The 53,925-nt window shown below is 74.9% G+C and carries 55 protein-coding genes (2 of these 55 cut by a window edge); 29 read left to right on the top strand and 26 right to left on the bottom strand.

Going from position 1 to position 53,925, the window contains the following annotated elements; translation table 11 throughout:
- The 5 genes from ACIPXB_RS03040 to ACIPXB_RS03020 form a co-directional block, all read right to left on the bottom strand.
- Window positions 1-197, bottom strand: partial view of a hypothetical protein gene (locus ACIPXB_RS03040; RefSeq protein ID WP_401443740.1) — the 5' portion only. The gene continues 316 nt to the left of window position 1, outside the view; only the first 197 of its 513 coding nucleotides appear in the window; the start codon lies at window positions 195-197; its stop codon lies beyond the left edge, outside the window.
- A gap of 117 nt (window positions 198-314) precedes the next feature.
- A complete protein-coding gene (locus tag ACIPXB_RS03035) occupies window positions 315-1,235 on the bottom strand; it encodes a hypothetical protein (protein ID WP_401443738.1) in 921 nt (306 codons plus the stop codon).
- Window positions 1,236-1,237: 2 nt separating this feature from the next.
- Window positions 1,238-1,657 (bottom strand): hypothetical protein, encoded by a 420-nt coding sequence (locus tag ACIPXB_RS03030; protein ID WP_401443736.1) that lies wholly within the window; start codon window positions 1,655-1,657, stop codon window positions 1,238-1,240.
- 22 nt (window positions 1,658-1,679) lie between these two features.
- Window positions 1,680-2,441, bottom strand: a complete 762-nt coding sequence (locus ACIPXB_RS03025) for a DUF1838 family protein (RefSeq protein WP_401443734.1) — start codon at window positions 2,439-2,441, stop codon at window positions 1,680-1,682.
- 128 nt (window positions 2,442-2,569) lie between these two features.
- A complete protein-coding gene (locus ACIPXB_RS03020; protein WP_401443732.1) occupies window positions 2,570-3,601 on the bottom strand; it encodes an NUDIX hydrolase in 1,032 nt (343 codons plus the stop codon).
- 280 nt (window positions 3,602-3,881) lie between these two features.
- On the opposite strand from ACIPXB_RS03020, the gene ACIPXB_RS03015 reads away from it, so the two are divergent.
- Window positions 3,882-4,514: a hypothetical protein gene (locus ACIPXB_RS03015; RefSeq protein ID WP_401443730.1), complete on the top strand. Its 633-nt coding sequence runs from the start codon at window positions 3,882-3,884 to the stop codon at window positions 4,512-4,514.
- Between the two features lie 73 nt (window positions 4,515-4,587).
- On the opposite strand, the gene ACIPXB_RS03010 is transcribed toward ACIPXB_RS03015, so the two are convergent.
- Window positions 4,588-5,355, bottom strand: coding sequence for a class I SAM-dependent methyltransferase (locus ACIPXB_RS03010; protein ID WP_401443728.1), 768 nt, complete (start codon window positions 5,353-5,355; stop codon window positions 4,588-4,590).
- Window positions 5,356-5,441: 86 nt separating this feature from the next.
- Entirely contained in the window at window positions 5,442-6,257 is an 816-nt protein-coding gene (locus tag ACIPXB_RS03005) for an endonuclease I family protein (RefSeq protein WP_401444409.1), read from the bottom strand.
- Window positions 6,258-6,499: 242 nt separating this feature from the next.
- On the opposite strand from ACIPXB_RS03005, the gene ACIPXB_RS03000 reads away from it, so the two are divergent.
- Window positions 6,500-7,066 (top strand): DJ-1/PfpI family protein, encoded by a 567-nt coding sequence (locus ACIPXB_RS03000; protein WP_401443725.1) that lies wholly within the window; start codon window positions 6,500-6,502, stop codon window positions 7,064-7,066.
- A 13-nt stretch (window positions 7,067-7,079) separates the two neighbouring features.
- Here ACIPXB_RS03000 and ACIPXB_RS02995 read toward each other — a convergent pair whose 3' ends face one another.
- A complete protein-coding gene (locus ACIPXB_RS02995) occupies window positions 7,080-8,534 on the bottom strand; it encodes an MFS transporter (RefSeq protein ID WP_401443723.1) in 1,455 nt (484 codons plus the stop codon).
- 134 nt (window positions 8,535-8,668) lie between these two features.
- Between ACIPXB_RS02995 and ACIPXB_RS02990 the strand changes: the two genes are divergently transcribed.
- Together ACIPXB_RS02990 and ACIPXB_RS02985 are read left to right on the top strand one after the other, a co-directional pair.
- The gene (locus ACIPXB_RS02990) at window positions 8,669-9,589 is read left to right on the top strand and encodes a LysR family transcriptional regulator (protein ID WP_401443721.1); all 921 of its coding nucleotides are present in this window, start codon (window positions 8,669-8,671) and stop codon (window positions 9,587-9,589) included.
- A 286-nt stretch (window positions 9,590-9,875) separates the two neighbouring features.
- Entirely contained in the window at window positions 9,876-10,097 is a 222-nt protein-coding gene (locus tag ACIPXB_RS02985) for an acyl-CoA carboxylase epsilon subunit (RefSeq protein ID WP_401443719.1), read from the top strand.
- Between the two features lie 43 nt (window positions 10,098-10,140).
- Here the strand turns inward: ACIPXB_RS02985 and ACIPXB_RS02980 are convergent, their stop codons facing one another.
- Complete coding sequence (locus tag ACIPXB_RS02980) at window positions 10,141-11,772, bottom strand: FAD-dependent oxidoreductase (protein ID WP_401443717.1); 1,632 nt, start codon at window positions 11,770-11,772, stop codon at window positions 10,141-10,143.
- A 218-nt stretch (window positions 11,773-11,990) separates the two neighbouring features.
- Between ACIPXB_RS02980 and ACIPXB_RS02975 the strand changes: the two genes are divergently transcribed.
- The 8 genes from ACIPXB_RS02975 to ACIPXB_RS02940 all read left to right on the top strand — a co-directional run bounded on the left by ACIPXB_RS02975 (window position 11,991) and on the right by ACIPXB_RS02940 (window position 17,778).
- The gene (locus tag ACIPXB_RS02975; protein ID WP_401443715.1) at window positions 11,991-13,079 is read left to right on the top strand and encodes a SchA/CurD-like domain-containing protein; all 1,089 of its coding nucleotides are present in this window, start codon (window positions 11,991-11,993) and stop codon (window positions 13,077-13,079) included.
- Window positions 13,080-13,216: 137 nt separating this feature from the next.
- On the top strand, window positions 13,217-13,660 hold the full coding sequence (locus tag ACIPXB_RS02970; protein WP_401443712.1) for a cupin domain-containing protein: 444 nt from the start codon (window positions 13,217-13,219) through the stop codon (window positions 13,658-13,660).
- Window positions 13,657-14,925: a beta-ketoacyl-[acyl-carrier-protein] synthase family protein gene (locus tag ACIPXB_RS02965; protein WP_401443709.1), complete on the top strand. Its 1,269-nt coding sequence runs from the start codon at window positions 13,657-13,659 to the stop codon at window positions 14,923-14,925. Before ACIPXB_RS02970 ends, ACIPXB_RS02965 begins: the two co-directional genes overlap by 4 nt.
- Complete coding sequence (locus tag ACIPXB_RS02960) at window positions 14,922-16,193, top strand: beta-ketoacyl synthase N-terminal-like domain-containing protein (protein ID WP_401443706.1); 1,272 nt, start codon at window positions 14,922-14,924, stop codon at window positions 16,191-16,193. Before ACIPXB_RS02965 ends, ACIPXB_RS02960 begins: the two co-directional genes overlap by 4 nt.
- 28 nt (window positions 16,194-16,221) lie before the next feature.
- A complete protein-coding gene (locus ACIPXB_RS02955) occupies window positions 16,222-16,479 on the top strand; it encodes an acyl carrier protein (RefSeq protein WP_401443704.1) in 258 nt (85 codons plus the stop codon).
- A gap of 3 nt (window positions 16,480-16,482) precedes the next feature.
- Entirely contained in the window at window positions 16,483-16,935 is a 453-nt protein-coding gene (locus ACIPXB_RS02950; RefSeq protein ID WP_401443702.1) for an SRPBCC family protein, read from the top strand.
- Between the two features lie 35 nt (window positions 16,936-16,970).
- On the top strand, window positions 16,971-17,303 hold the full coding sequence (locus ACIPXB_RS02945) for a TcmI family type II polyketide cyclase (RefSeq protein ID WP_401443700.1): 333 nt from the start codon (window positions 16,971-16,973) through the stop codon (window positions 17,301-17,303).
- A gap of 97 nt (window positions 17,304-17,400) precedes the next feature.
- A complete protein-coding gene (locus tag ACIPXB_RS02940) occupies window positions 17,401-17,778 on the top strand; it encodes a VOC family protein (protein ID WP_401443697.1) in 378 nt (125 codons plus the stop codon).
- A gap of 29 nt (window positions 17,779-17,807) precedes the next feature.
- On the opposite strand, the gene ACIPXB_RS02935 is transcribed toward ACIPXB_RS02940, so the two are convergent.
- Both ACIPXB_RS02935 and ACIPXB_RS02930 read right to left on the bottom strand, forming a co-directional pair.
- Entirely contained in the window at window positions 17,808-18,794 is a 987-nt protein-coding gene (locus ACIPXB_RS02935; protein WP_401443694.1) for a threo-3-hydroxy-L-aspartate ammonia-lyase, read from the bottom strand.
- 46 nt (window positions 18,795-18,840) lie between these two features.
- The gene (locus ACIPXB_RS02930) at window positions 18,841-19,248 is read right to left on the bottom strand and encodes a DUF3224 domain-containing protein (protein WP_401443692.1); all 408 of its coding nucleotides are present in this window, start codon (window positions 19,246-19,248) and stop codon (window positions 18,841-18,843) included.
- Between the two features lie 172 nt (window positions 19,249-19,420).
- Here ACIPXB_RS02930 and ACIPXB_RS02925 point away from each other — a divergent pair, with 172 nt between their 5' ends.
- From ACIPXB_RS02925 to ACIPXB_RS02915, 3 genes are all read left to right on the top strand, one after another.
- A complete protein-coding gene (locus tag ACIPXB_RS02925) occupies window positions 19,421-20,458 on the top strand; it encodes a helix-turn-helix transcriptional regulator (RefSeq protein ID WP_401443689.1) in 1,038 nt (345 codons plus the stop codon).
- A 37-nt stretch (window positions 20,459-20,495) separates the two neighbouring features.
- Window positions 20,496-21,509: an alpha/beta fold hydrolase gene (locus ACIPXB_RS02920; RefSeq protein ID WP_401443687.1), complete on the top strand. Its 1,014-nt coding sequence runs from the start codon at window positions 20,496-20,498 to the stop codon at window positions 21,507-21,509.
- A gap of 196 nt (window positions 21,510-21,705) precedes the next feature.
- Window positions 21,706-22,149 (top strand): SRPBCC family protein, encoded by a 444-nt coding sequence (locus tag ACIPXB_RS02915; RefSeq protein WP_401443685.1) that lies wholly within the window; start codon window positions 21,706-21,708, stop codon window positions 22,147-22,149.
- 85 nt (window positions 22,150-22,234) lie between these two features.
- Here ACIPXB_RS02915 and ACIPXB_RS02910 read toward each other — a convergent pair whose 3' ends face one another.
- Entirely contained in the window at window positions 22,235-22,780 is a 546-nt protein-coding gene (locus ACIPXB_RS02910; RefSeq protein ID WP_401443683.1) for a DoxX family protein, read from the bottom strand.
- A gap of 136 nt (window positions 22,781-22,916) precedes the next feature.
- On the opposite strand from ACIPXB_RS02910, the gene ACIPXB_RS02905 reads away from it, so the two are divergent.
- Window positions 22,917-23,381 (top strand): MarR family winged helix-turn-helix transcriptional regulator, encoded by a 465-nt coding sequence (locus ACIPXB_RS02905; protein WP_401443681.1) that lies wholly within the window; start codon window positions 22,917-22,919, stop codon window positions 23,379-23,381.
- On the opposite strand, the gene ACIPXB_RS02900 is transcribed toward ACIPXB_RS02905, so the two are convergent.
- Entirely contained in the window at window positions 23,350-26,733 is a 3,384-nt protein-coding gene (locus ACIPXB_RS02900) for a thioester reductase domain-containing protein (RefSeq protein ID WP_401443678.1), read from the bottom strand. The two genes, ACIPXB_RS02905 and ACIPXB_RS02900, sit on opposite strands and share 32 nt — an antisense overlap.
- Window positions 26,734-27,085: 352 nt before the next feature.
- Between ACIPXB_RS02900 and ACIPXB_RS02895 the strand changes: the two genes are divergently transcribed.
- Window positions 27,086-27,817, top strand: coding sequence for an NUDIX domain-containing protein (locus ACIPXB_RS02895; RefSeq protein ID WP_401443676.1), 732 nt, complete (start codon window positions 27,086-27,088; stop codon window positions 27,815-27,817).
- 63 nt (window positions 27,818-27,880) lie between these two features.
- On the opposite strand, the gene ACIPXB_RS02890 is transcribed toward ACIPXB_RS02895, so the two are convergent.
- Together ACIPXB_RS02890 and ACIPXB_RS02885 are read right to left on the bottom strand one after the other, a co-directional pair.
- Window positions 27,881-28,015, bottom strand: coding sequence for a hypothetical protein (locus tag ACIPXB_RS02890; RefSeq protein WP_401443674.1), 135 nt, complete (start codon window positions 28,013-28,015; stop codon window positions 27,881-27,883).
- 358 nt (window positions 28,016-28,373) lie between these two features.
- Entirely contained in the window at window positions 28,374-29,987 is a 1,614-nt protein-coding gene (locus ACIPXB_RS02885; protein ID WP_401443671.1) for an IucA/IucC family protein, read from the bottom strand.
- Window positions 29,988-30,093: 106 nt separating this feature from the next.
- On the opposite strand from ACIPXB_RS02885, the gene ACIPXB_RS02880 reads away from it, so the two are divergent.
- The gene (locus tag ACIPXB_RS02880) at window positions 30,094-31,596 is read left to right on the top strand and encodes an IucA/IucC family protein (protein ID WP_401443669.1); all 1,503 of its coding nucleotides are present in this window, start codon (window positions 30,094-30,096) and stop codon (window positions 31,594-31,596) included.
- 174 nt (window positions 31,597-31,770) lie between these two features.
- On the opposite strand, the gene ACIPXB_RS02875 is transcribed toward ACIPXB_RS02880, so the two are convergent.
- From ACIPXB_RS02875 to ACIPXB_RS02865, 3 genes are all read right to left on the bottom strand, one after another.
- Window positions 31,771-32,355 carry a DM13 domain-containing protein gene (locus ACIPXB_RS02875; protein ID WP_401443667.1) on the bottom strand — a complete coding sequence of 195 codons (585 nt, stop codon included), beginning with the start codon at window positions 32,353-32,355 and terminating at the stop codon, window positions 31,771-31,773.
- A gap of 96 nt (window positions 32,356-32,451) precedes the next feature.
- Window positions 32,452-33,030 carry a TetR/AcrR family transcriptional regulator gene (locus ACIPXB_RS02870; RefSeq protein WP_401443665.1) on the bottom strand — a complete coding sequence of 193 codons (579 nt, stop codon included), beginning with the start codon at window positions 33,028-33,030 and terminating at the stop codon, window positions 32,452-32,454.
- Between the two features lie 104 nt (window positions 33,031-33,134).
- Entirely contained in the window at window positions 33,135-34,025 is an 891-nt protein-coding gene (locus ACIPXB_RS02865) for an SDR family NAD(P)-dependent oxidoreductase (RefSeq protein WP_401443663.1), read from the bottom strand.
- Window positions 34,026-34,265: 240 nt separating this feature from the next.
- Between ACIPXB_RS02865 and ACIPXB_RS02860 the strand changes: the two genes are divergently transcribed.
- Window positions 34,266-35,801, top strand: a complete 1,536-nt coding sequence (locus tag ACIPXB_RS02860; RefSeq protein ID WP_401443661.1) for an FAD-binding oxidoreductase — start codon at window positions 34,266-34,268, stop codon at window positions 35,799-35,801.
- Window positions 35,802-35,804: 3 nt separating this feature from the next.
- Window positions 35,805-36,761 (top strand): trypsin-like serine peptidase, encoded by a 957-nt coding sequence (locus ACIPXB_RS02855; RefSeq protein WP_401443658.1) that lies wholly within the window; start codon window positions 35,805-35,807, stop codon window positions 36,759-36,761.
- Here ACIPXB_RS02855 and ACIPXB_RS02850 read toward each other — a convergent pair.
- Both ACIPXB_RS02850 and ACIPXB_RS02845 read right to left on the bottom strand, forming a co-directional pair.
- A complete protein-coding gene (locus ACIPXB_RS02850) occupies window positions 36,721-37,155 on the bottom strand; it encodes a hypothetical protein (protein WP_401443656.1) in 435 nt (144 codons plus the stop codon). The two genes, ACIPXB_RS02855 and ACIPXB_RS02850, sit on opposite strands and share 41 nt — an antisense overlap.
- A 59-nt stretch (window positions 37,156-37,214) precedes the next feature.
- On the bottom strand, window positions 37,215-38,156 hold the full coding sequence (locus ACIPXB_RS02845) for an AEC family transporter (protein WP_401443654.1): 942 nt from the start codon (window positions 38,154-38,156) through the stop codon (window positions 37,215-37,217).
- Between the two features lie 67 nt (window positions 38,157-38,223).
- Between ACIPXB_RS02845 and ACIPXB_RS02840 the strand changes: the two genes are divergently transcribed.
- From ACIPXB_RS02840 to ACIPXB_RS02825, 4 genes are all read left to right on the top strand, one after another.
- Window positions 38,224-39,585, top strand: coding sequence for a histidine kinase (locus ACIPXB_RS02840; protein WP_401443652.1), 1,362 nt, complete (start codon window positions 38,224-38,226; stop codon window positions 39,583-39,585).
- Window positions 39,582-40,262, top strand: a complete 681-nt coding sequence (locus tag ACIPXB_RS02835) for a response regulator (RefSeq protein ID WP_401443650.1) — start codon at window positions 39,582-39,584, stop codon at window positions 40,260-40,262. Before ACIPXB_RS02840 ends, ACIPXB_RS02835 begins: the two co-directional genes overlap by 4 nt.
- A 136-nt stretch (window positions 40,263-40,398) precedes the next feature.
- Window positions 40,399-41,445, top strand: coding sequence for an alpha/beta hydrolase (locus tag ACIPXB_RS02830; protein ID WP_401443648.1), 1,047 nt, complete (start codon window positions 40,399-40,401; stop codon window positions 41,443-41,445).
- Complete coding sequence (locus ACIPXB_RS02825) at window positions 41,442-42,746, top strand: acyltransferase (protein WP_401443646.1); 1,305 nt, start codon at window positions 41,442-41,444, stop codon at window positions 42,744-42,746. Before ACIPXB_RS02830 ends, ACIPXB_RS02825 begins: the two co-directional genes overlap by 4 nt.
- A 74-nt stretch (window positions 42,747-42,820) precedes the next feature.
- Here the strand turns inward: ACIPXB_RS02825 and ACIPXB_RS02820 are convergent, their stop codons facing one another.
- The gene (locus ACIPXB_RS02820; protein ID WP_401443643.1) at window positions 42,821-43,243 is read right to left on the bottom strand and encodes a DUF350 domain-containing protein; all 423 of its coding nucleotides are present in this window, start codon (window positions 43,241-43,243) and stop codon (window positions 42,821-42,823) included.
- Between the two features lie 98 nt (window positions 43,244-43,341).
- On the opposite strand from ACIPXB_RS02820, the gene ACIPXB_RS02815 reads away from it, so the two are divergent.
- Window positions 43,342-45,198 (top strand): GNAT family N-acetyltransferase, encoded by a 1,857-nt coding sequence (locus ACIPXB_RS02815; RefSeq protein WP_401443640.1) that lies wholly within the window; start codon window positions 43,342-43,344, stop codon window positions 45,196-45,198.
- 297 nt (window positions 45,199-45,495) lie between these two features.
- On the opposite strand, the gene ACIPXB_RS02810 is transcribed toward ACIPXB_RS02815, so the two are convergent.
- On the bottom strand, window positions 45,496-47,607 hold the full coding sequence (locus ACIPXB_RS02810) for an AMP-binding protein (protein WP_401443637.1): 2,112 nt from the start codon (window positions 47,605-47,607) through the stop codon (window positions 45,496-45,498).
- A 180-nt stretch (window positions 47,608-47,787) separates the two neighbouring features.
- Between ACIPXB_RS02810 and ACIPXB_RS02805 the strand changes: the two genes are divergently transcribed.
- Both ACIPXB_RS02805 and ACIPXB_RS02800 read left to right on the top strand, forming a co-directional pair.
- Window positions 47,788-49,668, top strand: coding sequence for an ABC transporter ATP-binding protein (locus ACIPXB_RS02805; protein ID WP_401443634.1), 1,881 nt, complete (start codon window positions 47,788-47,790; stop codon window positions 49,666-49,668).
- An 8-nt stretch (window positions 49,669-49,676) separates the two neighbouring features.
- Window positions 49,677-50,054 carry a VOC family protein gene (locus ACIPXB_RS02800; RefSeq protein ID WP_401443632.1) on the top strand — a complete coding sequence of 126 codons (378 nt, stop codon included), beginning with the start codon at window positions 49,677-49,679 and terminating at the stop codon, window positions 50,052-50,054.
- 65 nt (window positions 50,055-50,119) lie between these two features.
- On the opposite strand, the gene ACIPXB_RS02795 is transcribed toward ACIPXB_RS02800, so the two are convergent.
- Entirely contained in the window at window positions 50,120-50,764 is a 645-nt protein-coding gene (locus ACIPXB_RS02795) for a hypothetical protein (protein ID WP_401443630.1), read from the bottom strand.
- A 150-nt stretch (window positions 50,765-50,914) separates the two neighbouring features.
- On the opposite strand from ACIPXB_RS02795, the gene ACIPXB_RS02790 reads away from it, so the two are divergent.
- A complete protein-coding gene (locus ACIPXB_RS02790; RefSeq protein ID WP_401444407.1) occupies window positions 50,915-51,409 on the top strand; it encodes a gluconokinase in 495 nt (164 codons plus the stop codon).
- A gap of 31 nt (window positions 51,410-51,440) precedes the next feature.
- Here ACIPXB_RS02790 and ACIPXB_RS02785 read toward each other — a convergent pair whose 3' ends face one another.
- Both ACIPXB_RS02785 and ACIPXB_RS02780 read right to left on the bottom strand, forming a co-directional pair.
- Window positions 51,441-51,956, bottom strand: a complete 516-nt coding sequence (locus ACIPXB_RS02785) for a protein phosphatase (RefSeq protein ID WP_401443628.1) — start codon at window positions 51,954-51,956, stop codon at window positions 51,441-51,443.
- Window positions 51,957-52,064: 108 nt separating this feature from the next.
- Entirely contained in the window at window positions 52,065-52,877 is an 813-nt protein-coding gene (locus ACIPXB_RS02780; protein ID WP_401443626.1) for a hypothetical protein, read from the bottom strand.
- A gap of 106 nt (window positions 52,878-52,983) precedes the next feature.
- Between ACIPXB_RS02780 and ACIPXB_RS02775 the strand changes: the two genes are divergently transcribed.
- A complete protein-coding gene (locus tag ACIPXB_RS02775) occupies window positions 52,984-53,559 on the top strand; it encodes a hypothetical protein (protein WP_401443624.1) in 576 nt (191 codons plus the stop codon).
- Between the two features lie 80 nt (window positions 53,560-53,639).
- On the opposite strand, the gene ACIPXB_RS02770 is transcribed toward ACIPXB_RS02775, so the two are convergent.
- Window positions 53,640-53,925: the end of a S8 family serine peptidase gene (locus ACIPXB_RS02770; RefSeq protein WP_401443621.1), read on the bottom strand. The gene runs 3,266 nt beyond the window's last position; the window shows 286 of its 3,552 coding nt (coding positions 3,267-3,552); its start codon lies beyond the right edge, outside the window; its stop codon occupies window positions 53,640-53,642.

The raw sequence follows: 53,925 nt of genomic DNA, 5'->3' as shown, positions 1-53,925 counted from the left end.
TCGATCCGCATCGTGAGGTGGGCCGGGTCGCGCGTGCCGATGGCGGTCTGCGGGTCGGCCTGCGAACCGGGGTCGCGGTCCAGGGTGACGCGGGGGATGCCCTCGCCCTCGACCAGGAGGGAGTCCTGGCCGTTCTGCCGGACGGATATCGCGCCGAATCGGGTGTCCCGGACGGGGGTTCGCGGGGTGTCGCTCATGGTGGTGTTCACTTCGGTCGGGGCGGAGGACGATCGGAGAAGATCATCGTTTGGAGAAGTGTGCACCAGCGGGGCGGGACGGCACGGCCGGGCGGGCGCGTGGCCCCGGGCGGGCCGTCAGTCGTCCGTGAAGGCCGGGGTGGTGCCGGTCAGGCCCCGCGTCAGGTACGTGCTGACGCGGCGGCCCTCGGCACGGTCCGCGTCCGGGTGGGCGGGCAGCGGCCAGCGCAGCTGCCGGTACAGCACCGGGTGGTAGAGATCGAAGGCGGCCTCGACCAGGTCGGCGAACGCCTCGGCGCGGGCCGGCACCCACACGGACACGGCGGCGGCCGCGGCCACGAGCCCTACGGGCAGGGCCCACCAGCCCCAGGGCGTGAACGCGACGAACAGCAGGCCCCACAGGGCCGCCGCGACGGAGGAGTCCAGGGCGCGCCGGGCGGCGGCGAGTTCGTCGCGGGCGGTGTCGGGCAGGAGCAGCCACAGGTGGGGCCAGAGGGCGACGGCGTCCAGGCCGTACTTGTCGACGGGCCGCGTCTCGGCGGCGCGCAGGATGTTCCCGACGCGCGTCGGGAGCAGGCGATCGCCGGTGGGCAGGCGGCGGAAGGCCCGGCTGACACGGGTGTACTCGTCGCGCTCGCGCGCGGTGGCGGTGCCGTCGTGGACCGGGCCGGCCAGCTCCTGGAAGCGCCGCACCAGCCGCTCGGCACGGGCCGTGCGCCGTACCACGAGGCGGGCGGCCAGCGGGCGCAGCCACCTGCCCCAGTGCCCCTCCAGGACGGCGAGGGCGGGCGGCACCAGCCGTTCGACGAGGACGGCGGAGCCGGCCACCACGGCGAGGACCACCACGAGGACGGCGGCCTGGGCGGCACCGGACCGCTCCTGGAACCAGCCGGTGGACGGGTGCAGGGCGGCCAGGCCCCCGTGCGTCGAGAGCCAGGCGAGCAGGCCGCCCAGCCAGAACAGCAGCGCGTGGGCCGAGGCCGACGCGAACCGCTCGGCGAGCTTGCCGCCGACGCCCTCCCAGAACGTGCCGCCCACGGCTACCCCCGCACCAGCGGGACGCCGGGATGGTCCGGGCAGTGCCCGAGCGGTACGCCGACCGCGATCCGCCACCACACGAAGTCGCCGTCGACGGCGCACACGTACCGTTGGGCGTCGACGGGCGAGCCGCCGTGCGGACTGGGCAGCGGGGTGTAGCCGCCATCGCCCGCCGCGCGTTCCGCTTCCACGCGGACCCGGGGCGGGCGGTGCCGCGGGTCCACCCGGACGGCGGCGGTCCACTCGGCCAGCGCCGGGGCGGCGGTGAGCGTGGCGAGGAGCTCGGCGGAGACGTCCTGCCCGGCCCGGGCACGCGCCAGCAGCCCGGCCAGCCGCCGGTCGCAGTCCTGCGCCCCGTCCCCCACCAGGTCGTTCAGGTACGGTCTGACGGCCCGCGCGGCCTCCAGCAGTCCCTCGTCCACGCCCGTACCACCTCCGGCTCCGTCAGGGAGCCCGGTGCGCCCGCGCGGCCACCGCACCCTGCGAGGCGAGCTTACGGAAAGAGGTCCAGCTGGTCTCGTTCGGCTCGCTCCACTTCTCGGGCGCGTGGGCGAATTCCGGATGGTGCGCGGCGATGTACGCGCGCGTGCGGGCGGGCACCTCGGCGTAGGAGCCGAGCTTGCGGCCCCGGCAGTGGAAGGTGAGGCCGCCGGGCCGCCGGCCCTGCTCCATCCAGGGCAGCCAGGGCGACATCCGCGTCCAGGACAGGGTGCAGGGCACGCTGGGCTCGTCGGTCACGAGCACCCGCGCGGGGGCGAAGAACTGGAAGAGCTCCAGCGCCTTGTACGTGTCGCCGGCCGAGTGCAGGGGGAACTCGGCGACCGGCAGCGGCGAGGGGTAGGCGAGCGGGATCTCCAGGCTGAAGCAGACCTGGTCGCCGAGCTCGGTCAGGGGCACCGGGAAGGGCCGCAGGTGCTGGTTGGCCGGATCGTTCCAGACGTGCGCGACCGGCTTGTCCTGCCAGGTGCTCAGGATCTCGCGGGTCCGCGGGTCCAGGTAGAACGCGGCTTCGCGGGCCAGCAGCCGGTGGCCGGTGCCGTCGGCGGTCAGGCGGGCGACGTTGACGCCCTCGAAGCCGAAGACGTGCCGGTAGGGCTCGTCGGGGGCCCAGGAGTAGACGTCGCCGGACCACCAGACGGTGACTTCCTCGCCGTCGAGGCGGGCGCGGGTGCGGGCGAAGGCGTTCAGGAGCTCCTCAGGTGTCATGCCGCCCACTGTGCGAGGCGGGCACGCGCCCCGGCAAGCCCGCCCGGGGTCGCGGGCCCCCGCCCGGCCCCCGCCGGCCCGCATCGGCCCGCCGGCGTACGGGCACCCTTCCCTGCGGGTGAGGGGCGTCAGCCGCCGGTGCGGGGGCGGCCCGCGTACAGTTCGAGGGGGCCCGTGCCCTCGTGGCGCGCGGTCAGGCAGGCCTCGATGCGGCGGCGCAGCGACTTGCCGACCAGGCCGGGCAGTTCCGTGCGCGAGACCATCCGCCACAGCCGCAGCTCGGCCGGGTCCAGGCGGATCCGCGCCAGCGTCGCCCCGTCGAGGACGCCGCCGTCGTACAGGAACCCCACGCGCGCCGGGTACGGGCGCTTCGCCGACCAGTTGACCGCCAGCAGCCGGCCCGGGGCGAGATCGAGGCCGAGTTCCTCGCGCACCTCGCGGCGCGCGGCCTCGTACGGGGTCTCTCCGAGGTCGGATTCGACGCCGCCGCCGGGCAGGTGCCAGCGGCCGTCGTCGCGGTAGCTCGGCAGGACCAGCAGGACGCGGCCGGCGCTGTCGGTGAACAGCACCTTCGACGCCGTCAGCGCCTTGGGGCGGTTGGCGCGGTGGCTCGCCGTGTCCAGGGCGTGCGCGTGTTCCAGGGCCGCCCGGTCCGCCGCGCCGAGGCCGGCTCCGGAGCCCGGCTGGACGACACCGTCGCGCAGGTGCGCCACCGAACCGGTGTTCAGGGCGGCGACGGCGGCGCGCAGCACCGGCGCGTCCGGCGCCGGGATCAGCGCACAGGCCTCTTCCCAGGGGTGGCCGCCCGGTTCCTGCTCCGGGACGGGTCCCGCGAGGTGGACGTGGACGATGCGCGCCGGTCCGCCGGAGCCGCCGGCCGCGCCGGGGGTGAGGGAGTTCACCGCGAGCAGCCGCCCGACCCGCACGTCCCGGCCGAGCTGGCCGCGGACGTGCCGGGCCAGGGCCTCCTCGGGTGTCTCGGCGCCACCGACGGCGCCGCCGGGCAGCGCGAAGCCGCCGCGTGCGGCGGAGCGGGTCAGCAGCAACCGGCCCCGCACGTCCGGCAGGACGGCCACCACCTCGACATGGGGGGCGGACGGGACGGCGTGGGCGGGGGTGGCGATGACGGTGTCCTCGGATCGGGCGGAAGCGGTGGCCACGGCGCCGACGGACGTGACCGGGCGGGGCCGGGCGGGCGGCCGGCCGCCCGGAGGGGTGGGGCCGGGCCGTGCTGCCGGGCGTACGGAATGCGTGCTCAGGGCACGATATCCGGACCGGCCGCCGTCGTCGCGCCCCGTGGGTGCCGGTGGCCGGGGCGGCGGTCCCGGCGCGGCGCACGGTGGTACGTCGTCGGGCGCACGGGCGGGGACCCGCGGCCACGTTGGGCCGAACGGGTGAGGGCGTGGCCCGGCGGGCCCGGCGGTGCGTCAGGCTGGGGGTGTGCTGCTGCGCCGTGCCCTGCCCCTGACCCTGGCCGCCCTGCTCGCCACCGCCGGGTGCGTCACCGTCGGCCCGCGCCCGGAGCGGGACGACGCTCGCCGGCTCGGCCCGGCCGCGGCACGCTCGGCCCCGCCCTCGACGGGACCGCCGGTGATCCCGCTCGGCCGGCTCCCGGAACCGGACGGTGCCGACGGCGTGAACGGACCGAACGGACCGGCCGGTCCGCCCGCGGGGGCGGCGGCCGAGGCGGCGGACGCGTTCCATGACCCGGCGGGGGCGCGGGAGCCGGCGGGCACGGTCGGCGGAGACCGCCCGCCGATGCCGGACGGCGCCCGCCGGAGCGCGGTGGAGCAGCCCCGTGAGGCGCGGCCGCCGCGCCGGACGGGCCGGCTCCCGGCCCCGGCCCGGAGCCGGGGGGCCGCCCTCCCGCACCGGCCGACGCACCCGCGGCACCGGCCGGGAGCGGCGTACGGGGCGGGGCCGGGGTACGGGGCGGGGCCGGGGCACCGCTCCGAGCTGCGGCCACCGGCGCAGCCTGCGCTGCCGTCCGACATGGCCGGCCTGTGCGCGGTGGCACGCGGAACCGTCCCGCCCTCGGTGGTCGATCTCTGCGTGGGCCGTTACGGACGCTGACCATCCGGTCAGGAGCGCGTCCGCCGCCGCGCCCGGAGGATGCGGCTCGGACCCGTGCGCGTCCGGGCGCCTTTCACGCGCCCGGACGCGTCGGCCGGCCGCCGTCCGGGCCGCGGACCGCCACGTTCAGCTCCACCGCGTACCGCTCGTCGACCCAGCCGTCGGGGAACAGGCCGGTGAGCCGGACGCGCTCCTCGGCGAGGAACGCCTCGGTGCCGGGCCGTCCGATGAGGAAGAGGGAGTGCGTGGACAGCTTGGCGAGGTGGGTGTCCACGCTCACCCGCCGCGACCAGCGCAGCAGCCGGGTCGTGAAGTCCAGACCGGGCCGCGGGCGGGTGCGCTCGTTGATGTACCAGCCGGGGCCGAAGCGCTCCTCGATACGGGCCTCCTGGTCGGCGATCCACGCCACGGAGGTGTCCGGGTCGTTCGACCAGACGGCCAGCGCGCCACCCGGCCGCAGCACGCGCAGCACCTCGGGCACGGCCTGGGCGGGATCGGTCCAGTGCCAGGACTGGGCGTACGTCAGGAGGTCCAGTGAGCCGGTGGCGAAGGGCAGCCGGTTGCCGTCGCCGCGGACCACGGGCACCCCGGGGTTGCGGCGCCGGAACTCGGCGGCCATGCCCGCGCCGGGCTCGACGCCGGTGACCCGGGCTCCGCGCGCGTGCAGCAGGGCCGTGGCGATGCCCGTGCCCGCCCCGACGTCGGCGACACGCGCGCCCGCGAGCGGGCGGCCGCAGAGCTCCTCCAGCGCGTCGAGGAGCGCCGGCGGGTACGAGGGCCGGTGGTCGGCGTAGCGGGCGGCGGCGCCGTTGAAGGACCGCGCGCGGGAGGGAGTCGTCATGGCGGCCATGATGCCGGGCGGCCCGGCCGCCGAGGAGGGCGCGCCGGGCCGCCGGGAGTCGTGCACACCGGCCCCGAAGGTCCGGGCTACCAGATCTGGTCGACCCACTCCGGGTGGTCGATGAAGGGGTTGCGGTTGTGCTGGTAGGTGTCGTAGATGACCTGGTTGCGGCGCTGCTCGAAGGCGTCCGGCGGGTCCATCCGGTGCCACTGCTTCAGGACGCTGATCCGGCCGGTCGCGGGCAGTGAGCCGTTGTTGACCCGGTCGTTCATCTCCAGGTTGGCGAAGCCGTCGCCGCCCTCGTAACGCACGGCCATGTACAGCAGCATCCGTGCCACGTCGCCCTTGACCGCGTCCCGGGGCTCGAAGGAGTCCGCGTCGGTGAGGCTGCCCGGGGCCTCGGCGACCGGGCTGCCGCCCCGGTCGAAGTCCTTGTTGCCGCGCGTGCTGTTGACGGTGACGTCCTCGGGACGCAGGTGGTGCAGGTCCGTGCCGGGGCCGGTGGCGGTGCCGAAGTCGCCGTGGCTCTTGGCCCAGACGTGCTCACGGTTCCAGTCGTTGGCGCCGCCGCCGTTGGTGGACTTGGCCTGGGAGCGGCCGGAGTAGACGAGGATGACGTTGTTGCGGTTGGCGGGGTCCTCGTCGGTGACCTTGAGGGCGTTCCAGACCTGGTCGTAGGTGACCTTCGACTGGTTCCTGATGATGCCGTGGAGCGCGGCCTTGAGGGCCGGGCCGGTCTTGCCCTGGGCGGGGGCGTAGTAGTCGGCGACGCCGACGCCCGCCGGCGGGGCGGGCGCGGCTCCCTGCTGGCCGGCAGAGGCGGAGGCCGGTACGAGGAGCAGGGCGGCGGCGGCCGCGGCCGCGAGTGCGGCGGCCCAGGGGGCCGTGCGCGCGAGTCTCATCACGTGGGGGACCTCTCCACACGCACCGCTCCCGCCCGGGGAATTGGCGGGATGTCAGGTGGCAGAGCGAGGCTTGCATTGTCATGCGCCCTACAGGTGAAGACCATGTGTCGCGCACACGGACTTCTCCGGCCGCCCACCCGACCGGCCCAGGCCCTCTTGGCAGCGGGCCGCCCGCCGGGCACCGTATCCGCAGGCCCGTCCGGGCCCGAGGTGCCGAGCAGCCCTACCTGGAGCAGCCCATGGCCGTACAGATCCTCATCGTCACCGGCGACGCCGCGGAGTCACTGGAGGTCCTCTACCCCTACCAGCGCCTGCGCGAGGAGGGGTACGAGGTCCATATCGCGGCCCCCACCGCCAAGAAGCTGCGGTTCGTCGTCCACGACTTCGAGGACGGTTTCGACACGTACACGGAGAAGCCGGGCTACACCTGGCCCGCGGACCTGGCGTTCGCCGAGGTCGACCCCGACCGGTACGCCGCCCTGGTGATCCCCGGCGGCCGGGCGCCGGAGTACCTGCGCAACGATCCCGAGGTACGGCGGATCGTGGCCGCCTTCACCGAGGCCGACAAGCCGATCGCGCAGATCTGCCACGGGCCGCTGATCACGGCCGCGGGCGGCGGGCTGACGGACCGCCGGGTGACGGCGTACCCGGCGCTGGAGGTGGACATGAAGGCGGCGGGCGCGGCCTTCGAGGACGCGGAGACGGTGGTGGACGGCACGCTGGTCTCGGCCCGCGCCTGGCCGGACCACTCCCGGTGGATGCGGGAGTTCCTGACCGTCCTGCGCGGCAAGGCCCCGCTGGCCTGACGCGGCGGACCGGTCAGCGCCGCCGGTAGCCGGCGGCGACGGCGGCCGTGGCGGCCAGGACCGCCACGGCCGCGACCCGCAGGGCCGCACCCATGGCCGAGGTGAACTCGGCGGCCCGGGCCGGGTCCAGGAAGGTGCCGTGCGTCCGCGAGGCGAGCACGGTGCCGACCACGGCCACCCCGAGGGCCGCACCGATCTCGCGGGCCGCGGTGTTGATGCCGGAACCCAGACCGGCCTGGTGCGCGGGGAGTTCGGAGACGACGGACAGCGTCAGCGCGGGGGAGCACAGGCCCGTACCGGTCGAAAGGACCAGCAGGTACAGCGCGTAGACGGGGTAGGGCGTGGCCGCGCCGGCGGTCGAGACCAGGAGCAGGCCGACGCCGATGCAGGCCAGCCCCGTGGTCACGGGGAGCCGGGGGCCGAAACGGTCCTGCAGGCGGGCCCCGTACCGCGGGACCACGGCCATGCCGACGGTCAGCGGGACGATCGCGAGTCCGGTCAGGGCCGGCGAGAAGCCCTTGACGTACTGCAGGTACTGGGCGTTGACGAAGAAGAGGGCGAAGAGGCCGAAGAACGCGGCCGCGATCCCCAGGGCACCGGCGCGCAGCCGCGCCGAGGCGAAGAGCCGCGGGTCGAACAGCGGACGGGCCGCGCGCAGGCCACGGCGCACGAAGAGGGCGAGCAGGACCGCGCCCGCCCCGAAGGACAGCAGCACCTGCGCCGAACCCCAACCGTACGAGGGCCCCTCGATGATGCCGTGGACGAGCGCGAACAGCGCGCCGGTCAGCAGCGCGGCGCCGGCCGGGTCCACGGAGGCCTCGGGGCGGCGCGGGATCCGCGGGATCAGGCGGACGGCGGCGAGGGCGAGCAGCGCGGCGAGGGGGACCACGGCCCAGAACAGTGCCCGCCAGGTCAGGTACTCCCCCGCCAGGCCGCCTCCGACGTTGCCCGCCAGGCCCCCGAGGCCGGCGGCGAGCGTCCAGGTGGCCAGGGCCCGGCCGCGGTGCTCGGGCGGGCTCAGGTGGACCAGGATGGACATGGTGGCCGGCATGATCAGTGCGGCGCCCGCGCCGCAGACCCCGCGGCCCGCGATGAGCACGGCGGGCGAGCCGGCTGCGGCGCTGAGACCCGCGCCCGCCGCGAAGAGCGCGAGGCCCGCGAGGAGCGCACCCTTGCGCCCGTAGCGGTCGCCGAGGGCTCCGGCGGGTATCAGCAGCGCGGCGAAGGCGATGACGTAGGCGTCGACCGCCCACAGCAGTTCGGACGCCGTCGGGTGCAGGGCCGAGGCGGCGAGCTGCGGCACGAGCAGGTTCACCGCGGCCACCATGCCCTGGGCGACGAGGACGCAGGCGCACAGGACGAGCAGGGCCGAGCGGGCCACGTCGCCGGGACCGGGCGGATCCGGCGGGGCGGCTGCCGCGGGGCCGGGGGCGGGACCGGGTGCGGGGATCGGGGCATGACGGGGCACGGCTCCTCCTCGGAGCGGGTCGGGGCGAGGGGCGAAGGGCGAGGGACCCGGCGTACGCGCACGGGCCGCTTCCTCGTTCCCTCACCGTAGAGTTGGGACGTCATGCTTTCCAGTGCAAGTTCCGCAAGGGATGAATGCGTGTGACGCAATCCAGGCTCGACCTGAACCTGCTGGTCGCCCTCGACGTCCTGCTGGAGGAGCAGAGCGTCTCCCGCGCCGCCGCGCGCCTGCACCTGTCCGAGCCGGCCATGAGCCGCACCCTGGGCCGCATCCGCGCGGCGCTCGGCGACCCCGTGCTCGTGCGGGCGGGCCGGAGCATGGTGGCGACCCCGCACGCGCTGGCGGTGCGCGGCGAGGTGCGGGAGGTCGTGGAGCGGGCGCGGGCGGTGTTCCTGTCCGGGGGCGAGGTGGACCTGCGCACGCTGTCCCGGACGTTCACCGTGCTGGCGCACGACGCGGTCGTGGCGGCCTACGGGGCGGCGCTGTTCACCCGGGTGTCCCGGGAGGCGCCCGGGGTACGGCTGCGGTTCCTGGCCGAGGGCCATGTGGACGTCCCGGCGCTGCGGGAGGGCACGGCCGACCTCGAGCTCGGGGTGGTGGACGCCCGTGTCCCCGAAGTACGGGTGGAGCACGTGCTCGACGAACGGATGCTCGGGGTCGCGCGGGCGGGCCATCCGCTGCTGCGCGGGAGGCCGACCGCGCGACGCTTCGCGGCGGCGGAGCACCTGATCGTCTCGCGGCGCGGCCGCCTGGAGGGCCCGGTGGACACGGCGCTGGCGGAGCTGGGGCTGACGCGGCGGGTCGTGGGGTCGGTGGGGTCCTTCCCGGCGTCGCTGTTCCTGCTGCGGGACGCGGACCTGGTGGGGCTGATCACCTCGCAGGCCGTACCGCTGGCCGAGTCCCTGGGGCTGGTCTGCTTCGAGGTGCCGCTGACGCTGCCGCCGCTGCCGTTCGGGCTGGCCTGGCACCCGCGCCACGACGCCGACCCCGCGCACGCGTGGCTGCGGGCGTGCGCGAAGGAGCTGATGCTGGACGGTCACCGGCCGGCGCGCTGACCTGCGGCCCGCGGCGAGGGGTCCGCAGCCCGTACGGGGGCTGCGGGTTCGTGCGGGGAGCGGTCGCTCATGCGGTACGGGGGGTGCGGATTCATCCGGGTGGCGGTATCGGCGGGCGGATCGTGGGTGGGCTCTGCGTTGCGTCGTTGTGGGGCGCGGGCCGGGTGGGGGCCCGTTCATCGGCGCGCCGGGTGTGGCGGGCGGACGTAGCGTCGCTCGTGCCGTCGGTCGCCCGCCCGGTGACCGGTGGCACGAGCGGATCCCCTTGCACGAGAGGCCCTGTGCCATGCCCGAAGACGTGCCTGTGGCGGAGTTGCTGAGGATCGAGAAGGGCTGCGCGGACCCGGAGGAACTGGCCGCGATAGCCGTCGTCGTCGCGTGTCTGGTGGGACGGGCGTCCCGGGCCGCTGCCGCGGCCGTCCCCGCCGTCACCCTGTCCGCCCGGCCGCACCGCCCCGGCGGGGCGCGCCTGACCTCCTGCTGGGCCGGGTGCTGGACATGCCGATGAGTCCCGCCGCCCCCCGCGGGGCGGCGGGACTCCCGCACGTCGCTCAGGCGCGGCGCAGCAGCGAGGTCATCACCTCGGTCAGCGTCCGGCCCGGGTCCTTCTCGGCGCCCGGCGAGCGCCAGGCGACGAAGCCGTCCGGGCGGACGAGCACCGCGCCCCGGTCCGTGATGCCGTGGGCCTCGGCCCAGTCGGTGTCGGGCTCGGGCACCAGGTCGGCGTCCGGGCCGGCGCCGACGGTGACGGCTTCGAGCCGTACACCGAGCCGGTCGGCGACGGCCGACGCGGACGAGCGCCACGGCGTACCGGCGGCGCTGAGCAGCACGAACGCCCGCTCGTAGAGGTCGAGCGTCGAGATCCGCTCGCCGTCGCGCTCCATCCACAGGTGCGGGGCGCGGGTGCCGGGTTCACCCGTCAGGTGCAGTTCGGCGGGGACGACCGGCCGCTTCTGGTCGGCGCCGACGACGGCGCCCTGCGGGTAGCCGTACGCCATGGCGGTGGCGAGGACGCCGCCCCCGGGCGGGCCGAGGGCGACCGGCGGCGCGTAACCGGGGTGGCTGTGCTCGGCCGAACGGGCGGAGGCGCGCTCGCTGGTGGCGATGGCGACCGGCAGCCGCTCCTCCTCGTAGGTGTCGAGGAGGTCCATGCCCGCCGTGCCCTCCAGGACCGCGGCGATCTTCCAGGCGAGGTTGTGGCCGTCCTGGATGCCGGTGTTGGAGCCGAACGCGCCGGTGGGGCTCATCTCGTGGGCGGCGTCGCCGGCGAGGAAGACCCGGCCGACGCGGTACTTCTGCGCCACCCGTTCGGCCGCGTGCCAGGGTGCGCGGCCCAGGATCTCGACGTCGAGGTCGGGGGCGCCGATGGAGCGCCGGATGTGGTCGATGCAGCGCTCGTCGGTGAAGTCCTCCATGGTCTCGCCCGTCTCGGGGTGCCAGGGGGCGTGGAAGACCCAGTGCTGCTGGTTGTCGACGGGCAGCAGGGCCCCGTCGGCGCCGGGGCGCATCAGGTAGCAGACGATGAAGTTGAGGTCGCCGAGGACCGCGCGCATGCCATGCGAGCGGAAGGTGACGCTCACGTTGTGGAAGAGCTCGCCGCTGCCGGTCTGCGGGATGCGCAGGGCTTCCCGGACGGGGCTGCGGGGGCCGTCGCAGCCGATCAGGAAGTCCGCCCGTACGGTGCGGTGCTCACCCGTCTGCCGGTCCTTGACCAGCGCCGTCACTCCCGTGGCGTCCTGGTCGAAGCTCATCAGCTCGGTGCCGAAACGGATGTCGGCGCCCTGCCGGGCGCTCTGCTCGGTGAGCACGGGCTCGATGTTGTTCTGGCTGCACAGGCACCAGCCGGTGGGGCTCACGTCGGCCAGTGCGCCGCGCCGGGCGATCTCCTTGACCAGCCACTTCTGTGGGGATCCGTCGGTCAGCGACTCGGTCTGCAGGATGCCCTGGCTGTCCTTGAGCGCCGCGGCGGCCTTGCGGATGGCCGGTTCCGCCCGGGCCGTACGGAACAGCTCCATCGTCCGGGCGTTGATGCCGCGTCCGCGCGGGTGGATCGACGTCTCGGAGTGCTTCTCGACCAGCATGTGCCTGATGCCGTGACGGCTCAGGAAGAGCGAGGTCGACAGGCCCACGAGTGAACCGCCCACGATGAGGACCGGTACGCGTTCCGCTGCGTTCTCTTCCATCGACTGGGGTGCTCCTGTTCCTGAGGGGGGATCGGATCTTCTATGCCCCCGCAGGCGCCGCCCGCACGGCCATTCACCCGCACAGCGGGTGTCCCGGACGGCGTGCGGTCACCCGCTTGATCCGCATATCTCGCGCTTTCGTTCGGTGTGGGATGCGATGAGTGACACCGATGCCCCGATGAGCACCGGTCGCTCGTGTCCCGTGTGAGGAGACAAAGATGACAACCACCCTTCCCGATCGGGTGTCGCAGTCGGCTTTCGACGGCTCCATGCTCCGGGTCGTCTTCCTCGTCGATCTCCACGAGGGGACGCAGCAGGAGTTCTTCGACGCGTACGACCGGATGCGCCACGAGGTGGCCTCCGTGCCCGGACACATCAGCGACCAGCTGTGCCAGTCCTTCGAGAACCCCTCTCAGTGGCTGATCACGAGCGAGTGGGAGAGCGCGCCGCACTACTTCGCCTGGGTCAACAGCGACGAGCACATCGAGCAGGTCCGCCCGCTGAGCGTGTGCATGCGCAGCAACAAGGCGCTGAAGTACACCGTGCTGCGCGAGACCGGCCGCCCCTCCGCCAAGCAGCTGCAGTCGGCGCCGCGGCTGGGCAGCGGCATCGTGCGGCACGCCCTGACGTTCACGGTCAAGCCGGGCAGCGAGGAGCGGGTCAGGGAACTGCTGGCGGGGTACGCCTCCCCCAAGGCGCGCGTCGACGCGCACACCCGGCTGGCCCGCACCACCCTGTTCATGCACGGCAACCGCGTGGTGCGCACGGTGGAGATCGAAGGCGATCTGATGGCGGCTCTGCGCCACGTGGCGATGCAGCCCGAGGTGCGGGCGGTCGAGGAGGCGATCAACCCCCACCTGGAGCAGGACCGCAACCTCGACGACCCCGAGTCGGCCCGCGTGTTCTTCATGAAGGCGGCGCTCCCCGCGGTGCACCACATCGCCGCGCGGGGGGCGGACTCCGCCGGGGTGACCCGGCACGCCCTCTACTACCCGGCCAAGCCCGGCTGCGGGACCGCCGTCGCCCGGTTCCTGGCCCGCCAGGACGAGCTGGCGGCCCAGGACCCGGCGAGCCCGGTCCGCTCGAGCTGTCTCTTCCAGCGCGACGACGTCGTCGTGCGGCTGATCGATGTCAGCGGACCGCTCGAGGGCGTCGAGCCCGACCTGGCCTTCGGGATCCGCGGCCGGCGCAAGGCCGCGGTGCTGGCCCGCCTGCTGGACGTCCCGGCGATGGAGAAGGCCAGCAGCCTCCTCGACCGCCAGACGATGACGCTGGTCACCGACCGGCGGGCGCCGGCGGAGCACTGACCGCGGCTCACCTCCCCCGCGCGCACCACCTCCCCTCCCGCACGATCTCCCCCGCACGCACGTACCACCTCCCGCACGCGAGCCCTCCCGCCCGCGGACCTGCCAGGAAACCCCACCCGATCCGAAGGGACACAGCCGTGACCGGATACGGCCCACGCATCGTGGACCTCAGCGACACCCAGCCCAACCGCAAGCGCGGCGGCGACCTGCGAGCCATGCTGACGCCGACGTCGGTCGGCGCCACCAGCGGCTTCATGGGCGTGGCCACCATCGAGCCCGGCGAGTTCATCAGCGAGCACTACCACCCGTACTCCGAGGAGTTCGTGTTCGTGACCGCCGGCCGCCTCGAGGTCGACCTGGACGGCGAGCCGCATCCCCTGCGCGCCGACCAGGGCCTGCTGGTGCCCGTCAACGTCCGGCACCGCTTCCGCTGCGTCGGCGACACCGCCGCCCGGATCGTCTTCCATCTGGGCCCCCTGGCGCCCCGGCCCGAGCTCGGACACGTGGACACCGAGGCGTACCCGCACGGTCTGGGCGACGACGACGGCCGGCCCGTCTTCCCCGTCGGGACGGCGCCGTGAGGCGGCGGGTGGTGGTCACCGGGATCGGCGTGGTCGCTCCCGGTGGAATAGGCGCGCCGGCCTTCTGGGATCTGCTGGCCAACGGCCGTACGGCCACCCGGGGCATCACCTTGTTCGACCCGACCGGCTTCCGCTCCCGGATAGCCGCCGAGGTCGACTTCGACCCCGCCGAGCACGGTCTGACCGACGAGGACACCGCACGGGCGGACCGCTACATCCAGTTCGCGCTGGTCGCGGCCCGGGAGGCGGTACGGCAGGCCGGGCTGCGCACCGACGACGAGGCCTCCTGGCGAACCGGGGTGTCCATGGGCACCGCGGTGGGCGGCACCACCCGGCTGGAGCACGACTACGTCGCGGTGAGCCGTACCGGCGCGCGCTGGGACGTGGACCCCGCCCGTGCGGGCGCGCACCTCCAGCGGGCGTTCACCCCGGCCACCCTGGCCAGCGCGGTGGCGGAGCTGACCGGTGCGCGCGGGGCCGTCCAGACGGTCTCGACGGGCTGCACCTCCGGTCTGGACGCGGTCGGGTACGCCTTCCACTCCATCGAGGAGGGGCGGCTCGACGTGTGCGTGGCCGGCGCCTCCGACTCCCCGATATCCCCGATCACGGTGGCCTGCTTCGACGCCATCAAGGCCACCTCCCCCAACAACGACGACCCGGCCCACGCCTCCCGCCCCTTCGACGCGAACCGTGACGGTTTCGTGCTCGGCGAGGGCAGCGCCGTCCTGGTGCTGGAGGAGCTGGAGCACGCCAGGGCGCGGGGCGCGGACATCCTCTGCGAGATCAGCGGATACGCGACCTTCGGCAACGCCCACCACATGACGGGGCTGACCACGGAGGGCCTGGAGATGGCCCGCGCGATCGAGGTCGCGCTCGGCCAGGCCGGCCTGGACGCCACCGAGATCGACTACGTCAACGCCCACGGATCGGGCACCAAGCAGAACGACCGGCACGAGACGGCCGCCGTCAAGCGGGTCCTCGGCGAGCACGCGTACCGCACGCCGATGACCTCCATCAAGTCGATGGTGGGCCACTCGCTGGGCGCGATCGGCGCCATAGAGCTGGCGGCCTGCGTCCTGGCGATGACCCGCCAGGTCGTGCCGCCCACCGCCAACTACGAGACCCCCGACCCCGAGTGCGACCTGGACTACGTACCGAAGACCGCCCGCAGCCGCGAGCTGCGCAGCATCCTCTCGGTCGGCAGCGGCTTCGGCGGCTTCCAGTCCGCCGTCGTGATGACCGACGCCCAAGGGACCCTGTCATGAGGGACGAATCCGCGAGCACCACCCACTCCCCGCGCCGGGCCGTGATCACCGGAATCGGTGTGGTCGCGCCCAACGGCACCGGCGCCGAAGCCTTCTGGAAGGCGACCCAGTCGGGCCTGTCCGTGCTGGACCATGTCACCCGCGAGGGCTGCGAGGACCTCCCGCTGCGGGTCGCGGGCGAGGTACGGGGCTTCGACGCGGGCGCGGTGATCGAGGAGCGGTACGTCGTCCAGACCGACCGGTTCTCGCACTTCGCCCTGGCCGCCGCCGACCTCGCCCTGGACCACGCCCGGTTCGGCAGGTCCGAGTGGGAGGCGGACCCGTTCTCGGTCGGAGTGGTCACCGCAGCCGGTTCGGGCGGCGGCGAGTTCGGCCAGCGGGAGCTCCAACGGTTGTGGTCCCAGGGACCGAAGTACGTCGGCCCGTACCAGTCGATCGCCTGGTTCTACGCGGCGAGCACCGGGCAGATCTCCATCCGGCACGGGTTCAAGGGCCCGTGCGGGGTGGTCGCCGGTGACGAGGCGGGCGGCCTGGACGCCTTCGCGTACGCCGGGCGGGCCGTGCGGCACGGCAGTGCGGCGGTCCTGGTCGGCGCCACGGAGGCGCCGCTCGCGCCGTACTCGATCGCCTGCCAGCTCGGGTACGAGGACCTGAGCACCCGTACGGAGCCGGAGCGCGCCTACCGGCCCTTCACCTCGGACGCCTGCGGGTTCTCGCCGGGCGAGGGCGGCGCGATGTTCGTCGTCGAGGACGAGGAGGCCGCCCGCCGCCGCGGCGCGCCCGTCCGGGCGCTGATCGCCGGGCACGCCGCGACCTTCACCGGGCCGCGGGAGTGGGAGCGGTCGGCGGACGGTCTCGCGCACGCCATCCGCGGGGCGCTGGCGGAAGCCGGCTGCGCCCCGCAGGAGGTGGACGTGGTGTTCGCCGACGCGCTGGGCACCCCGGTGGCGGACGCCGCCGAGGCCCGCGCCATCGCCGAGGCCCTGGGCGCGCACGGGCTCAAGGTCCCGGTGACCGCGCCCAAGACCGGGACCGGGCGGGCGTACTGCGCGGCATCCGTGCTGGACACGGCGGCCGCGGTGCTGGCCCTGGAGCACGGCGTGGTGCCGCCCACGCCGAACGTCTTCGACGTGTGCCACGAGCTCGACGTGGTCACCGGCAGTGCCCGGCCGGCCGAACTCCGGACGGCACTGGTGCTGAGCCGGGGCCTGATGGGCTCCAACGCGGCACTCGTCGTACGCAAGGCCTCCGCGGAGCCGTCCGCGTAGGGGACTCGTAGGAAGAGAGGAAGAGTCGATGTCAGACCGACTGACGATCGAAGAGCTGGCCACCCTGATGAAGTCCGGTGCCGGCATCACCGTCGACCCCGCCGAGATGGCGAGCCGACCCGACACCCGCTTCGACGACTACGGCCTCGATTCCCTGGGGCTGCTGGGCATCGTCGGCGAGCTGGAGAACCGCCGGGGCCGCTCGCTGCCGACGGACGCCGACCGCTGCAAGACCCCCCGCGAGTTCCTCGACCTCGTCAACAACAGCCTGATGACAGGAGCCTGAGCAATGCCCGGACACACCGACAACGAGATCACCGTCAGCGCACCGGTCGACGTGGTGTGGGAGATGACCAACGACCTCCCCAACTGGCCGCGCCTGTTCAGCGAGTACGCCACCGTCGACATCCTCGCCGAGGAGGGCGACACGACGCGGTTCCGCCTGACCATGCACCCCGACGAGAACGGGACGGTGTGGAGCTGGGTCTCGGAGCGGACCACCGACCGCAAGGGTCTCGAGGTGCGTGCGCGGCGGGTCGAGACCGGCCCCTTCGCGTACATGAACATCCGGTGGCACTACGCGCCGGTGCCGGGCGGGACGAAGATGCGCTGGGTGCAGGACTTCGAGATGAAGCCGGACGCCCCGGTCGACGACCACGGCATGACCCAGCACATCAACCGCAACTCCAAGATCCAGATGGAGCTCATCCGCGACAAGATCGAAGCGCACGTCGGCCAGTGACGCCGCGCCGCACCCGACCCGAAGGACACACCTCAATGCATCGAGCCCTCATCGTCGCCCGGATGGCGCCGGGATCGGCGCCGGACATCGCGGAGCTGTTCGCGGCCTCGGACGAAGGGGAACTCCCCCACGTCGTCGGGGTGACCGGACGCAGCCTCTTCCAGTTCGGGGAGCTGTACTTCCATCTGATCGAGTCGGACCGGCCGACGGAGGCACAGGTCGCCAAGGCGGCCGCGCACCCTGAGTTCCAGGAGCTCAGCCGCCGGCTCCAGTCGTACGTCAGCGCGCACGACCCCACGACGTGGCGCAGTCCGAAGGACGCGATGGCGACCGAGTTCTACCGCTGGGAGCGCTCCGCCACCGGGTGAGGGCGGCGGTCGCACGACCATCCCGGCGCGCGCAACGGGCCCTCCCGCGAGGGCCCGTTGCGCTGTGCCGGGCGTGGCGTCTGGTTGACTCGGCGCCATGCTGACGATCGGATCGGTGGTGCTGGGGGTGTCGGACGTGCCGCGCGCGGTCGCGTTCTGGACGCGGGCCCTGGGGTACGAGCCGCGCGAGGCGGTGAACGAGCGCTGGGTGGTGCTGCGGCCGGCGGCCGGGGCGGGGCCCGGTGTACAGGTGGCGCTGGGCCGCAGCGAGTCGCCGGCGCAGGAGCGGCCGCGGGTCCACCTGGACCTGTACGCCGAGGACGCGGCCGACCAGGAGGCCGAGGTCGAGCGGCTGGTCGGGCTGGGGGCCCGCCGGGTCGACTGGGAGCTGTACCCGCCGGAGGCGGACTTCGTGGTCCTGGCCGACCCCGACGGGAACCGTTTCTGCGTGATCGACACCAGCCGCGGGGGCTGAGGCGGCTGGGGCGGCTGGGGCGGCTGGCGCTACGGCTCGCGCAGCAGGTCGGCGTACCGGTCGAGGTCGACGTTGCCGCCGGTGACGATCACCCCGATCCGGCGGCCGCGCAGGTCCTCGGCGCGGGCGCGGGCGGCGGCCAGTCCCAGGCAGCCGGTGGGTTCGACGACCAGCTTCAGGTACGTCGCGAAGGCGCGCATCTCGGCGGCCAGCTCGTCGTCGGTCGCGGTCAGGACGATGGGCCGCTCGCGGCGCAGGATCGCGAAGGGCAGCTCGCCCACGTGCTGGGTCTGGGCACCGTCCGCGATGGTCTTGGGGGTGTCGATGTGCACGATCCGGCCCTCTTCCAGGGAGCGCCGTACGTCGTCGCCGGCCTCCGGCTCGACGCCGTGGAGCACGCAGTCGGGAGCGAGGGCGCGGGCGGCGAGCAGGCTGCCGGAGAGCAGTCCGCCGCCGCCGAGCGGGACGAACAGCGCGTCGAGGGGGCCGGCTTCCTCGAAGAGCTCCTTGGCCGCCGTACCCTGCCCGGCGAGGACGTCCGGGTGGTCGTACGACGGTACGAGGGTGAGTCCGTGCTCCTCGGCCAGGGCCCGGCCGATGGCCTCGCGGTCCTCGGTGTAGCGGTCGTAGCGGACGATCCGGCCGCCGTAGCCGCGGGTGGCGGCGACCTTGGCGGCGGGGGCGTCGTGCGGCATGACGATGGTGGCGGGGATGCCGAGCAGCCGGGCGGCCAGCGCGACGGCCTGGGCGTGGTTGCCGGAGGAGAAGGCGACCACGCCTGCCGCGCGCTGGCCGGGGGTGAACCGGGACAGCGCGTTGAAGGCGCCGCGGAACTTGAAGGCGCCGGCCCGCTGGAGGTTCTCGCACTTGAACAGCACGCGGGCGCCGAGCTGTTCGTCGATGATCCGGGAACTGAGGACGGGGGTCCGGTGGGCGTGCCCGGCGATCCGCCGGGCGGCGGCCACGACGTCGTCGTAGGTGGGGACGGGACGGCCGTCTGTAAGGTGCTCTGTCACAGGACGGTCCTTTCCATATTCGGTCCGCCCCAACCTCCCGCGCCCGTCAGTCCAGTTCGTAGTCGAAGGTGTAGGCGACCGGCGTCTCACCGTGGCGGTAGGTGAAGGTCCCGGTGCCCCGCAGGCCCGCGAGCTCGCCGGTACCGCTGCCGGGCACCACCTCGAAGGTGCAGGTGAGGGGGGCATCCGGGCCGAAGGAGCCGCGTTCCTCGGCGACGAAGCTCCCCTTGCGGCCGTCGAGGCTGCCGGTGAACACCTCCGCGCCGGTGAAGTGGCCCGCGTCCGCGGTGAGGTAGGCGGTGGTGTACGCACAGGCCGTGGCGGCCGCCTCGATGCCGCCGGTGAAGGTGTTGACGACCGAGGCGCGGGTCAGGCGCGGGTGCGCGCCCTCGGGGGTCAGGGCGCTCTCCTCCCAGTCGGCGAAGGTGAAGTGGCCCGAGGTGCGGGTGGACATGGGGATCCTTCCGGTCGTGGTGGCGGGGCCGCGCGGGGCGTCTCCCGTACGGCGGCCGCGCGGGATGTCTCCCGTACGGCGGCCGCGCGGGGCGTCTCCCGTACGGCGTGCGCACCAGCCTGCGGGCCGTACCTGACACCTTCTGTCAGGTACGCGGGCCACAATGGGGGCCATGCGCGCCGACCGGCTCCTCTCCCTGCTCCTGCTGCTCCAGAACCGCGGCCGGATGACCGCGCCCGAACTCGCGGCGGAGCTGGAGGTGTCGGTCCGCACGGTCTACCGGGACATCGAGTCGCTGGGGGCGTCGGGCGTGCCGGTGCTGGCCGACCGGGGGCCGGCGGGCGGCTACCGGCTGATGGACGGCTACCGCACCCGGCTCACGGGCCTGACGGACGCCGAGGCGGACTCGCTGTTCCTGCTGGGGGCGCCGGGGCCGGCCCGGGACCTGGGGCTGGGGGCGGTACTGGCCACGGCCCGGCTGAAGGTGCTCGCGGCGCTGCCGGCCGGGCTCGCGGAGCGCTCGCGTCTGGTGGAGGACCGCTTCCACCTGGACGCGCCCGCCTGGTTCCGGGACGCCGACCCGGTGCCGCACCTGGCGGCGGTGGCGCGGGCGGTGTGGGAACAGCGGGTGCTGCGGGCGCACTACCGGCGCTGGAGCGGCGAGGTGCACCGGGAGCTGCGGCCGCTGGGGCTCGTCCTGAAGAGCGGCATCTGGTACCTGGTCGCGCAGGCGGGGTCGGACCCGGCGGGCGTGCGGACCTACCGCGTCTCGCGGCTGCTGGACGTCGAGCCGACCGGCGAGGTCTTCGAACGGCCGGAGGGCTTCGGGCTGGTGACGTACTGGGAGGAGCAGGCGCGGAGGCTGGAGAGCCGGCTGCACCAGCAGACGGCACGGCTGCGGCTGTCGCCGCGGGGCGTGAAGCTGCTGCCGATGCAGTTCGGGGCGGCGGGCTCCCGCGCCGTGGCGGCCGCGGGCCCGCCTGACGCGGAGGGCTGGGTGGAGGTCGACCTCCCCGTCGAGTCCGAGGCGATCGCGGTCGGCGATCTGCTCCGCCTCGGCCCGGAGGCCGAGGTCCTGGGCCCCGCCCCGCTGCGCGAGGCCCTGTCCGGCACGGTGGAGGTACTGGCGCGGCGGTACGCACGCGGGGCCGGCGCACGCACGGAAGCCGGGTGGCGCAATTCAGTCGATCATGGTTGCGCCAACTCCTAGGCTCGGGCGCATGGATGACATCAGTGGCATGAGCGGCATGAGTGGCACACGTGGTGCGAGCAGCACGAGTGGCCAGGGCGACGTCACCGGTACCGGCGGGCGGTCGCGGCGCCGCGTGCTGAAGGCGGCCGTGGCCGGAGCCGGTGCGGTCGCCGCGGTGGGGGCCGGCGCCTCCGCCGCGCACGCGGACGGGCGGCGGCGCGGCGCGCCCACGTTCGTCCTCGTCCACGGTTCCGGCAGCAACTCCTTCGGCTGGGCGCCCCTGCTGGGCGAGCTGGGCCTGCGCGGCCACCGCACGGTCGCGGTCGATCTGCCCGGGCACGGGTACGACGCCTATTTCCCCGTCTCCTACCAGGCGCCCCAGGACCTGGAGCGGCTGCGCACCGAACCGTCCCCGATCTCCCGGGTCACGCTCGCGGACTGCGCGGCGCGCGTCGTCGAGGCGGTGCGGCGGGCGCACCGCAACGGCCCGGTGGTGCTCGTGGGCCAGAGCCTGGGCGGAGCGACGGTGAACGCGGTCGCCAACCAGGTGCCCGGGCTGCTGGCCCACCTGGTGTACATGTCGGCGTTCTGTCCGACCCAGCACACCTCGGTGCAGGAGCTGATGATGACCCCGGAGGCACGCACCAGTGCCCTCTTCCGGTTCCCGCCCTTCCCGACCGCGCCGGAGCTGGGTGTCAACCGGGTCAACTGGCGTTCGAACGACCCGGCCCTGTTCGCCGCCGCCAAGGAAGCCCTGGCGGCCGACTGGTCCGACGCGGAGGTGCGGGCGCTGCTCAACATCCTCGAGCCGGACGAGTCGGCGGCCCTCGGCACCAGCGACGCCCGGGGCCTGCCGGCGACGTGGGGCCGGGTGCCGCGCACGTTCATACGGCTCACCGAGGACCGGGCGATCCCGCTGGCCGTGCAGGACCTGATGATCCGCGCGGCGGACGAGACGACCCCGCGCAACCGGTTCCGCGTACGGTCGCTGGCCGCGCCGCACATCGGTCCGCGCGACCCGCGGCTGATGGCGGACGAGCTGGAGCTCGTCGCCCGGCTGTGCCGCTGAGCACCGCCGAGCCCGGCTGACGTACCCGGCTGACGTACCCGGCCGGCGGACCGGATCGGCGGACCGGATCGGCGGACCGGACCGCCGTACCGGACCGACGTGCCGGACGCCCGTCGGCGTGGTCGGATGGACCTCTACGTCCGTCCGACCGGGGTACGGGCCACCCGGCCCGTTCGCCCAGACGAGGAGCCCCCGCATGGCTGGGCAGTTCGAGGCAAGCGTCGTGATCGACCGGCCGGTGGAGCAGGTCTTCGCCTATCTGGCCGACGGCCGCAACGATCCGCAGTTCAGCCCGCGCGTCCAGCGGATCGAGCGGGTGCCGGACACCCCGACGGCCGTCGGCACGGTCTTCCGCAGCACCGTGAAGGACGCCGGGATGAAGACGGCCCGGGAGTTCCGGATCACCGAGTTCGACGCGCCGCGGCGCATGCGCTGGACCGAGGTCAGCAAGAACCTCGTCACCGCCGACGGCGGTTACGACCTGGAGCCGCTGTCCGGCGGCCGGACCCAGGTGCGGATCTTCAACACGCTCACCGGCCACGGCCTCGGCAAGCTGCTGGTGGGCCTGGCGCTCGGCGCCGCCCGCAAGGACGCCCCGGCCTTCGGGCAGCGGATCAAGGCGGCCGTCGAGGCCGCCTGACGGGCCGGTACGACAATGGGTACATGGGGCAGGGGACCCGCGGAACACCGCGGATCCCCTGCCCCATGGCGTCTTGCCGCGCACGTCAGTCGCGGACGAACAGCACGACCACGAAGCCCACCACGACGCCCAGCAGCAGCGCCGCCGGGGCGTACCAGGGCCGCGGGGTGCGCAGGTACGGCAGGAAGCGGTCCACGGCGTACCGGCCGGGCCCGGTGAGGATGATGCCCACCACGGCCGCGGTGAGCAGGAGCTCGTACTCCACGCCCTTCGGGCCGGTGAAGGCCTCCAGGCCCTTGACCCCGAGGATGTTGATCAGGGTGCCGAGGAGCACGGCGCCGGCGAGCGGGGTGAGCAGACCGAGCGCGAGGCCGAGGCCGCCGAAGGTCTCGGACAGACCGGCGATGACGGCCATGGCCTCCCCGGAGGGGTATCCGGCCATCTCGAAGAACTTTCCGGTGCCGCTGATACCGCCGCCGTCGAACCAGCCGAAGAGCTTCTGCACGCCGTGCACGGCCATGGTCAGGCCCACGGCCACACGGATGATGAGCAGGCCGAGGTCGTACGAGGCGGAGTAGCCCGCCGACAGGGAGTCGCGGGAGGGCGTGACGGACAGGGCGGGAGAGGTCATGGGGGTGGATCTCTCTGGTGGGGGACGTGGAACGGGGTGGAGCCGGGTGCCGGGTGGCGCTGATGTTTCGAATTCGAACTATTGCCGACCATAGCCCGTGATTCACATTGGAACAACCAGGCGTAAGGTGTTGGCCATGGGTGACACGAGATGGCTCTCCCCCGAGGAGATGCGCGCCTGGGACGGCTTCCTGGCGGCGTCGGCCTTGCTCCATCGGCAGCTCGACCAGCAGCTGAAGGAGGATTCCGGCCTCTCGCACCCCCAGTACGAGATACTCGTCCGCCTCGCGGCGGCGCCGGACGCCGAACTGCGCATGACCGACCTCGCGAACGGCCTGATCAACTCCAAGAGCGGGCTGACGTACCAGGTCACGCAGCTGGAGAAGGCCGGCCTGGTCCGCCGCCGCAGCTGCCCCACCGACGTCCGCGGCATCTTCGCGGTTCTCACCGAAACGGGCCGCCGCCGTCTGGAGGAGGCCGCTCCCGGCCATGTCTCCGCCGTACGGCACTACCTCATCGACGTCCTGACCGAGGAGCAGCTGACCGCGATAGCCGACGGGCTCGGCGAGGTCAGTGTCCGGCTGCGCGCCGCGGGGCGGTGAGGAAGCCCGACGTGTGGAAGTACCGGATGTAGTGGTCCAGGAGTTCGGCGTCGACCGGCGGGCAGACCAGTCCGCTGCCCGCCAGGTCCTGTTCGATCCGGGCGCGGCCGAGCTCGGGGAAGTGCGTGGTGGCGCACAGCTCCTCCAGCGTGACCGTGCCGCCCGCCGCGAGCGTGGTGAACCGCGGGGCGAAGGGCGTGAAGGAGTGGCCGGGCCGGTCGGCGAGGTGGGCCGCCATCGCTTCGGTCCACGCGTGGTAGCCGATGGTCTCGATGCGGTGCCCGTGCGCCCTCAGCCGCTCCACGAGGTCCTCCAGCACTGCCTCGTGCGGGTTGGTGAGGTGGTACGTCTGCCCGCTCGCCTCGTGGTGCAGGGCGAGGTGGACGATGGCGGCGGCCGCGTGGTCGACGGGGACGAGATTGAGGGCCACCGGGAGGTCCGGGGCCAGTCCCAGCTCCGTAATGATCTTGAAGAGTTCGCACAGGGCTGCGCCGCTGTTCCAGGTGTGGCTGCGGGTGTCGCCGGTGATCTCGTGCGGGCGGTGCACGGCGGCCGGCAGTCCGGCGAGGGCGGCCTTGCGGACCAGCTGCTCGGCGACCCACTTGCTCTCCGTGTACCCCATGGACAGCAGCTCGACGTGGTCGAGCGGGGTGTCCTCCGCGACGCGCCGCACGCCCGCCGCGCCGAAGCCGTGCACCACTCCGATGGTGGAGACGAAGTGCAGCGGGACGGCGCGGGCGGCGGCCAGCGCGATGATCTCGGCCGTGCCGTCGACGTTGGCCGGGCGCAGCTGTTCGTAGGGGTAGAGGAAGTTGACGTCGGCCCCGCAGTGGTGGATGACGTCCGCGCGGGAGGCCAGGCCGGCGTACGCGGCGTCGGTGAGCCCGAGGCGGGGCGCCGCGAGATCGCCGAGGTGGACGCGGACGCGGCCGTCGCCGGGCAGCGGGCGGTCGATGCCGTGCCGGGCGCGGGCCTGCTCCAGGCGGCGCCGGGCGTGCGCGTCGTCGCGGGCGCGGACCAGCAGGTGGATCTCGGCGCCCGTCCGGTCGAGGAGTTCGTTCAGCAGGTGGGCCCCGAGGAACCCGGTGGCGCCGGTGAGCAGGACGTGCCGGGGCGCCCGCCAGTCGGGCCGGGGTTCGGCGGTGGTCAGGACGGGCGGTACGGGCCGGTCGAGGTCGGGGAGCCAGCGGTCGGCGACGGAGAGCCGGGGCGGGGCGGGCAGGCCGCGCACGGTGGCTTCGACGCAGGCCGTGAACGCCTTCAGGGTGGGCTGCATCAGGAGTTCGCCGACCAGGCGGTAGCTGTGCGAGCCGCCGATGGACAGGGCGTCCTGGACCAGGCGGACCAGCTTGGAGGCGGTGAGCGAATTCCCGCCGCGCTGGAAGAAGTCCTCGTCGGGGCCGTCCCCGGGGGCATCCCCTGGGCCGTCCCCGGGGCCGTCCGGGGCGTGGGCCACGCTCTGCGGCAGGGTCTCGGCCCAGATCCGGGCGACCACGTCGGCGACGGTCGCCGGGGTGGCCGCCGCCCCGGCCGGCGGCACGGGGACGGGCGCCGGTTCGGCGGGCGGGGTCAGGGCGAGCAGGGCGGCACGGTCGACCTTGCCGTTGGCGGCCAGCGGTAGCTGGTCCAGCACGGTGATGGTGGCCGGGACCATGAAGGCGGGCAGCCGTGCGGCGAGGTGGGCGCGCAGCTCCTGGCCGGTGGGGCCACCGGCCGGGGCCGCGGGGCCGGTGGCGGCGTACAGGGCGAGGTGGCGGGTGGCGCCGTCCTCGCGGGGCAGGACCACGGAATCGGTGACGGCGGGGTGGGCGGCCAGCGCCCGGCGTATCTCGTCGAGTTCGATGCGGAAGCCGCGGACCTTGACCTGGTCGTCGCGCCGGCCCCGGAACTCCAGCAGACCGTCGGCGCGCGTGCGGACGAAGTCGCCGGTGCGGTAGACCCGGCCGGAGGCCAGGGTCACGAAACGGCGGGCGCTCTCGGCGGCGTTGTTGAGGTAGCCGGCGGCGACGGCCGGTCCGCCGACGCACAGCTCGCCCTCCTCCCCCGGCGCGGCCGGCGTGCCGTCCTCGCGCAGGACGTGGCAGACGGTGTCGGCGATCGGCCGGCCGATGGGCACGCCGGTGGCGCCGTCGGGTACGTGCGCCACCTCGTACGCGGTGGCCACGCAGGCCGCCTCGGTGGGGCCGTAGGCGTTGACCAGGTGCTCGGGGCGGCCGCGTTCCAGGACCCGGCGGGCCGCGTCCGGCCGCAGGGCCTCGCCGCCGGTGAGGACGTAGCGCAGGCCGGCGAAGGTCTCGGGGCGTTCCTGCGCGATGTGGTGGAAGACGCTGGTGGTGGCGAACACCACGCTGACGCGCTGCTCGCGCAGGAACGCGTGCAGGGCGTAGGGCGCGAGGAGGAGGGTGGAGTCGGCGGGCACCAGACAGGCGCCGCCGAGCAGGGCGGGCCACATCTCCAGGACGGAGGCGTCGAAGGAGAGCGTTGCGGCGTGCAGGACCCGGTCGGTGGGCCGGACCTCGTAGAAGCCGTTGCCGACGGCAAGCCGGATCAGCCCACGCTGGGGCACGGCAACGGCCTTGGGACGCCCGGTGGTGCCGGAGGTGAACATCACGTACGCCGGCACGCCGGCGTCGACGCCGGCGGCCTCGGGCGCGACGGCGGGCGGGGTGCCGGGCGCGGTGCCGGGCGCGGTGACGCCGACGGACGGGAGCGACGCCCGCCCGGCCATCCGGTACTCCCCCTGCGCCGGGTGCGGGGCCGGCGCGGCCGTGCGGCGGGCACCGTCGGCCGGGTACGGGGTCTGCCTGGCCGCGTGGTCGGCACCGTCGGCCGGGGGCGTGGCCGCGCGGCCGGTGGCGTCGGACGGGTGTGGGGCTCGCCCGGCAGCGGGCGGGGCCGCGTGGCGGCCGGTGGTCAGGATGTGGTGGTAGTCCCAGGCCGGGGCGGGCGCGCGGTCCGGCGTACCGGCGCCGGGGAGGCGGACGAGGGCCACGGCCGCCGTGTCCTCGAGCATGCCGGCGACGCGGGCGGCGGGCAGCGACTCGTCGAGGGGGAGGTACGTCGCGCCGGCGCAGACGACGCCGAGCAGCGCGACGCAGGCCTCGGCACCACGCGCGCCCGCGACGGCCACCACCGCGCCGCGCGCCACCCCCAGGGCGGCCAGACCGGCGGCGAAGTCGTCGACGAGCACGAGGAGTTCGGCGTACGTGTACCGCACCCCGCCGGGCGTGTCGACGGCGGGCCGGTCCGCGTACCGCCGGGCCCGCTCTCGGAACAGCGCGGCGAGCGGCCGCCCGTACAGCTCCTGGTCCGCCGCGTCCCCCGGCCGTCCCGCCGTCACGTCCACCGTCATGGCGCCACCCTCCCCAAAACAAAGCGAGCACTCGCTCTGATATGAGCGTAGCCATTCCCGGGCCCACCGCGTCCGTACCGACGCGATCCGGCCAACTCGGCCCCGAAGACGACGCGAAGCCGTCGGTCGGGCGGCGGAAGGCCGTCAACGGCCCCTCACAGGAGCTGTGTCACCAACGTCGCCGGCCGGCCGGTCGCCGCCGCGCGAGCGGGTGCAGCCGAGGCGTTCCGCGCGGGAGTTGTCCACGCAGCCGGCCGCGGGCGGCGCGTGGACCGGGCCGCTCCCGGCCGGCGCCCGGCACGGGCGGTCAGGACGGCTGACGCGGTGTCCACGGCTTTGCTAGCCTCCGCCGATGGCTGAAGAAACCCGCACACTGGCCGTCCGGTTCGAGGCGGGGGCGCTCACCCTCCACGAGGCTCGGGACGAGCACGGCGTCTACTACGCGATCCCCGGTACCGCACCCGTGCCCGCCGGACCGTCCGTGGCCCTGCCGCTCGCCCGGGCGCTGCACGCCCGGATCCGCCCGGTGGGCTCGGCCGAGACCGTCCTGCGCGGCTGGTCGCAGGGTGCGCCGCCGCGCGAGGTGGCCCACCACGACCCGGCGGCCGCGGCGCCGCGCCGCATCCGGGCGGGCGCGATCGTCATCCGGGACGGCGCGATCCTGCTGATCCGGATGACGGACGACCAGGACCCCGACTTCGCCGGTCCGGACGGGGTGTGGTTCGAGATCCCGGGCGGGGGCGTCGAGGCGGGCGAGACCCCGGTGGCCGCGGCGGTCCGTGAACTGCGCGAGGAGACCGCGCTGACGGGCACCGTCGTACGGGAGGTCGCGCGGGTGTGGCGCGACCTCAACCGGGAGCACTACTACCTGCTGGACGCCGACGGCGAGGTCGGCCCGGCGGAGAGCCTGGACACGTACGGCGGGACGCCGGTGTGGGTACCGGTGGCGGACCTGCCGGGCGTCGCGGTGTGGCCGCGCCGGCTGGCGTGGCGGATCGCCCACTGGCACGGGGCGGGCTGGCCGGCGTATCCGGCCGAGCTCGCCGACAGCATCCGGGACCTCGGCGCACCCTGCGACTGGTAGCCGCACGGGTAGCCGCGCGGCCTGCCCGGAGCCGGGGCGGGCGGTCGGCGGCCGCGCGGGCGGTCAGGGGGTGGCGGCGACCGTGAGTGCGGCGCCGCCGACGACCATCTCGGGCTCGGTGGCCGCCATGACCACGTGCCCGCACGGCTGGAGGGTCACCTCCACCGGCCCGCCCCCGCGCCCGCTGCGCCAGGACACCCGGCTGGCCTGCGCTTTGCACCGAGGACAACACGGCATGGCGGCGACGCTCTTCATGGTTCCCCCTCGGTGCGAAACGGCCGGTGGGCGCACTCTGTCACGGGGATCGGGCCGTGCCGAGCGCTGTTCCCGAATCGAAACCCGAATCGAAGCCCGGTTCGAAGCCTGGGTTCGAAGCCTGGGTTCGAAGCCTGGGTTCGAAGCCTGGGTTCGAAGCCCGGATCGAAACCGCCGTCGGCCGTCGGCGACGGCGCTCCCCCGTACGCCGTACCCCGCCGGACCGGGTCCCCAAGCATGCGGCGCGCGACGGCCGGTGCCGGACGCGACGGCCGGCGCCGGACGTAACCCGCCGCGGACCCTACGCGCGCAGCGGATTGGGCAGCGGCAGGTAGCGCGCGTCCGCGCCGTCGGCGCGGGTCCAGCGCAGCAGGAGGTTGGTCTTGCCCGGCAGAGCGGGGGCGTCGAGCAGGGCGGGGATCTCGGGGAGCGGATGGCGCGCGTGGTGGCGCAGGAACGCGGCGCGGACCGCCGGCCAGAGGGCGGGGGCGAGGGCGGGATGGTGGTCGGCGAGGGTGGCGGCGACCTCGCTCAGGTGGTTGACGACCAGGCAGTAGACGAGGCGCTCCCACGCCGCCGGCCGCGCGGTGTCCGCGAGGAGTTTGACACCCTCCGCGTCGCGGAAGAGGGCCTGGACGGGCAGGCCGGACGGGTCGACCGCGATCAGGGTGTTCTGGGCGTGGGCCTCCAGCACGACTCCCTGGGCGAAGAGGTCGAGAGCAGGGGGGATGACCTGGTGGAGGTACGCGTCCCACCACGCCGCCGGATCCGCGGCGCCCGCGAGCGGGCTGCCGGGGAAGTCCTCGGCCAGCGCGGCGGCCAGCAACGGGGTGGCGCCCGGCAGGACATGGCCGTGCAGGCCGTCGCGGACCATGACGGCCAGCTCCTCGAACGCGAACGCCGCCGTGCGGTAGCCCCGGTCGCCGAGCCAGGCGGCGGTGGAGCCGGTCCGCTCGCGCAGCCCGGCGAAGGCGGCGGCCACCGCCCCGTCCGTACGGCGCAGGGCGAGCAGGTCGTGCCGCCAGAGCCGGCGCACGTCGTTGGTGATCCGTACGTCCAGGCTGAACTTCAGGAAGAGGTCGGCCCCGGCGTCCGGCGCGTAGACGGTGCGCAGCGAGGCCGTGGGGTGCACGGGGCGGGCGCCCACGCCCAGCCGCAGCAGGCGGCCGTCCTCGAACGCCGGGTGGGGGCCGAGCAGGGCCAGTTGCCACGGGTGCGCCGGGAGCAGCCGGTAGCCGTCCGGGGCGGGCGGCGCCCCGAGCCGGCCGGCGAGGGCGTCGAGCGGTCCGGTGGCCGGGGCGCCGCCCTCCTCGACGACCTGGTCCTCGCGCAGGGCGAGGAAGGCCAGCGGGAAGGCCGCGTGCGCCTCCGGCGCGTACGGCAGCCAGGCCGCCGCCGGGCCACCGCCCCGGGTCTTGGGGGCCGGGTGGTACGGGTGTCCCAGCACCAGGGCCTGCTCGGAGCGCAGGTACGGGTCGGCGGGCGCGGCGGCCGACGCCCGGGCGGCCAGCAGCGCGGCGACGGTGGCGTGGCTGTCGGCCATCTCGGCGAACAGTTCGCCGTTCGCCACGCCGGTCAGCAGCCGCAGCTCCTCACAGGCGAGTTCGAGGAGCTCGGTGTGGCTGAGCGGGTGCCAGCCGGTGCCGGTGCGCAGCCGGGCGCGGGTGGGGCGGCGGCCGCCGGTCACCCGCAGCAGCCGCCCGCTGGCGCGCAGCCGGTAGATGCCGTCCGCCGCGCCCGACGCTCCGGACGCTCCGGACGCTCCGGAGTGTTCCGCAGGCGTCGCGGCTGCACCGGGTCGGGGATCACCGGGCTCGGCGGGGTCGGGTTCGGCGGGGTCGGCCGCTTCCCGCAGCAGGCAGTTGAGCAGCGGTGCTGCGGCGTACGCGTCGGGGTTGAGGTCCACGGAGTCCATTCGGCGTGCGGTGCGCTTTCCCTACGATTATTGCCTGATCATGGAGTGAAGTGCCGGGCCGATCAGACGAGGGAGCGCCGTCCTGGACCGCAGGGTTGACCTCACCATGGCCGAAGAGGCCGTCGCCGCCGAGCTGGGCCTGGTGCGTCCGGCGCTCGCCGGGGCGTACGCCGCCGCGCTGCCGGGCGCGCGGGCGGCCGTACTGACACGGCTGTGGCGGGCGCTGGCGTACGAGCCGCTGCCGTGGGTCGTGGCCCGCGAACGCGGGCGCGGCTCCCTGGCGCTGACGCTGGCGGACGGGGCCCGGCTGGAGGGGCCGGCGCCCGATCCGTACGCGACGACCGCGTACGTGGACGCGGTCGTGCTGGACGGGCGGACCTACCGGCAGGCGGCGCGGCTGATGACCGCGCTCGCGGTGCCGCACGGGACGGCGTTCGCGGCCGAACTCGACGACAGCACCGCCTCGCTGGCGCTCTCCCGGGCCGGCCGGGCGGGTGCGGACGGGGACGACGAGGGGCCCCCGGCCGCCGACTGGCAGTGGGAACAGCGGGTGGTGGACGGACATCCGTACCATCCCAACTGCCGCTCGCGGCCCGGGTTCTCGGTCGCCGAGCAGCTCGCGTACGCGCCCGAGCACCGGCCGGTGGTCGAGCTCGGGCTGGTCGCCGTGGACCGGGAGGAGTGCCTGGTCGGCGGGGAGTGGCCGCAGCGGCTGCGGGACGGGCGGCGGCTCCTGGTACCGGTGCACCCGTGGCAGGCCCAGCACGTCCTCAAGACGACGGGCACCGAGGCGGGGACGATCACCGCGCATCCGCTGATGGCACTGCGCACGCTCGCGCCCGACGACGGCGGCCCGCACGTCAAGACCGCGCTCAGCGCCCGGCTGACGTCGTCGGTCCGCGACATCTCCGTCTACTCGATCGAGACGGCGGCGGCCGTGTCGGCCTTCGCCGAGACGCTGGCCGCCCGGCTGGAGGGACGGCTGCACATCACCCGTACCCTCGGCGCGGTGTCCGCGCACAGCCCCGATCTGGCGGCGGTACTGCGGGAGCCGCCGGAGCGGTACGCCGCCGCGGGCACCGGGGAACGGGTCGTCCCGGTGGCGGCGCTGGCGGAGACGGGCCTGCCGGGGTCGGCGGCGTGGCTCGCGCGGTTCGCGCGGCTGGCGCTGGGCGTGGGCCTGCGGGCGCTGGAACTGGGCGTGGCCCTGGAGGCGCACGGCCAGAACCTGCTGGTCGTCCTCTCCCCCGCGGGCGAGCCGCTGCGGCTGGTCTACCGGGACCTGGCCGACATCCGGATCAGTCCGGCCCGGCTGGCCCGGCACGGCATGCCGGTGCCCCCGATCTCCGGCCGGCTGGTCACGGACGACGAGACGGTGCTGCGGCGCAAGCTGTTCGGCTCTCTGGTCGCCGGCGCCCTGGGCGCGACGGCGGGTTCCGCGGCCGCGCTGGGCGCCGCGCTGTCGGCGGCCGTCGACGTCCTGCCGCGCACGGCGGACACCGAGGCGCTGCTGTCGGAGCCGCTTCCGGTCAAGGCGCTGACGCTGATGCGGCTGAGCCCGGGCACCCCCGGGGACCAGTGGACGGACCTCGGCAGTCCCCTGCCGTGAACGCGCGGCGCGGGATCCCGGTACGCCAGGCCCGCACCGGCACCGACGCCCATGTGGACGCGCGGCTGGTGGGCGGGCACGTCACGTGCGTGGAGGCCCGGTCCTGACAGCGGTCCAGCCCTCCCCGGCGGCGTGACGCCACGGGGAGGGCCGGACCGTTGCGGAGGAGACGGGCTACGCCTGGGCGAGCTCGGCCGCGCCGAAGGAGACGTCGAAGCGGTCGCACCAGATGGAGACGCTGGTGTACTCGGAGAGTTTCACGTCGGCCGGGATGGTGTAGTTCTGGTCGCCCTTGTTGCCCTTGAGCTTGCCCAGGCTGATGTGCTTGCCGTCGTCGAAGACCCGCCAGCCCGCGACGCCCTCCTTCACCGGGGCGTCGGTGAGCAGGACCCGCAGGTCCGGGCCGTTGCTGGTGTCCAGGTTCTCCAGCCGGAGGGTGTGCGAGCCGTCGGCGAGGCGGACGATCTTCACGGAGCCGGTGGTGGCGTGCTCGTGGCTGATCAGGGTGCCCTGGGAGAGGGTCTGCGGGCCGCTCGCGGCGCTCGGCTTCGCCGCCGGGGCGCCCGAGGCACCGGAGCCGCCCGGCGAGGCCGAGGAGGCGGCCGCCGGGGCGGCGCCGCCCGGCAGGGCCTCGTTGATCGTCTCGTTCTGCCAGAGCTTCCACGGCTGGAACCAGTACAGGCCCACTCCCGCGAGCACCAGCGCGACCAGCACAGCCCCGATCACCAGCGGTCCGCGACGCTTCCCGTTGCCTGCCACCGTTCGTCCTTCCGTAGGTCCTTCTCGTACGTCTCGATTCAAGCGGGACGGCCGCCCCCGACACCAGCGGATCCAGATGACGAAACTCTTACGGGACTAGCGGGCCGGTGCGGCGCGCAGGCCCTCCAGCAGGGTGGACAGGTAGCGGTGGGCCGTGTCGATCCGGTCGGCGGGGTCGCCGCCGTGGACCTGGACGGCGTACGCGATGCCGCACATCAGCGGGACCAGGTCGCCCGGGGCCAGGTCGGGGCGGACCGCCCCGGCCGCGTCGGCCCGCTGGAGGAGCGCCCTGCCGGCCGACCACAGGGAGTTCTTGAGCTCCGTGGTGCGCGGCAGGGCGTCCTCGAGGGCGGCGGTGACCGGGGCCAGGGAGGCGTCGCCGACCTGCGCCTCGACGGTGCGGGTCAGGAAGTCCTCCAGCGCCCGCCAGGGATCGGCGTCGGCCAGGGCCCGCTCGCCGTGCCCGACCAGGGCTTCCAGGCAGGGGGTGGCGACGGTCTCCAGCAGCGCCTCGGGCGTGGCGAAGTGCCGGTAGACGGTGCCGACCCCGAGCCCGGCGCGCCGGGCGACGTCGTTGAGCTGCAACGGCGTCCCCTCGTCGACCAGGGCCCGGGCGACGGCGACGATCCGGTCCCAGTTGCGGGCGGCGTCCTTGCGCAGTGGCGTCGTCGTCATGGGGACATGGTAAGGGGATAGCCCATCCGGATGACGCATCCGCCCCTCCCCCTGGGCCCCGCCCCCCGCCCGTACCGGCACCGGCGCCCGGTCCGTACGGCGCCTCAGGCGACCCCGAGGGGCGCGTGCCGTTCGCTGAGCCGGCGGACGGCCGCGGCGACGCGGCGGTCGGTGGCCGTGCGGAACGGGGCCACCGGGCTCGCCTGGGCGCCTATGACAACGCCGGTCCGGCCCGCCAGGGCGTCGTCGGTGGCGGCGACGATCGAGGACCTGGCCGCCACGGACGCCGGACCGGACGTCGAGCGCTCGAACGTGCGGCGCACCAGCGGCCAGAGCAGCCGCAACGCGGGGGAGACGATCTTCGGGTCGGTCATGGTCCCGTTGGTCATGTCGGTCGCCGCGCCCCCGGGGTCGGCCGCGAAGACCGAGACGCCCGTGCCCTCCAGGCGGGCGGCCAGGTCGAGCGTGTAGGCGAGGTTGGCGAGCTTGGCGCGGCCGTACCAGTGGAAGCCGTAGTAGCCGCCGGACGGCTCCACGGCGTCGAACTCCTTCTTCGCGACCCCGACCGCGCCCGAGGTCACGTTCACGATCCGGCTCGGCGCGGCGGCCGTCAGCGTGGGCAGCAGCAACTCGGTCAGCAGGTACGGCGACAGGTGGTTGACGACGAACGACGCCTCGACGCCGCCCAGGTCCCGGCGTGCGGGGAACATCGCCCCGACGTTGTTGACCAGCACCGTCAGCGGGTCGCCGGAGGCGGCATGGTCGGCGGCGATCCGGTCGGCCAGCGCGCGCACCTCGTCGAGCGAGCCGAGGTCGGCGGACAGGAACCGCGCGGGGTGCGCCGGGCCCGTCGCGTCGATCCGCTCGACCGCACGGGCACCCCGGCCGGCGTCACGCCCGACCACCGTGACCGCGTATCCGGCGGCGGCCAGCCCCAGCGCCGTCTCCAGGCCGATCCCGGCCGTTCCGGCCGTCACCACAGCTGTTCTCTTCATGACCCGTCCACTCCCGGCGAAATGAAAATTCGGATAACCCATCCGGTTACCTGCCCCGACCGTAGCACAGATACGGATTGACTATCCGGTTAGTGTCCCGGGGGGGGCTGGACCGTCGGCCGGCCCGTCGGCCCGCCCCCGGCCGTTCAGGCGTGGACGTGGGCCGTTCGAGGGAGTTCGGCACCGGTCCCGGGCCCCGCCGCCCCGGGATCGGGGCGCGCGGCGGGCGTACTGGGGGTCATGCGTCCGTCTCGCCGCCAGGTCCTCATGGGCACCGCCGCCTTCGTCTGCGCCGGCCCCGGCGGGGGCACGGCAGCCCACGCGGCACCCGCCCCGGGCGCCCCCGGCGCCCGTACGGCGGACTTCGCGGCGCTCGCGCGCTCCCTGGACGGCCGGGTGGTCCTGCCCTCCGACACCGACTACGCCGAGGCGCGGCAGCTGTTCCAGCCCCGCTACGACACGGTGGCGCCCGGCGCGGTCGCCTATCCCGCGCACGCCGAGGACGTGGCCGCCTGCCTGGCCTTCGTCCGGCGGACCGGCGTGCCGGTCGTCGCCCGGGGCGGCGGACACGGGTATGCGGGCTGGTCGACCGGCCCGGGCCTGGTCATCGACGTCGGCGTGCTGGCGTACGTGGCGGCCGGGAGCGCGGGCGCGGTGCGGATCGGGGCCGGGGCGCGGCTCGCGGACGTGGGCGCGGCACTGGCCGACCGTGGCACCGCCATCCCCACCGGCCTGTGCCCCTCGGTCGGGATCGCGGGACTGACACTGGGCGGCGGCCTCGGCATCTCCAGCCGGGCGTACGGCGCCACCTCCGACCAGCTCACCGGCGCGCGCCTGGTCACCCCCGACGGAGTCGTGCGGGAGGTCGACGCCACGCACGAGCCCGAGCTGTTCTGGGCGCTGCGCGGCGGCGGGGCCGGGAACTTCGGCGTCGTCACCGAATTCCGCTTCCGCTCCCACCCGGTGACCGACTGCGCGTTCGCCGAACTGCACTGGCCGTGGCGGCACGCGGCAGCCGCGCTGCGCGGCTGGCAGCGCTGGCTGGCCGCACTGCCCGATCCGTTCTGGAGCCAGGTCGAGTTCGTGATCGAGTCCGGCCGGCGGCCCGACGCGGCGGTACGGGTGGTCTGCCTGGACGGCCGGGCGGAGCTGGAGCGGCAGCTGACCCGGCTGGCCGACCTGATCGGCGTACCGGCCCGGGACAGCCATGTGACGGTGCATCCGTACGCCGCGACGCTGCGGGCGCTGGCGGGCTGCGAGGGGCGCGCCGCGGCCGAGTGCCGGCTGCCGGGGCAGCTGCCCGGCCGGGATCCGCGGGGCCGGCTGGGCCGGGACTCCTACGCCGCACGCTCGGACTTCTGGCCGGTGGCGGGCCTGCCGGAGCCGGCCGTCGACGCGGTGCTGGACGCGATCTCCCGGTACGCGGCCGACGGGCGGGGCGTGGTGCAGTTCGACGGGGTGTGCGGCGGCGCGCTGAACCGGGTGGGCGCGCGGGACACCGCGTTCGTGCACCGCGACAGCGGTCTCCTCGCGCAGTACCTGGCCTACTGGCCCGAGTCCGCGCAGCCACAGGAGACCGGCCGGCAGCAGGCCTGGCTCGACGACCTGTGGACCGGGCTGCGGCCCTGGGCGAGCGGGGGCGCGTACCAGAACTACGCCGATCCCCGGCTCGCCTCCTGGCGCCAGGCCTGCTACGGCGTCAACCTGCCCCGCCTGGAGCAGGTCAAGCGCACTGTCGATCCTGACCGGATGTTCAGCTTCCCCCAGGGGGTCTAAGTCATGTCCCGTGTTGTGTCGTTGCGCCGTGCCCTGGTCGTCGCGGTGGCGGCGGGCGCCGCCCTGACCGGCGGCCAGCTGCCCGCGCGGGCAGCTGCCACCGCCGTACCGTCCGCACCGCCGGCCGCCGTACCGTCCGCGCCGCCGGGTGCCGTACCGTCCGCCGTGCCCTCCGCACCGGCCGCCATGCCCTCCGCACCGGCAGCCGCGCCGGGGATGGCCGCCCTGCTGCCCGCGTCCGCCCGCTACACCTCGGCCGTCGCCGGCCCCGGGGAGGGCTGGGACTTCGCCGGGATCCCGGTCGTCGGCCGGATGTACTCCGCCAAGACGAAACGGTACTTCTGCACCGCCAGCGTGGTCTCCTCCCCCGGCCGCGACCTGGTGCTGACCGCCGCGCACTGCCTGCTGGGCGCCGACGCCCGGCAGTTGGCCTTCGTCCCCCAGAACACCGCCGCGAAGCCGCAGCCGCACGGGAAGTTCCCCGTCCGCCGGATCTGGATCGACCCCCGCTACCGCAAGCAGGGCGTCAACCGCGCCGCCGCCCTCGACGTCGCCTTCGTCGAGGTGGGGCCGCGTGCGGACGGACGCCGGGTGGAGGACGTGGTGGGCGGGAACCGGCTGGTCACGGGCTCCGGGTTCGCGCACCGGGCGGTACGGCTGATCGGCCATCCGGCACGGTCCGGGCGGCCGCGCGCCTGCGACAACCGGACGACGAGGTTCACCAGTACCGATCCGAAGATCCCCGGCTCGTTCCTGCGCATCGACTGCACCGGTTTCCTCGGCGGCACCAGCGGTGGCCCGTTCCTGGCCCGCTACGACGCGCGCACCCGCACCGGCGACGTGGTCGGCGTGATCGGCGGCTGGAAGACGGGCGGCGACCTCGCCGACACCTCGTACAGCTCCTCTTTCGGGGCCGACGTCAGGAAGTTGTACGCACGGGCGGCGTCCGCGGCGCGCTGACGGAGGGCGGCGGACCCGCCGGGGCCGGTGCGGCGGCCGGGACCGGCACTGTGGCCGGGACCGGCGGCCGTTGCCGCCGGGTGCGGCGCGGGTTGCCGACCGTGCGCGGGGTCTGCGGGACGCCCGCCGCGATGACCGGGTCCGCGGGCGGCAGTTCCAGGTGACGGCGCAGCTCGGCCAGCGCCATGTGCACCGGGGCGAGGATCAGTTCGGCACGCGGGTGGACGCCGCCGAGGGCGTGCGCGGTGGTCTCGATGGCTTCGGCGGCGTCCTCGGCCGCGGTCCGGCTCCAGCCGCCGGCGGTGACGGCATCGTGCAGGTGGCAGGCGGCCTCGGCCGCGGCGTCGGCCCGTTCACCGACGCCGGGCGCCGCCACGGTCGGCAACAGCTCCATGCCGGGATCAACGAGCGAGGCGCCTGATGGCCACCCCCGCGGGGAGCGGGTCCCTGGCCCTAGGTCGCCCACTGGAGCCACAGGGGCAACAGGACGAGTGCGGCCAGGGAGCTCTTGACGACGAGGGCCGCCGAGAGGTCGACGCCGACGTCGTAGCGCTGGGCGAAGATGAACAGGTTCTGCGGCGCGGGCATCGCCGCGATCAGCACCAGGTACGTCAGCCAGTCCCCGCGCACGCCGAACAGCGGCCCGCACACCGCCCACGCCAGCAGCGGGAACGCCACGCACTTGAAGGCGATGAGCGAGAGCTCCTCCCGCGTGGTGCCCCGCAGGTCCAGGCCCGCCCCGCCCAGGTGCAGGCCGAGCGCGAACAGGGCCACCGGGGAGGCGCTGTCGCCGACGAACGCGAACCCGTCGAGCACCACCCGTGGAACCGGCACCGACAGCAGGTTCAGCGCGATCGCGGCGTTGCAGGCCAGCACCAGCGGGGTGCCGAGGGAGGCGCCGACGGCCCTGGCCAGCCGGCGGCCCGGGCCGCCGACCGGGTCGGCCCGGCCCAGCTCCATGATGGCGATGACCGCCAGCGAGAGGACGCAGACCTGGAAGAGCAGCACCGGGAAGATCGGCGCCGCGTCACCGAACACGGTGATGAAGACGGGCACCGCGAAGTAGGCGGTGTTGACCTGGACGCCCGCCATGACGCGCAGCGCCACCGCGCGCGGCTCGCGCCGCCCGTGCGCCGCCGAGGCCAGCCCCACCAGCACGACGGCGACGGCGGCCGTCGCCGCGTAGCCCGAGATGGCCCGCCAGTCGAAGAGGGCGACCAGGTCGCTCGCGTAGATGTTGCCGAAGAGGTAGCAGGGCACCGCGAAGAGGAAGGCGTAGTCGGCGAAGGCTTTGGAGGCATCCGCGGGCACCACCTTGCGCCGCGCGAGCAGGACGCCGCAGCCGAAGGCCAGCAGCACCGGTACCAGTTTCTCCAGCGCGGCCATCGTCCCCATGCGCCCCCGCACCCCTCTTGTCCGGCGACGTCCCGGGCCGCCCGGTGGAGCGTACGCTGGACGGATCATGAAGAGCGAAGGCCCCTCCCCGGACCCCTCGGCCCCCTCGAACCCGTCGGCCCCCTCAGCCGCCCCCTCGGCCCCCTCGGCCCCCTCGGATCCCGCCCCGCGGCCCGCTCCCAAGCCGCCGCGCAGCTTCGGCACGCTGCTGCGCTCGCCGGCCCGGCCCGGCGAGCCGCTGTTCGCGGGCGCGCCCAAGGCCTGGCAGCGATGGCTGCCGTACGCCGTGGCCGCAGTCGCCGTACTGAGCCTGCTGCCGGTGACGATCACCGTGCTGACCACCGACTACGACCTGGCCGGCGGCTGGGCGGGCGCGCTCGGTGTCGCGCAGACGGTGCCGCTGCTGCTGGCGGTGACCCGGCCGCTGCACGCGTGGGCCATCGTGCTGGCCTCGGACGTGATCGGCGCCGCCCTGCTGATCGGCGCGGACGGGGTGGCGGGGCGGCCCTGGCCCTGGACGCCCATGGTGATCGTCGGCTACCTGCTGCTGATGGCGTTCGTGGGGCTGCGCGAGTCGACCCGGACCATGGTCGGGGTGTGGCTGGTCACCGGCGCCGCCGGGGTGGTGCTGGGGGCCGTACAGCCGACGGGGGCGGTCAACACCCACGCGCTGCTGTTCGTGTTGTCGGGCGTGATGCTGGTGTTGACCGGCGTGCTGCGCGGGCTGGGGGACGCGCAGCGGCGGATCGCCGAGCAGGAGAGCATCAGCGAGGCCGAGCGGGCCCGGCGCACCCTGCTGGAGGAACGGGCCAGGATCGCCCGGGAGTTGCACGACGTGGTCGCCCACCACATGTCCGTGATCACCGTGCAGGCCGATTCCGCGCCGTACCGGCTGCCGGGGATGGCGGAGCCGGTGCGGCAGGAGTTCGAGGCGATCGCGGCCAGTGCGCGGGAGTCGCTGAGCGAGATGCGGCGGCTGCTGACGGTGCTGCGCGGCGACGGCGCGAACGGCGAACGCGCCCCGCAGCCGGGCCTGTCGCGGCTCCAGCAGCTGGTGGAGACGACCGTACGGGCCGGGCAGCCGGTCGAGCTGTCGATGGCCGCCGGGGTCGCGGACGGGGTGCCCGCCGCGGTGGACCTGTCGGCGTACCGGATCGTGCAGGAGGCGCTGGCCAACGTGGTGCGGCACGCCCCCGGGGCGCCGACGCGGGTGTCGGTGACCGGCGACGGCGCCGAGGTGCTGGTCATGGTCGTCAACGGGCCGGCCCGGGACGCCGTGGTGGCGCTGGAGAGTTCGGGCACGGGGCACGGTCTGGTCGGGATGCGCGAGCGCGTACGGTTGACGGGCGGGACGCTGGACACCGGCCCGCTGCCCGACGGCGGCTTCCGGGTCGCCGCCCGCCTTCCGCTGACCGAGGACGCCAGTTGACCATCCGTGTGATCATCGTCGACGACCAGGCCATGGTGCGGGCGGGGTTCGCCGCGCTGCTGTCGGCGCAGGCCGACATCGACGTGGTGGGCGAGGCCCCGGACGGGCGCGCCGGCGTCGCGGTGGCCCGTTCGCTGCACCCGGACGTGGTGCTGATGGACGTACGGATGCCGGAGATGGACGGCCTGACGGCGGCCCGCGAGATCCTCGACCCGCCGCCGGGCGTGGTGCACCGGCCGAAGGTGCTGATGCTGACCACCTTCGACATCGACGACTACGTGTACGAGGCGCTGCGCGCCGGGGCGTCCGGGTTCCTGCTGAAGGACGCGCCGCCGGCCGACCTGATCGCGGCGGTCCGGGTGGTCGCCTCGGGCGAGGCCCTGCTGGCCCCGTCGGTGACCCGCCGGCTGATCGCGGACTTCGTGGAGCGGCGCCCGGCGCCGCGCAAGGACCCCAGGCTGCGGCTGCACGGCCTGACGCCGCGCGAGACGGAGGTCCTGGAGCTGATCGCACGCGGCCTGTCGAACCAGGAGATCGCCGGCCACCTGGTGGTGGCCGAGCAGACCGTCAAGACGCACATCGGGCGGGTCCTGGCCAAACTGGACCTGCGCGACCGCGCGCAGGCGGTGATCTTCGCGTACGAGGCGGGCGTGGTCCGGCCCGGCGACAGCGCGTAGGCGGCGCGTGTGCGCCGGGGGCGGCTCTCCTCCACCCCCTACCCAGGTATGACATCGCGCTTGGCTCCCCGGTGCGACGCCCGGTGGGACACCTGCTTCCTACCTTCTCCCCGCCACGAGGAGAAGGAGAAGGAGAATGCGCCGCTTCCGAAGGACGCTGGTCGCCGCCGCGCTGACGGTGACGGTCGTCGCGGGGACCGCGGGCTGGGTGTCCGCGGACGCCCAGCAGGTGGTCACCGGTCCGCCGCCGGGGGCCGCGGCCTGGTCGGCCGACCGGCTGCCCGGCCACGACCGGCTGCCTGATCCGGCGACGGCGTCGCCGGGCGAGGTGGCGCGGTTCTTCGCCTCGCTGGCCGAGGCGGACCGGCAGGCGCTGCTGCGCCGGCACCCGCTGGTCGTGGGAAACCTCGACGGGGTGCCCGTGGCTCTGCGGTACGAGGCCAACCGGCTCGCGGTGCGGCAGAGCGGGGACGCCCGGTTCGCGGGCCTCGCCGGCCCTGGGCGGCAGATCCTGGCCTTCGACCCGCGCGGGCGGGGGCAGGTCGCCGAGGTGTTCGGGGACCTGACGGGCGCGGCGCACGTCTCGGTGGTCGTGCCCGGCTCGGACAGCGACGCCGCGACGTACGACGGGCAGCGCCGCCCGTACACCGGTCCGCGCGCGATGGCGCGGGCGCTGCGGGCGGCGACCGGGGACCGGACGGCGGTGGTGGCGTGGACCGGGTACACCACGCCGGTCGGGGTGGGGCTGGACGCGGCGGGCGGGCGGCTGGCGCGGGCGGGCGCGGAGCGGCTGGTGCGTTTCACACGGGGACTGGACGCGGTCGGGGCGGCCGATCCGGTGCTGTTCTGCCACTCGTACGGCTCGGTGGTGTGCGGGCTGGCCGCCGGCCGGACCGACGCGAGCGACCTGGTCGTCCTCGGCTCGCCCGGGATGCGGGCGGATTCGGTGGCGGGCCTGCGGACGGGCGCCCGGGTGTGGGCGGCCAAGAGCCCCTCCGACTGGATCTCCGACGTGCCGAACCTGGAGTTCGCCGGGCTCGGCCACGGCGCGGACCCCGCCTCGCCGGCGTTCGGGGCCCGCCGGGTGCCGGCCGCCGACGTCCAGGGGCACACCGGCTACTTCGTGCCCGGCACCCGGTCCCTGGCCGCGTTCGCCCGGATCGCCGAGGGGGACGTGCGATGAGCGGCCCGCCGACCACCCGGCCACCGGCCGGTCGCCCACTGGCGGTCCGCCCGCCGACGGCCCGCCCACTGGCGGTCCGCCCACTGGCGGTCCGCCCGCTGGCCGCGCTGCGCCGGACCGCCGACCGGATCGAGCGGCGCACCCCGGCCCACTGCGACCGCGCGGTCGACGGACTGCGTGCGCTGGCGCTGCTCGCCGTACCGGCCGGGCACTGGATGCTCGGCGGGTTCACCCTCGACGCGGACGGCGGCCTGCACAACGCCAGCCCGCTGTCCGCGTTCGGCGGCCTCGCCCCGGCCGGCTGGGTGCTCCAGATGCTCGGCGTCTTCTTCCTGGTCGGCGGCTACGCCTCGGTGCTCTCCTACCGGCGGCGCCCGGGGACCGCGGTGGCGTGGCTGCGCGGCCGGGTCGCGCGGCTGGGGCGGCCGGTGCTCGGGGTGACGGCGGTGTGGGCGCTGGCGGCGCCGGTGCTGTACGCGGCGGGGGTGCCGGAGGCCACCTTGCGGACCGCGGCGACGCTGGTGATCCAGCCGCTGTGGTTCGTCGGGGTGTACGTGGTGGTGACCGCGCTGACGCCGTACTGCGTGCGCGCGGCGGGCCGGCTCGGCGGTTGGGCGGCGGCGCCGCTGCTCGTCTCGGTGGCGGTGGTGGACGCCCTGCGGTACGGCCCGTACGCGGACGCGGTGCCGTCGTGGGTGGCGGTGGCGAACATCCTGCCGGGCTGGCTGTTCGCGTACCAGCTCGGTGTCTCGTGGGGCGAGCGCCGGATCGGGCGGCGCGGTGCGTGGCTGCTGCTGGCCGGCGGGGCGCTGCTGTTCGCGGTGCTGCTGGCGGTGTTCCACTACCCGGCGTCGATGGTGGGTGTGCCGGGCGCGGAGCGGACCAACTCGCACCCGCCGTCGCTGCTGGTGCCGGCGCTGGCGGCGGCGCAGTCGGGGGCGGCGATCCTGCTGCGGGACCGGCTGGCGCGGGCGCTGGCGCGGCCCGCGCTGTGGGCGCCGGTCGTGGTGATCAACCTGTCGGCGATGACGATCCTGTGCTGGCACCAGAGCGCGATGCTGGCGGCGGCGGTACCGGCCTCGTTCGCGGGTGGGGTGGCGGGGCTGACGACGGCGCCCGACACGCTGGCGTGGATCGGGCAGCGGCTGGCGTGGCTGCCGGTGTTCGCGGTGCTGCTGGTGGCCATCGCGCGGTACGCGCGGCGGTTCGAGGAGCCGTGGACGAAGGCGACGGCGGTGCGCCGGACGGCGGCGGGGATCCTGGCGGCGGGCTTCGCGGTGTTCGCCCTCGGGCTGGCCTGAGCCGCAGGCGGCCGGACATGAGCAGAGCGCCGCTTCCTGCGGGAAGCGGCGCTCTCGTCGTGCGGTGGCGGGGGTCAGGCGATGGACGCCGACACGATGGCCGCGACCGCGAGGTTGCAGGAGGCCGTGACCCACACGGCCGGGTGCGGCTGCGGGTCGACGACGATGGCGCCGAGCTTGCCCGGGGTGACCACGTCCAGGACCAGGAAGGCGACGGCCATCAGGACCAGGCCGAGCAGGCCGAAGACCGCGGTGGAGACCAGGCCCTTGCCGAAGTCGTCGTAGGTGGTCCAGATGGAGGTGAAGACGATGGCGCCGATGCCGAGGAGCGCGGAGCTGAGCAGCAGCGCGGCGTTGCGGTTGCGCTCCTCCCAGATCTGCTTGCCGAGCTTCCCGGGCGTCAGCACGTCCACGAGGACGATGCCGAGGATCAGCAGCACCAGGCCGAGGGCGCCGTAGGCGCTGGTGCGGCCAAGTCCGTTGATGATGTCGCTCATTGAGAAGCCTGTCTCCGTGTGGGGTGGAAAATCGAGTCCCTGGGGGAGGCTGAATCTATCGCACGGCTGTCTGAGATGGCACGGGGAGGGCACGGAAGATGCAGATCCGGGCGGCGCGGCCGCACGAGGCGGCAGGGCTGTCCGAGCTGGTGATGCGCTCCAAGGCGCACTGGGGGTACGACGCGCCGTTCCTCGCGCGGTGCGCGCCGGAGCTGCGGATCCGGGCCGAGGACATCGGTGTCCGGCGGGTCGTCGTGGCCGAGAACGAGTGGGGCACGGCGGTGGGGGTCGCCTCCCTGGAGGGCGCGGCGCCGCGGGCGGCAGTGGGGCTGCTGTTCGTGGAACCGGCGGCGATCGGCCAGGGCGTGGGGCGGCAGTTGTACCGGTATGTCCTGGCCCGGGCTCGGCAGCTGGGGATCCGCCGACTGGTCATCGACGCCGATCCGCACGCGGCCGGGTTCTACCGGGCGCTGGGGGCGCGGGAGGTCGGTGCGGTGGGAGCACTGCTCCGCTTCGACGTGGAACTCGCCCCGCCCGCGCCCTGGGTGCGGGCGTGGACCGGCGGGCGGCGCGCCGTACATATCGGTAATGTCGGTGAATTCAACGCCCAGTTCGGCGACGTCTCCCTGGACCGGGAGCAGCGTGCCGCCCACCACTACGCGTGCCTGGCCGCGTTCTACAGCCCCCGGCCGGCGGCCCTGGTCCTGCCCCGCGCGGTGCCGGCGGGCTGGCTCGGCCGACTGGGGCGGGAACTGGGCTGGGACGAGGGCGGGGACAAGGGTGGGGCCGAGGACGGGGGCGAGGGCTGGGAAGGGGGCGATGGTGCTGTCGAGGGCCACGGGGCGGTCGAGGGCCACGGGGCGGTCGAGGTGTACGACGGCCTGCTGGCGGACGGCGCCGACGGACCGCTGTTGTCGGCGGCGGTGCGCCGGCGGCCGGCGCTGGCGGAGCGGCTGACGGGATCCGGGCTGCCGCTGGTGCCGTGGGGCCGTACCCGGGAGTTCGCGCGCCTCGCGGGCCTGCCGTGGCGGCCGGAGTCCCTGCGGCACGAGTCGAAGGCCGCCTCGCACGCGCTGTTCGCGCGGATCGTGGCGGAGGGCGGGCACCCCGGGATCGTGGTGCCGGCGCAGTGGCCGGCCGCGACCCGGCGGGCGGCCGTCCGGCTGCTGGCGGCGCGGGCCCGGGCCGGCGAGAGCACCGTTCTCAAATCGGAGCACGGGGTCGGCGGCTCCGGCACCACCGTGGTGACACCGCAGGACGTCAGGGCGGCCGGCGGGGCGCGGGCCGTCCTGCGCCGGCTGCCGCGCGGACCGCTGCTGCTGGAGGAGTACGTGGCCGGGCCCGCCGGTGAGGGGGACGCCCGGGAGGTCCGGGACCTGACGTACGACGGATTCGTGGATGCGGCGGGCCAGGTGCACGAGGTGGGCGCGGCCCTGATGGACGTGGCCGGCACCGGCTACCGCGGTGCCACCGTCGGCCCCGGCGCGGTGCCGGCGTGGGCCGCGAAGCCCCTGCTGGCGTTCGGCGGGGCGGTGGGCCGGGAGCTGGCGGCCGCGGGCCACCGCGGCTGGTTCGACGTCGACTTCGTCGCGGACGGGGAGGGCCGGCTGGCGCCGACGGAGACCAATCTGCGCCTGACGGGCCCGTCCGTCGCCTTCGTGGTCGCCGCACGCCTGGACGAACTGCGCGGCGGCGCGCACCTGGTCCGGGTGATGGACCGGGTGGACCTCGGCGCGCGGCTGCCCGAGGAGCCGCTGGAGGAGCTCTTCGCCGCGCTGGCCCGCGCGTGCCGGGAGCGGGACGCCGTCTTCCTGCCCGCCATCCCGACCGCCGCGTTCGAGCCGGCGCCCTGGTTCGGGGCGCTGGTGGCCGCCCGTACCACCGGCGCCCTCGAAGCGGCGGAGGAACTGGTCCGCGACGGGGCCCGGCGAACGGGCGACCTCTTCACCCGGTGAGCCCGCCCGGTGGGGGCCGGTGAGCACGGCTGGCCTGTGCCCCGGCGAGCCTGCCCGGTGCGGGGCCCTCCCCGGCCGGTGCGCGACCCGGTGGGCCCGGCCGGCCCGGGCCGGCGAGCACGGGCCGGTAAGCCCGGTCGGCGCGCGACCCGGTGAGCACGGCTGGCGTGCGACCCGGCGCGCCCGCGCGATGCGGGCCGCTCCGCCCGGCCGGCGCGTTACCCGGCGCGCCCGCCCGCTGCGGGCCGCTCAGCCCAGCCGGCCCGCGACCCGGTGAGACCGGCCCGCGCGGGCCGGTCAGTCGCCGTGCCGGCTCCTGCCGCCGGCCCTCCCCCCGGCCACGGCCCCGTTCCCGCTCCCGTTCCCCTTCCCGTCCGCGCCCTCGCCCGTGTCGCCGTCCTCGTCCCGGGTGAAGCCGAACGGATCGGGCTGCTTGCGGGTGAGGTACACCGCGACGACGGCAGCCGCGATCATCAGCGGCACGTTGAAGGCGTACACCAGGGCCGCCTGGCGGGGCCAGTCCTGTTTCTGCGCCAGCCGGTAGAAGTTGTCCTGGGGCCACCAGGACATCAGCAGGTAGACCACCGCCAGATGGGCCGCGGTGGTGAGTCGGCGGGAGCGGCCCTGGGCGCGCATCCGGGACCGGCCCGCGACGAGGAAGAAGACCCCGGCCCCGAAGGACAGGCATTCGATGACGTAGAGGATCTGGAAGAAGCCCGCCCAGGGGCTGGGCACACCGGTGAGGTCGGTGGAGTAGGGCCAGAAGAAGTCGGTGAGGACGAAGGCCAGCACGGCCGGGACCAGTGTCAGGCAGCCCACCCCCAAACCGGTCGGGAACTCGCCCTCACCCGTGGCGGCGGCGTACTTGCCGCCGGTGGCCCGCGCGCGCATCGGCTCGACGGGCAGCGGCAGTCCGGCCCGGTGTTCCCGCCCCGCCCGGGTCCGGGGCAGGGTGCGCAGGGTGGCCGTCCCCCGGGGTATCTGTGCGTGGGGCAGCTTCCCCTTGAGGTAGTCGCGCAGGGCCGCGGTGTCCGGCAGGCCCGGCCCGGGGTCGCCGGCCGGCGGGAAGGCGGGCGGCGTGAGGTAGGCGACGAGCCGGCCGACGCCCTTGGTGTCGGGAACGGCGCGGACGAGGACCGAGCCGACCTCCTCGTGGCACCGGATGACGGACTCCACGCGGTGGGCGTCGATACGTCCCGTGGCGAGCGAGATGTCGTCCCGGTCGCGGCCGGCGTACTCCAGCAGCCCGTCGGCGCGCAGCACGCCGCGGTCGCCGGTGGGCAGGGCGTCGCCGCCTTCGGGCGGGGCGAGGTGGATCTCGCCGTCCCGGAGGTCCACCCGGCAGCCGGGGAAGGGCAGGCCGATCAGCGAGAGCCGCTCGGGGTGCTCCTCGGGGCGGGGCAGCTGGGCGAGTTCGAACCAGGTGCCGCACCCGGCCGTCTCGGTGGTGCCGTAGACGTTGAGCACGCGGGCGCCGGGCCGCAGCCGGGTCTGCAGCTCGCCCAGTTCGTCGAGGAAGAGGCGGTCGCCGGTGACCGTGAGCAGGCGCAGGCGCCCCAGCTCCGGGTCGGGGCGGCGCAGATCGGGCCGGCCGGGCGCGGGGGCCAGCAGCCGGACGGCGCCCGCCGGGTCGGTGTGCACGGCGGTGACCCGCTCGGCCGCCACGACGCGGCGGACCTCGTCGGCCCGCCAGGAGCCGCGCACGGGCAGTACCAGGGTGCCGCCGGAGCACAGTGCCCGGGTCCAGCCCGCGGCGAAGGCCGTGCCGTCGCAGGGGGCGGTGATCAGGTGGCGGTCGTCGCCGGTCAGCCGCGCCACCTCGGCCCAGCCCTCGTACGCGGCGAGCAGCCGGGCGTGGCCGAGGGGCACGGCGTGCGGCACCGCTCCCCCGCCGGTCAGCACCGCGGCGGTCGCCCCGGCCGCCGCCTCCCCCGCCGCCTCCCGCGCCACCGCCGGCGCCTGCTCCGGCCGGGCGGCGATCGCGGCCGCGTCGGTGTCCAGGCGGACCACGAGCCGGCCGGTGCCGTCGTCGAGGCGGGCCCCGTGGGCGCCATGGGTGAGGAGCGCGAACGGCTGGACGGCGAACAGCTGCTGGTGCGCGACACGGCCCGCCTCGGGGTCCACCAGCGCATAGGCTCCGCCGGCCTTCAGGACGGCGAGCAGGCCGATCAGGGTGTCCAGCGGCTGGGCCGCGGCCACGGCCACGGTCGCCCCGGCCGGTATCCCGGCGTCCAGCAGATGGTGCGCCAACTGGTTCGCCCGCGCGTCCAGTTGCCGGTAGCCGAGGCTGCGCGGTCCGGAGATGACGGCGCGCGCGTCGGGGGTGTCCCGGACCCACCACTCGAAGCGGGCCAGAACGGTGTCGGCGGTGCGGGGACCGGAGCGGTTGGACTCGGTTTCCTGCGTCATGTGCCGATGATGCCACCGGGCACTGACACACACGATGGTTACTCCTTCGTACGGGTGTTGGAGGAGCGGCTGCCCGAACGGCCCGCGTGGCGGCGGGAGATCGCGCTCCGCGGTGCCGCGTACCGCCCTCCCCGCCCTCCCCTTGACCTCAGGTTTGCTTGAGGTCCTAGCGTTCCGGTCATGGATATGGAAGTCACCGCCTGGACCTCGTTGCACAGCGCGATCACCGCGCAGAGCGACCGCCGCCCCCTGTCCCGCGCGAGTCTGCGCCGGGTCCTCTCCTTCGCCCGCCCCCACCGGCGCGGGCTCCTGCTGTTCCTGCTGCTCAGCGTGGTGGGCGCGCTGCTGGCGGTGGCCACCCCGGTGCTCGCGGCCCGGGTGGTCGACGCCATCGTGGCAGGCGGCGCCACCGGTACGGTCACCCGGCTGGCGTTGCTGATCGCCGTGATCGCGGTGGCCGAGGCGGGCCTGGGCCTGCTGACCCGGCGGCTGTCGGCCACCCTCGGCGAGGGCCTGATCCTGGACCTGCGGACGGCGGTCTTCGACCACGTCCAGCGGATGCCGGTGGCCTTCTTCACCCGCACCCGGACCGGCGCACTGGTCAGCCGGCTGAACAACGACGTGATCGGTGCTCAGCGGGCGTTCAGCAACACCCTGTCCGGCGTGGTCGCCAACCTCGTCACCCTGCTGCTGACCCTGACCGTCATGGTGAGCATCTCCTGGCAGATCACCGCCCTCGCGCTGGTGCTGCTGCCGGTGTTCGTCGTCCCGGCCCGCCGGATGGGTGCGCGGATGGCGGTGATGCAGCGCGAGGCGGCCGAACTCAACGCCGCGATGGGCACCCAGATGACCGAGCGGTTCTCGGCGCCGGGCGCGACGCTGGTGAAGCTCTTCGGCCGGCCCGCCGACGAGTCCGCCGAGTTCGCGGCGCGGGCCGCGCGGGTGCGCGACATCGGCATCCGCACCGCCATGGCCCAGTCGGCCTTCATCACCGCCCTCACGCTGGTCTCCGCGCTCGCGCTGGCCCTGGTCTACGGACTCGGCGGGTACTTCGCGCTGTGCGGCTCCCTCGACGCGGGCTCGGTGGTGGCGCTCGCCCTGCTGCTGACCCGGCTGTACGCCCCGCTGACGGCGCTCGCGGGCGCCCGCGTGGAGGTGATGAGCGCCCTGGTGAGCTTCGAGCGGGTCTTCGAGATCCTGGACCTGAAGCCGCTGATCGACCAGAAGCCGGACGCCCGGGAGGTGCCGCAGGGGCCGGTGTCCGTGGAGTTCGACGGCGTGTCGTTCGGCTACCCGGCCGCCGACAAGGTCTCGCTCGCCTCGCTGGAGGAGGTCGCGGTCCTCGACCCGCGCGGCGGTGCGCAGGTGCTGCACGACGTCTCGTTCCGGGCCGAGCCGGGGCAGATGGTCGCCCTGGTCGGCTCGTCCGGCGCCGGCAAGTCCACGATCGCGCAGCTGCTGCCGCGGCTGTACGACGCGGACGCGGGCGCGGTGCGCCTGGGCGGCGTCGACGTACGCGACCTCACCGCCGACTCGATCCGCGCGACCCTGGGCATGGTCACCCAGGACGGGCACCTCTTCCACGACTCCGTCCGTGCGAACCTGCTGCTGGCCCGGCCCGGGGCCACCGAGGAGGAGCTGTGGGAGGCGCTGCGCCGCTCCCGGCTGGAGGGGCTGGTGGCATCGCTGCCGGACGGGCTGGACACGGTGGTGGGCGAGCGCGGCTACCGGCTGTCGGGCGGTGAGCGGCAGCGGCTGACCATCGCCCGGCTGCTGCTGGCGCGCCAGCGGGTCGTCATCCTCGACGAGGCCACCGCCCACCTCGATTCCACGTCCGAGGCGGCCGTGCAGGAGGCGCTCGGCGAGGCGCTGGCCGGGCGTACGGCCGTGGTGATCGCGCACCGGCTGTCGACCGTGCAGGCCGCCGATCTGATCCTGGTCGTCGAGGAGGGCCGGATCGTGGAACGGGGCACGCACGCCCAACTGCTGGCGGCGGGCGGCCGCTACGAGGAGCTGTACCGGACCCAGTTCGCGAGCGGGGCGCCCGTACCGGGCGCATGATGGTGGCCATGGACATCAAGCTCGAGCTGGTCGCCGTACCCGTCACCGACATCGACCGGGCGAAGGCCTTCTACGAACAGGCCGGGTTCGTCTGCGACCACGACATCCCGGTCAGCGAGGACATCCGTTTCGTCCAGCTCACCCCGCCCGGGTCGGCGTGCTCCATCGCGCTGGGCAAGGGCATCACCGAGATGAGGCCCGGCTCGCTGGACAACATGCAGGCGGTCGTCACGGACATCGAGGCGGCGCACGCGGACCTCACGGAGCGGGGCATCGAGGTCAGCGAGATCGACGACCAGCCGTGGGGCTCGTTCGTCTACTTCGCCGACCCCGACGGCAACGGCTGGGCCCTGCAGCAGACCACCCCGCGGCCGGCGGCGGGCTGATCACGGCGGGCCGATCGCGGCAGGCTGGTCGCGGCGGGCCGGTCGCGGCAGGCTGGTCGCGGCGGTCAGCTCCCGAGGTGGTGCCGGGCCGCGGGCAGCAGGGCGTCCTCGCCGGGTCCGTCCAGCAGGTCCGCGGGTACGGCGTCCAGGGCGGCGTTCGGCGACAGCCACCAGTCGGCGACGCCCCACGGGTCCTGCCCGGCGCCGAGCAGCAGGTTCACCTCGCGGACCACGGGCCGGGGCCGCCCGCCGGCCGTGAACTGGAAGCTCGGCAGCTGGACGAACCCGCCGGTGCCGCGCAGCCGGATCAGGCCGGGCTCGTACGGGTCGCAGCCGCCTTCGAGGGCTTCGGCGTCACCGACGGCCGGTACGGCCAGCAGCCGGTCGCGGACCTCACCGAGGACCGGGCCGACCATGCGGTGGCCGTCGAGGACGAGGACCGCCAGGTCGTCGGCGACGAAGCCGAGGTGGCCCGCGGTGGGGGCGGTGGCGGTGGTGGCGAGCCGGCTCTCACCGGGGAACCGGTCGGGCAGCTGCTCCCCCAGCAACCGGGCGGCCAGCAGCGCGGCCCGCTCGGAGGCGTCTCCCTTGGCGAGTCGTAACGCGGCCAGGAGCAGCGCCAGTTGCCGCAGGGCGGTGGGGGCCAGCCGGGGCCTGAGTTCGTCCCATTCGGCGGCCGCGGCGGCTAGCCGCGCGTAGGGATTGGTCATCCCGGCAGGATCGCACCGCCCGTACGGGGCCTACAAGTCGGGCGCCGGACACTTCCGCGGCGAACCGGCCGGACAGGGGTGCCGGGGCACCGCCGACATCGACGAGGACAGCGAGGTACACCGGTGGACAACGGGCCGGTCATCGTGGTGATGGGTGTGTCGGGTACGGGAAAGACGACCGTCGGTCGCCTGCTCGCCGCCGCACTCGGCCTTCCCTACGCGGAGGGCGACGCCTTCCACCCGGCGGCGAACGTCGCGAAGATGGCGTCCGGCGTGCCGCTGGACGACGCCGACCGGTGGCCGTGGCTGGATGCCGTCGGTGCGTGGGCCCGCGTCGCCGCCGCCGAGGGAGGCGGGGTGGTGGCCGCCTCCTCCCTCAAGCGCGCGTACCGCGACCGGCTGCGGGCCGCCGCGCCCGGGGTGGTCTTCGTCCACCTGGCCGGTGACCGGGCGCTGATCGCCGGGCGGATGGCCGCCCGTACCGGGCACTTCATGCCCGCCACCCTGCTGGACTCGCAGTTCGCGACGCTCGAACCGCTCCAGGACGACGAACGCGGCGTCACCGTCGACGTCCGCGGCACCCCGCAGGACATCGCCCGCCGGGCCCGCGCCGCCCTCGCGGCGCTCCCCCCGTCCTCCCCCTGAGGAGCGTCGGGCCGGTGCCCCGCGGCCCCGTTCAGTTGCGCGGGCTCAGGTCCGCGAGCAGGGCGGCGACGTCCAGGCCCGTGGTCAGGTAGTCCTCGAACAGCTCGTTGTTCAGGGCCCACGGCGAGCGCTGCCGGCGGACCAGGTCGATGGCGTCCGCCGGCTCGCGGCCGGCGTCGATGAGGGTCTGGGCGACCACCAGGCCGGAGCGGTTGTAGCCCGAGTGGCAGCGCACGAGCGTGATCAGTCCCCCGTCCATCGCGGTCTTCACGGTACGGGCCAGGCGCTGGACGGTCCGGATCTGCAACGGGGTCAGCGGGCCGTCCGGGATCTCGCCGATGACGTGCTCGGTGTCGTACCCCGGACCGTGCCCGTCCAGGGTGAAGAGGCTGATCACGAGGTCGAACTCGGCCCCGACGACGGCCGGCTGGATCTCTCCGGAGGCATCGGTCCAGTAATGGCCCCCCATCCACAGCCCGGGGGCGATCTCGTTCCATGGCGACTGGGGGCCGGGTATGTCACGGTCCTGCCGGCGGGTCTTCTTCATCCTGCTGTCTCTGCCCATCGCCGCGTGCTGCCGGAGTGGTTGATTCACCATGCTAGAGGCGCCGGGGGTGTCCGGTGAACGAACGGATCGGATATGGCCGGGAGTTGATCACGCCGGATCGAAAGCGAGGGCCCGGAAGGCGTCGCGCAGGCCCGGGGTGTGCGTGAGCAGGACCGCCCAGCGTCCGCGGCGCGGCGAGAGCCACAGGGTGGGGCCCGTCGGGGCCGGGGCGCGCCAGATGTCCTCGCGGGGTCCGGTGCGCGGCGCCGGGTGCCACAGCAGGCCGCGGGAGGGGACGAGTTCGCCGGTACGGATGCGCAGCGAGTCCGCGATCCAGGCACGGCCGACGGGTCCGCGGCCGACGGCACCGTCCGCATCGCCCGCGCCTCCCGCAGCACCCCCAGCACCCGCACCACCCGCACCGCCCGCGCCTCCGTCGCTGTCCGATCCGCTCGCGCCGTCCCCACCCACCTGGGTGAGGTGCCGCAGGAAGCGGGTGAGGTCGTCCAGGGTGGTGTGGGTCAGGGTCGTGCCGGTCATGCCCAGCGGGCGCCAGACACGTACGGCGGCCAGGTCGGCGAGCGGCTCACCGGTCAGGTGCTCGGCGAGCGCGGCGAGGGTGGTCAGGGCGCCGTCGCCCGGACCGGTCAGCAGCTGGTGGGTGGTGGTCCCGGCGGGCGGGTGCTCACGGTCCCAGTACGCGCAGAGCGGGGTGTGCAGCGACAGGGCGCCCTCGTCGACGAGGGCCCCGATGACGGGCCAGAGGGCGAGGACGGCGGTCAGTCCGCCGACCTCGACGGGGGTGTCCTGACGGAACGGCCCTGCGGCCCCGGCGGCCCGGGTACCGTGGGCATCTCCGACGGCCCAGGCGGCGTCCGCGGACCCCAGCAGGTCGGCGAAGCGGTCGGTCTGCGTGGTCATGGAAACGGGACGTTAGCCGGGCGGGGTGCGGTTGCCCGGGCGCGCCGCCTCCGCGGGCGGGCGCGGCCACCCGAATGCCGCCCCGGCGGGTGTACGGGAGGCGGATGTGACGGACGTGGCGGACGTGACGGTGGCGGACGTGATGGTGGCGGATCCTGTGGTGATGGATGCGGTGCTGGAGGTCTCCGAGGACGGCGGCGAGCTGCTGGCGCTCGACGGCGGCATGACCCCGGCGGCGGTCGCGGCCGCGCTCGCGGTGATCGCCGACCACAACGACGCGGGACCCGGGGACCAGGACGGCGGTCTGGTCCGGCGGCTGCTGGCCGCCGACGGGCTGCTCGCCCCGGGCGGCGTACGCCTGCGCGACGTGGCCACCGGCGCCGTCATCCCGCCCTCCTGCTGCTTCGGCCTGGAGAGCTGGCGCGAATGGGCCGCGCTGGCCCAGGGGGAGGAACCGGTGTGGCTCGGGCACGGACCGGTGCCCGAGCTGGAGTTCACGGGCGAGCTGGTCCGGGTCTCCCACGGCGAGGTGTGCGTGGCGCTGCGCCAGGACCTGGTGCCGGACCTGCTGTACGACGTCCAGTCGCAGCTCATCGGCTTCCTGGCCCGGGTGGAGGAGTGGGGCGGCAGCGCGCTCGCGGGGGTGCTGGACGAGGCGTTCCAGGTGACCCGGGCCCCGTAGGCACGCGGGAACGACGCGCGGGGCGGGGCGACCGTGACCGGTCGCCCCGCCCCTGTGTGCGGTCGTGCTCGCTCGTCGGGCTAGTTCTGGTCGGGCCGGTCCGTCACCCGGAGGGTGTTGATCTGCGGCTTGCCGTATCGGCTGTGCGCGACGAAGCGGATGTTGAGGACGCCGTCGGTGACCGTGACCGTGTAGCTGCGGGTCAGGGCCGTGTACGAGCCCGCCTCCAGGGCGATGTCCAGGGAGGGCAGGACCTCCTTGCCCTCGGCCAGGACGTCGAAGACGCGCTTGTTCGGGCGGGCGGAGGCGACCTCGGCGAAGCCGAGCTCGACGGTGTACGTGCCGTTGGGCACGTTGTCGAAGCGG

It is taken from the genome of Streptomyces sp. NPDC090022, assembly GCF_044748145.1.
Taxonomy (GTDB): domain Bacteria; phylum Actinomycetota; class Actinomycetes; order Streptomycetales; family Streptomycetaceae; genus Streptomyces.
The sequence above is the reverse complement of the archived record's forward strand: the minus strand, read 5'-3'. Positions and strand labels throughout refer to the sequence as shown.

Bases quoted from the DNA above. Each gene is read 5' to 3' on its own strand.
- ACIPXB_RS03025 (WP_401443734.1), bottom strand. From the start codon at position 2,441: ATGACACCTGAGGAGCTCCTGAACGCCTTCGCCCGCACCCGCGCCCGC.
- ACIPXB_RS03010 (WP_401443728.1), bottom strand. From the start codon at position 5,355: ATGACGACTCCCTCCCGCGCGCGGTCCTTCAACGGCGCCGCCGCCCGC.
- ACIPXB_RS03005 (WP_401444409.1), bottom strand. From the start codon at position 6,257: ATGAGACTCGCGCGCACGGCCCCCTGGGCCGCCGCACTCGCGGCCGCG.
- ACIPXB_RS03000 (WP_401443725.1), top strand. From the start codon at position 6,500: ATGGCCGTACAGATCCTCATCGTCACCGGCGACGCCGCGGAGTCACTG.
- ACIPXB_RS02990 (WP_401443721.1), top strand. From the start codon at position 8,669: ATGCGTGTGACGCAATCCAGGCTCGACCTGAACCTGCTGGTCGCCCTC.
- ACIPXB_RS02985 (WP_401443719.1), top strand. From the start codon at position 9,876: ATGCCCGAAGACGTGCCTGTGGCGGAGTTGCTGAGGATCGAGAAGGGC.
- ACIPXB_RS02980 (WP_401443717.1), bottom strand. From the start codon at position 11,772: ATGGAAGAGAACGCAGCGGAACGCGTACCGGTCCTCATCGTGGGCGGT.
- ACIPXB_RS02975 (WP_401443715.1), top strand. From the start codon at position 11,991: ATGACAACCACCCTTCCCGATCGGGTGTCGCAGTCGGCTTTCGACGGC.
- ACIPXB_RS02960 (WP_401443706.1), top strand. From the start codon at position 14,922: ATGAGGGACGAATCCGCGAGCACCACCCACTCCCCGCGCCGGGCCGTG.
- ACIPXB_RS02955 (WP_401443704.1), top strand. From the start codon at position 16,222: ATGTCAGACCGACTGACGATCGAAGAGCTGGCCACCCTGATGAAGTCC.
- ACIPXB_RS02950 (WP_401443702.1), top strand. From the start codon at position 16,483: ATGCCCGGACACACCGACAACGAGATCACCGTCAGCGCACCGGTCGAC.
- ACIPXB_RS02945 (WP_401443700.1), top strand. From the start codon at position 16,971: ATGCATCGAGCCCTCATCGTCGCCCGGATGGCGCCGGGATCGGCGCCG.
- ACIPXB_RS02940 (WP_401443697.1), top strand. From the start codon at position 17,401: ATGCTGACGATCGGATCGGTGGTGCTGGGGGTGTCGGACGTGCCGCGC.
- ACIPXB_RS02930 (WP_401443692.1), bottom strand. From the start codon at position 19,248: ATGTCCACCCGCACCTCGGGCCACTTCACCTTCGCCGACTGGGAGGAG.
- ACIPXB_RS02925 (WP_401443689.1), top strand. From the start codon at position 19,421: ATGCGCGCCGACCGGCTCCTCTCCCTGCTCCTGCTGCTCCAGAACCGC.
- ACIPXB_RS02920 (WP_401443687.1), top strand. From the start codon at position 20,496: ATGAGTGGCACACGTGGTGCGAGCAGCACGAGTGGCCAGGGCGACGTC.
- ACIPXB_RS02915 (WP_401443685.1), top strand. From the start codon at position 21,706: ATGGCTGGGCAGTTCGAGGCAAGCGTCGTGATCGACCGGCCGGTGGAG.
- ACIPXB_RS02910 (WP_401443683.1), bottom strand. From the start codon at position 22,780: ATGACCTCTCCCGCCCTGTCCGTCACGCCCTCCCGCGACTCCCTGTCG.
- ACIPXB_RS02905 (WP_401443681.1), top strand. From the start codon at position 22,917: ATGGGTGACACGAGATGGCTCTCCCCCGAGGAGATGCGCGCCTGGGAC.
- ACIPXB_RS02900 (WP_401443678.1), bottom strand. From the start codon at position 26,733: ATGACGGTGGACGTGACGGCGGGACGGCCGGGGGACGCGGCGGACCAG.
- ACIPXB_RS02895 (WP_401443676.1), top strand. From the start codon at position 27,086: ATGGCTGAAGAAACCCGCACACTGGCCGTCCGGTTCGAGGCGGGGGCG.
- ACIPXB_RS02885 (WP_401443671.1), bottom strand. From the start codon at position 29,987: ATGGACTCCGTGGACCTCAACCCCGACGCGTACGCCGCAGCACCGCTG.
- ACIPXB_RS02880 (WP_401443669.1), top strand. From the start codon at position 30,094: ATGGCCGAAGAGGCCGTCGCCGCCGAGCTGGGCCTGGTGCGTCCGGCG.
- ACIPXB_RS02870 (WP_401443665.1), bottom strand. From the start codon at position 33,030: ATGACGACGACGCCACTGCGCAAGGACGCCGCCCGCAACTGGGACCGG.
- ACIPXB_RS02865 (WP_401443663.1), bottom strand. From the start codon at position 34,025: ATGAAGAGAACAGCTGTGGTGACGGCCGGAACGGCCGGGATCGGCCTG.
- ACIPXB_RS02860 (WP_401443661.1), top strand. From the start codon at position 34,266: ATGCGTCCGTCTCGCCGCCAGGTCCTCATGGGCACCGCCGCCTTCGTC.
- ACIPXB_RS02855 (WP_401443658.1), top strand. From the start codon at position 35,805: ATGTCCCGTGTTGTGTCGTTGCGCCGTGCCCTGGTCGTCGCGGTGGCG.
- ACIPXB_RS02850 (WP_401443656.1), bottom strand. From the start codon at position 37,155: ATGGAGCTGTTGCCGACCGTGGCGGCGCCCGGCGTCGGTGAACGGGCC.
- ACIPXB_RS02845 (WP_401443654.1), bottom strand. From the start codon at position 38,156: ATGGGGACGATGGCCGCGCTGGAGAAACTGGTACCGGTGCTGCTGGCC.
- ACIPXB_RS02840 (WP_401443652.1), top strand. From the start codon at position 38,224: ATGAAGAGCGAAGGCCCCTCCCCGGACCCCTCGGCCCCCTCGAACCCG.
- ACIPXB_RS02830 (WP_401443648.1), top strand. From the start codon at position 40,399: ATGCGCCGCTTCCGAAGGACGCTGGTCGCCGCCGCGCTGACGGTGACG.
- ACIPXB_RS02825 (WP_401443646.1), top strand. From the start codon at position 41,442: ATGAGCGGCCCGCCGACCACCCGGCCACCGGCCGGTCGCCCACTGGCG.
- ACIPXB_RS02820 (WP_401443643.1), bottom strand. From the start codon at position 43,243: ATGAGCGACATCATCAACGGACTTGGCCGCACCAGCGCCTACGGCGCC.
- ACIPXB_RS02815 (WP_401443640.1), top strand. From the start codon at position 43,342: ATGCAGATCCGGGCGGCGCGGCCGCACGAGGCGGCAGGGCTGTCCGAG.
- ACIPXB_RS02810 (WP_401443637.1), bottom strand. From the start codon at position 47,607: ATGACGCAGGAAACCGAGTCCAACCGCTCCGGTCCCCGCACCGCCGAC.
- ACIPXB_RS02805 (WP_401443634.1), top strand. From the start codon at position 47,788: ATGGATATGGAAGTCACCGCCTGGACCTCGTTGCACAGCGCGATCACC.
- ACIPXB_RS02800 (WP_401443632.1), top strand. From the start codon at position 49,677: ATGGACATCAAGCTCGAGCTGGTCGCCGTACCCGTCACCGACATCGAC.
- ACIPXB_RS02795 (WP_401443630.1), bottom strand. From the start codon at position 50,764: ATGACCAATCCCTACGCGCGGCTAGCCGCCGCGGCCGCCGAATGGGAC.
- ACIPXB_RS02790 (WP_401444407.1), top strand. From the start codon at position 50,915: ATGGGTGTGTCGGGTACGGGAAAGACGACCGTCGGTCGCCTGCTCGCC.
- ACIPXB_RS02785 (WP_401443628.1), bottom strand. From the start codon at position 51,956: ATGAAGAAGACCCGCCGGCAGGACCGTGACATACCCGGCCCCCAGTCG.
- ACIPXB_RS02780 (WP_401443626.1), bottom strand. From the start codon at position 52,877: ATGACCACGCAGACCGACCGCTTCGCCGACCTGCTGGGGTCCGCGGAC.